Below are 45,628 nucleotides of genomic sequence, written 5' to 3'. Positions count from 1 at the left end.
TCTGTGTAGACAATGCTATCAGGCTTGATTTTACTTGTGATAATTGGCATTAGTGTATTTGTCTTAGTATCTTTAACAACAACAGTGTAAACTTTATCATTGCGTTTTAATAAACCAAATACAGCAGTCTTGCCAGCTGCACCACGACCACGTTTGCCTTTACGAATACCGCCGAAGTAACTTTCATCAAGCTCTACTTCACCGTCAAAAACAGTGTTGGCTTCAAGAGCTAAGTGATATTCTATCACAAGGCGGATTTTGTGGTAAAAAAGGGCTGCTGAATTAGGGTGAATACCCAGTAAATCAGCTGCACTTCTAGCAGTAACTTCGAGTACAAAAAATTCAAGCAGTCTTTTTTGAACTTTTTTACTTAGTTTACAATGGGTTATCTTCATAAAACTAGTATAACATGGTTGTTATTCTAGTACAGCCCCAATGGTTTTTAAAAGCAACTTTTAGGCATAAATTGGCGTTATTTTGGCGAAAAAGTGCCGCTCAAAGATGTATTTATCGTCAAAATTGTGTGCCAACACAAAAAATTGAAAAAATTCAGCAAGAAAATCACATTTTCTCTTTACATATAGCGCTTACTAAAGTAAGATACTCATTTAGTTACAACTGTAATTTACGGCTTCGCTGGCTTAGCGTTGTCCGTGCTGTGCAATGAGCGCAGTTTTTTATTGTCGGTTTTTTAAATAAGTTATTGATTTGCATACCATTTTTAAACTTATTTAAGAGATTTGATACGCCATTTGGTCAAATATTTTTAAAAGATTTGTCAAATGTAAGTGTAAAACAAATTTTTTAATGCTGATTGTGAGTGGGGTTAGGCTCACACAGCGCATGATTTTATGTGAACATTTTTCTGTTTGAGTTAAATAAGAAGCTTATACTATGGCTGGACAAACCTCCTCAGATTATATTGCTCACCACTTAACCAACTGGACGTTTGGTTATTTGCCAGAAAAAGGCTGGGTGGTAGCGCACACCGCAGAAGAAGCGGCGCAGATGGGCTTTAAAGCCATTCACCTAGACTCTATGCTATGGTCTATCGGACTTGGCGTATTTTTCTGTGCGCTATTTTGGCTGGTGGCTCGTAAAGCCACTTCAGGCGTACCGACCAAGCTGCAAGCCTTTGTTGAGCTGATTGTGGACTTCGTGGACAACAGCGTTCGCGAATCTTATAACGGCCCATCAAAGCTGATTGCGCCTTTGTCATTGACGATTTTTGTGTGGATTTTCCTAATGAACTTGATGGACCTTGTGCCTATCGATTTCATTCCGGGTACTGCGCAATGGATCGGCAGCCTGATGGGTCATGACCCACACCACGTTTACTTTAAAATTGTACCAACCACCGATCCAAACGTTACGCTTGGCATGGCAATGTGTGTATTGCTATTGATTATCGGTTTTGGTCTAAAATACAAAGGCGTGGGCGGTTTTATTGCTGAGTTTACTCTGCACCCATTTAGTGCCAAAAACCCACTGCTACAAGCCATCTTGATTCCTGTAAACCTTGTGCTAGAAGTGGTAACGCTGCTTGCCAAGCCAATCTCACTGGGTCTGCGTCTATTTGGCAACATGTATGCAGGTGAGCTTATCTTTATTCTGATTGCCTTGATGCCATTTTGGATTCAATGGGCGCTGTCTGTGCCTTGGGCAATCTTCCATATTTTGGTTATTACACTTCAGGCGTTCGTGTTTATGATGCTGACGATTGTTTACCTATCGCTCATCTCACAAACATCAGAACATTAATTTGAACCCATTTTTAATTTCAACCCTTGATATAGGTCATTAAGGAGACATCATGGATCCAGTAATCGCTCAATACACTCTACTTGCAGTGGCTCTACTTATCGGTGCAGGCGCACTAGCAACTGGCATTGGCTTTGCTCTACTAGGCGGTAAATTCCTAGAAAGCACCGCTCGTCAGCCAGAACTTGGCTCACAGCTACAAACCAAAATGTTCATCGTTGCAGGTCTTCTTGACGCCGTGCCTATGATCGGCGTTGGTATTGCAATGCTTCTATTGTTCGCTAACCCATTCGCATAAGCTGAAGCTGTCAGTTTAATGCCCATTTTTGATGGCACTAAGCATAGCCAAACGCATAAGCAACTATGATTAGTGCCTAGAAATTGGCTATCACCTGACTTTCACTAATAACGAGGTGGTTAGATGAACATTAATTTTACACTAATCGGTCAGGCGATTTCGTTTGCGATTTTCGTGTGGTTCTGCATGAAATTCGTATGGCCGCCACTGATCGGTGCAATTAACGAGCGCCAACGCAAAATTGAAGATGGTCTAAATGCGGCTGAACAAGCCAAAGCAGACCTAGCTTCTGCAGAAGCGCAAGTTGAGCAAGAATTTGCCGCAGCGAAAGCTGAAGCAGCGTCAATCATTGAACGTGCAAACAAAACTGCCAATCAAATGATTGAAGATGCCAAGGCGCAAGCTCGTTTGGAAGGCGAGCGCATTATTGCACAAGCGCACACCACAGTAGAGCAAGAAGTTGCAACTTCTCGTGAAGAATTGCGCTCTCAAGTTGCTCAACTAGCGGTACTTGGTGCAGAAAAGATTTTGCAAGGCAAAGTCAATGAACAAGAACACGCCAGCATGCTACAACAGTTGGCAGCGAAGCTGTAATTAGAGGATATCATGGCTGAATTATCAACCTTAGCAAGACCATACGCAAAAGCTGCGTTTGATTATGCGAAAGAACAAAATGTGATTAACAACTGGGAGAGCTTTTTGTTGGTTGCAAGCAATGTGGCAAAAGACGCTGATTTTGTTGCACTGCTGAACAATCCAGCCATTTCTGCAAAGCAAAAGACTGCCGTCTTGATTGACATCTATAATGCGCAAACGGCAGAGCCTGCTTCTGAAGGCTTGGTTAATTTTATCACTCAGCTATCAGAACAAGACAGATTGGCTTTATTGCCTGAAATTCTGACTCATTACAGCAAGCTAAAATCTCAAGAGCTAAAACAAGTTGATGCATACGTTACTTCAGCTTACCCACTGACTGACGATCAGCGCGATATGCTGCTTAAAAAGCTGGCTGAATCTACTGGTTCAATCGTGATTTTACACGAAGCAGTGGATTCTGAGCTGCTTGGCGGTGCGACCATCAAAGTGGGTGATAAGTTTACCGATGGCTCAGTGCGTGGCAAGTTAAAACAATTAAAGACACAACTGACTGCATAAGAAAGTTGTCATTTTAAAGGAAACAAGGCAATGCAACAATTGAATCCGGCTGAAATCAGCAATCTGATTAAGCAGCGTATTCAAGACCTTGACGTAGGCGCAACTGCAAAAACTGAAGGCGTAATCGTCAGTGTCTCTGATGGTATTGTACAGATTCATGGTCTTGAAGAGGCCATGTATGGTGAGATGATCGAGTTTGAGGGCAATGTTTATGGCATGGCTCTTAACCTTGAGCAAGACTCAGTGGGCGCGGTTGTACTTGGCGACTACCTAAGCCTACAAGAAGGTCAAAAAGCTTACTGCACAGGTCGTATCCTAGAAGTGCCAGTAGGTCCTGAGTTGCTTGGTCGTGTCGTAGATGCGCTGGGCAACCCAATTGATGGCAAAGGCCCAATCAATGCCAAATTGACTGACAAAGTTGAAAAAATCGCTCCGGGCGTTATCGCACGTCAATCAGTTGATGAGCCTGTAATGACAGGTTATAAAGCAGTTGATACCATGATTCCTATCGGTCGTGGTCAGCGTGAGCTTATCATCGGCGACCGCCAAACTGGTAAAACTGCACTGGCAATTGACGCCATCATCGCGCAAAAAGATTCTGGCATCAAGTGTATCTATGTTGCCGTTGGTCAAAAACGTTCAACCATCGCAAACGTTGTGCGTAAACTTGAAGAAACTGGCGCATTGGCTTACACCACCGTTGTTGTGGCTTCAGCGTCTGAACCAGCAGCACTTCAATACATCGCGCCATACTCTGGCTGTACCATGGGCGAATACTTCCGTGACCGTGGTGAAGATGCGCTGATTGTTTATGATGACTTGTCAAAACAAGCGGTTGCTTATCGTCAAATTTCATTGTTGCTACGCCGTCCACCGGGACGTGAAGCATATCCGGGCGACGTATTCTACTTGCACTCACGTCTGCTAGAGCGTGCTTCTCGTGTAAACGCAGACTATGTAGAAGCGTTCACCAATGGCGAAGTGAAAGGCAAAACTGGTTCATTGACCGCATTGCCAATCATTGAAACCCAAGCAGGCGACGTATCAGCATTCGTACCAACCAACGTAATTTCTATTACTGACGGTCAGATTTTCCTTGAGTCAAACCTATTCAACTCAGGTATCCGTCCAGCGGTAAACGCAGGTATTTCGGTATCTCGTGTGGGTGGTGCAGCGCAAACTAAGATCATCAAAAAATTGTCTGGCGGTATCCGTACAGCTTTGGCACAGTATCGTGAATTGGCGGCATTTGCGCAGTTCGCTTCTGACCTTGATGACGCAACCAAGCAACAGCTTGAGCATGGTGAGCGTGTAACTGAGCTGATGAAGCAAAAACAATATGCACCAATGTCTATCGCTGACCAAGCGGCAGTGATTTATGCGTCAAACGAAGGCTATTTGGCTGACGTTGCCGTTGAAAAAATCGGTGCATTTGAAGAAGCATTGCTACGCTACTTGCGCAACGAGCACGCTGCATTGATGCAAGAAATTGACGAAACTGCCAACTACAATGACGACATTGAAGGTCGCCTAAAAGCTGGCATTGAATCATTCAAAGCATCGCACAGCTACTGATTGATTGCAAACATGGTGTGTTAAGCAATTAACGCACCATCACCCATTTAAAATAAGTCCATTATTGGAATAACTATGGCAAGCTTAAAAGAAATACGTGCAAAAGTAACCAGCATTAAAAGCACTCAGAAAATCACGCGTGCAATGCAAATGGTGGCTGCCAGTAAAATGCGTCGTGCACAAGAGCGCATGGAAATGGGTCGTCCTTATGCCGAGAGTATGCACCGTGTGATTTCGCACTTGGTGCAAGCGCAGTCGGATTATAAGCACCCGTACATGGTAAGCCGCCCTGTTAATCGTGTGGGCTTTATTGTGGTAACATCAGATCGTGGCTTGGCAGGTGGTCTGAACATCAACTTGTTCAAAAACTTGCTCAAATCCGTCAAAGAATACCAAGATCAATCGGTTGAGATTGAATTTGCTGTTATCGGTGCAAAAGGCGTGGGCTTTTTCAAAAACTTCGGCGGAAAGGTGAGTTCGGCACTGACCGATTACGGCGACAGCCCAAGCTATGAGCAGCTTAGCGTGCCTGTGCAAGTCATGCTAGACGATTATAGCGAAGGTCGCTTGGATCGCATTTACTTGGTGTATAACCAATTTGTCAATGCCATGACTCAAAAGCCATCATTGACACAGCTTGTGCCATTGCCAGAAGGCAAGTTGGACGATGAAGCTGACGCAGCGCACAGCTGGGATTACATCTACGAGCCAGACACCAAAACGCTGATTGACAGCCTAATGGTGCGCTACATTGAATCAATCGTTTATCAAGCCGTTCTTGAAAACATTGCTTCAGAGCAGTCGGCGCGTATGGTGGCGATGAAAGCGGCAACCGATAACGCTGGCAACTTAATTAAAGATTTGCAATTGGTGTACAATAAACTGCGTCAGGCAGCGATTACTCGAGAAATTTCAGAAATCGTTGGTGGTGCGGCAGCTGTTTCGTAAGTCAAGGATTGACATTCAAGCAGCCACGTTGGCAAACTAAAGCAAATCAAGCAAATTTGGTATCATTCGTTTTAACGAAATAGCCATAACGAATTTAAAATCAGGAGAACGCAATGAGCGGTCGTATTGTGCAGATTATTGGCGCGGTAATTGACGTTGAGTTTAGCCGTGGTCAAGTGCCGCAAATTTTTGATGCCCTAAGCGTCGATGGCACAGAAACAACACTTGAAGTTCAGCAGCAGCTGGGCGATGGCGTGGTGCGTACCATTGCCATGGGTTCAACCGAAGGTCTAAAGCGTGGCTTGTCAGTATCTAATACTGGTGCGCCGATTTCTGTGCCAGTAGGTCAAGCAACCCTAGGTCGTATCATGGACGTTTTGGGTCGCCCAATTGACGAAGCTGGCCCAGTAAATTCAGCGGAAAAATGGTCTATCCACCGTGAAGCGCCAAGCTATGACGAGCAATCAAACTCAACCGAACTGCTAGAAACAGGCATTAAAGTAATTGACTTGCTATGCCCATTCGCAAAAGGTGGTAAAGTTGGTCTGTTCGGTGGTGCGGGTGTTGGTAAAACCGTTAACATGATGGAGTTGATTAACAACATCGCATTGAAACACTCTGGCCTGTCAGTATTTGCTGGCGTGGGCGAGCGTACTCGTGAAGGCAACGACTTCTACCACGAAATGCAAGAAGCAGGCGTTGTGAACACTGAAGACTTCACCAAGTCTAAAGTTGCGATGGTGTACGGTCAGATGAACGAGCCACCGGGAAACCGTTTGCGCGTTGCTTTGACTGGTCTTACCATGGCAGAATACTTCCGTGACGAAAAAGACGAAGCCACTGGTAAAGGCCGCGACGTTCTGTTGTTCGTGGACAACATCTACCGTTATACTCTAGCAGGTACTGAAGTGTCAGCACTTCTAGGTCGTATGCCATCTGCGGTAGGTTATCAGCCAACATTGGCAGAAGAAATGGGCTTGCTACAAGAGCGTATTACTTCTACCCAATCAGGCTCTATTACTTCGGTGCAAGCAGTTTACGTTCCTGCGGACGACTTGACTGACCCATCACCTGCGACTACCTTTGCGCACTTGGACGCAACTGTCGTATTGAGCCGTGACATCGCTTCTCAGGGTATCTATCCTGCGGTTGACCCACTGGATTCTACCTCTCGTCAGCTAGACCCACAAGTTATTGGCGAAGAGCATTACACCGTTGCGCGTGGCGTGCAAGAAGTGCTTCAACGCTACAAAGAGCTAAAAGACATCATCGCCATCTTGGGTATGGACGAGCTGTCTGAAGAAGATAAGATGGTGGTTTACCGCGCTCGTAAGATTCAGCGTTTCTTGTCTCAACCTTTCCACGTTGCGGAAGTGTTTACAGGTGCGCCGGGTAAATACGTTGCATTGCGTGATACCATCGCAGGCTTTAAGTCAATCATTGAAGGCGAGTACGATCACTTGCCAGAGCAAGCCTTCTACATGGTAGGCGGCATTGACGAAGCCATCGCAAAAGCAGAAAAACTAAAAGCAGCCTAAGCGAGCGTAACATCAGGCATTGTGGCTTGACCGCTTTGCCTGATTCACTCAACTGATTGAAAACGATTGGGAGAAATCAATGGCGACTTTTAAGTGTCGTGTCGTGAGCGCGCGTGAAGAGCTGTACGCTGGCGACATCAGTTTGCTGATTGCGAATGGTCATGATGGTGAAGTGGGTATTTTGGCGGGTCATACGCCGCTAATCACACTACTAAAGCCGGGTGCGCTACGCATTAAAAACGCTGAGGGTGCCGAAGAAGTCATTTATGTGTCTGGCGGTGTACTAGAAGTGCAGCCAAACGTGGTTACGGTTTTGGCGGATTCTGCTGAACGTGCGCACGATTTGGACGAAGCGAAAATCGCTGAAGCACGCCGAGCAGCCGAGCAAATGCTGGCAAACCAAAGCAGCACCGTACAAACCAACGCCGCTTTAGCAGCTTTGGCAGAATCGGTGGCACAGTTGCAAACGATTCAAAAATACAAAAACCGTGCCTAACGGTAAGTTGATCCATGTTACATCAAGGTGAGATCATGACCACAGCAGTAACGCCTGAAAAAGAAGATATGCCTAAAATCCTTATCGTAGAAGACGATGAGCGATTGGCGGCATTAACCCAAGATTACCTGCGCCGTAATGGATTGGACGTAGCCATTGAAAATGATGGCACGCGTGCGATTCGCCGTATCGTCAGCGAGCAGCCTGATTTGGTGGTGCTGGACGTGATGTTGCCGGGTAGTGATGGCTTGACCGTGTGTCGTGAAGTGCGCCCAAATTATCAAAATCCGATTTTGATGTTGACTGCGCGCACCGATGACATGGATCAAGTGTTGGGTCTGGAAATGGGTGCTGACGACTACGTTACCAAGCCTGCACAGCCGCGCGTATTGCTTGCGCGTATCCGTGCATTGCTTCGTCGTTCTGAAAGCGCACCTGCAGAAGATTCGCCACAGCGTTTGGAGTTTGGTGATTTGGTGATTGACAACGGCGGTCGTTCGGTAACGTTGAACGATGAGTTGGTTGATTTTACCAGTGCTGAGTACGATTTGTTGTGGCTGCTGGCTTCAAATTCTGGCAGAATCCTTTCTCGTGAAGACATTTTTGAGCGTTTGCGCGGCATTGAATATGACGGTCAAGACCGCTCTATTGACGTGCGCATTTCACGCATTCGTCCAAAAATTGGCGATGATCCAGAAAACCCAAAACGCATTAAGACCGTGCGCAGTAAAGGTTACTTATTTGTAAAAGAAGGTAACTGATTTATTTCGTCGCATTCACAAGTTATCATCTTGTGCTACAATAAAGTCAGCTTTGCTGGCTTTTTTGTTTGTGGGCTGGCGATGATTATTATCCATTTACTCATCAATCACGAAATCCATGGCTAAAATTTCTCTGACTGAGCGCAGTATCTTTTTTCGCATTTACGCTGGGCTTTTGCTGGTGTGTGTGTCGGTGGCTTTTTTTGCGTATCTTTTGGTGGACACCATCAACCAAGAGCGCATTCAGTCGTACCGAGAGACTGTGTCGTCTGGGGTGTTTTATTTGGTCAGTCAGGGCATTGCCCACCAAACCACCGAGTCAGCACGCAGCTATTGGCTTAATGATGCAAGCAGTCTATTTGGTGAGAAATTTTCTGTCGTGCCGATGGATTCGGTGGCATTAAAAGGGCGAGAAGTGCGCCGCCTAAACGCTGAGCAGGCGGTGGTGCGTTATAATCCGCATACCAAAGAATCCACAATTTATCAGCGCATTACTGGCGAAGACAACCTTTTGACCGTTACCATCGATCAGGTGAGCGAGCGCCAAGTGCGTGCGATGACGATTTTTTTGCTGGACGATTTGTCTTATTATCCAACGATGGACGCCAAAAGACAGCGCCTTGAATTTTTAAGCAAAAAATTTTCGCACCCCATTCGCATTCGTCCGATTCAAAGTCTAGATTTAGACCCTGACCAAATCGCAAGACTGCGCCGAGATGAGCCTGTGCTGCTGTTTCAAGATGGCGACAGCGTAAAAAATTCTACCATTTCTGTGGTGGTGGCGTCCGAGCTGGATTCGGCAGCGATTGTCATTGGGCCTGTGGGTTTGTTTAATTGGTTTCCGCTGAATCTTTTAATCAGCGTGGTTTTAATCAGTATGCTGCTGATTAGCCTTGGTGTGTATGGCTTGATTTTCCCACTGGAGCGGCGTTTGCAGCTGTTGCAAGCGGGCGTGGATCGTGTGGCAAAAGGAGACTTGAACACCAAAGTGCAAGTGGTGGGGCATGACGATGTGGCGAAATTGTCGTCTACTTTTAATGCCATGACTGCGCATATCAAGCGCTTGATTGAGTCGCAACGTGAGCTGACGCGTGCGGTGTCGCATGAGCTGCGTACGCCTGTGGCAAGGATTCGTTTTGCGGTGGATATGCTGGCGGACGAAGACGATTACGATTCAAGACAAGTGCAGAAAAATTTCATTGATGAAGACATTGAGTCGCTTAATGAGCTAATTGATGAGATTTTGACGTACGCCAAATTGGAAGAAGGTTCGCCACGCCTTGATTGGGAGATGGTGGGTTTGGCGGATTTGGTGCGCCAAATTGAGCGTGAAACCAATGCGATGGGCAAGGACATTCGTGTGCAAGTCAATGTGCCAAATGCCAAAGCGGTGGCGATGGCGGATCGTAAATATCTACACCGAGTGGTGCAAAATTTGGCAGGCAATGCCATGCGCTATGCCGACAGCACGATTTTAATCAGTGCAGGCATTAAAAAGGGCGTGGCGTTTGTCAGCGTGGAAGATGACGGACACGGCATTCCAGAAGCCGACCGTGAAAAGGTGTTCATTCCTTTTGCGCGCTTGGACGACAGCCGCACGAGAGCGTCTGGCGGCTATGGCTTGGGCTTGTCCATCGTCAGCCGCATTGCGTTTTGGTTTAATGCGACCATGAAAGTGGACGAAAGCCCAACTTTGCACGGCGCACGTTTTATCATGGAATGGCCTGTCAAGCAGGTGGGCGTGGTTGTGGCGGCAGATGAGCTGACCCAAGCAAAAAGCGATCAAGTCATCATGGGTAAAACCAAAGATGGCGAATGATGGCTTGTTTTTAAAGCAAAAATCCGCTTTTAGGCGGATTTTTTGTGGGGTTTGTGGAATGCGAAATGGTGGTTTGAGAGTTGGGTTTGTAAGTTGGGTTGAGCAAAGCAAAAACTCAACAAATTCATAAAGCCGTCTTAAAACACGTTGGGTTACGCTTTTACCAACACAGCTTACGGACATGGTTTTTTCCGTTCGCCCTGAGCTTGTCGAAGGGTCGAACTTGCAAAGGATTTGTAAAAAACCACCATGGTTTGACAAGTTCGCCACGAACGGTTTTTGAGCAAATTTATAGGCTGGGTTGAACGGAGTGTAAACCCAACGTTTGAAATAAAGTTTATTGCTTGAAATGTTGGGTTGCGCTAACCCAATCCACAGATTACCCAACTCAAATCACGGATCACCTAACCCAGATCACCTAACCAACGCACTGACATCTGCCACGCCTTGACGAATCAAAGTGGCAGGCACGCTGGTTAAATCCACGACACTGGTGCTGTGCGTACTCATCACACCCGTGTGGATAAACACACCCACCTGACTGCCAAGCCGCTCTTCAATGTCGTAAGGATCGTCCAGCGGCAATTCATCGCCAGCCAGCACAAGAGAGCTTGTCAAAAGTGGCGCATTCAAGCCATCAAGCAGCGCACGCACGATCGGCGTATCGCACACACGCACACCGATGGTTTTTTTCTTGGGGTGAGCAAGTTTTTTGGGCGTGTCTTTGGTGGCGTTTAAAATAAAGGTAATCGCAGCTGGCGTGTGCGCTTTGAGTTCACGATATTGCGCATTATCCACCGCTGCAAACGTGGCGATTTCGCTCAAATCACGGCACAGCAGGGTGAATTGATGCTTATCATCAAGCGCGCGCAGGCGTTTTAATTGCTCAAGCGCATTTTTGGCGTCAATCGCCAAGCCAAAAGCATAGCTCAAGTCGTTCGGATAAACAATCAGCTCGTCATTTTGCAGTGCGCGCACCGCTTGGTCAATCAGGCGCGGCTGCGGATTTTCTGGGTGAGTGTATAAAATATTCATCGTGTTTGCGTTAAATTTTGTTAAGTCATGCGTCATTGTAAAGCGTTGGCTGGCAAAGCGCAAGCAATACCCACAAAAGGCGTTTGGCGTCTCGTGGCAGACTTTCTGGCGCATACAAAAATTCGCTTGCTTTGGCAAAAACATCAGCGGCAAAGGTACTGTTTGTGGTGTCAAAATCGGCGTTTAGATTGTCCTGAGATACATAAAAAAACCGCCCGCACGCCAAGCTCAGCAAACATTCTATCGCTTGTGGCTTGATTTCCACTTGCTCAAACAGCCGCTGCGTGGCTTCGTTTCGTCCGTCAGCTTCATACCAGTAGCCAAAATCGTTTTGCTCACGTCTTGCTTTGCCTGCCACGCACCAATGGCTGATTTCGTGCAGGGCGCTTTGAAAAAATCCGTGCGCAAACTCAATGCGTGCAGGCGCATTTTCGCTGGCGGCAAAGTATTCTGGCTCGCCAGCACCACGCACCAGCACGGTGGCAACAGGCGTGGCGACGGTGTTGTCAAACAGCGCATTAAAAAGTGTGATGAGCCAGTCGGTCAGCGATTTTTCGTCTGGCGTTTCGCCTTGGGATAATTTCACCCACAGCGTTTGCCAAGCGTGCTGCAGCTGCAGCTTTTGACGTTGCCAATCAGGCATGACGGCTGCGAGTAAGCGGTGCATATCGTCAGTGATGGCAGTATGGTGATAAAAACGTTGCCATAAATCGTGTGCGCTTTGCTGGCAAGAATTGTCATTTGCCGATGGCGTGCTGGGTGCGATGGCACTGCTTGTTGGTGCAAGTACAGAAAAATCAGTCATAGAATAAAAATCGTGGGTTTTGTTTATTATAGCAAATTTGTTAGGCGGATTTGGGGAAAATTACTGCGGTGAAATATTGATAATTTGGTGAGAATTGAGCGGTTATTGAGCGGCTGTTGGGCGGCTATTGAGAGATTGGGCGCAATTTATTTGGCAGTAAAACTTAAAATAAGGCTGAAATTTTTGTCAATTTATGAAATAATGTGGGCAAAAGCCGCGCGTTTGCGGCATTTAACCAATTTGGAACTACGCATGACAACGACCAACAAGCCACAAGACAGCATGACAGCCAGCAAAAATCAGCCAGCCAGCAATCAGCCAGCCAACATCGTTTTGGAAAAATGGGCGGATATTGGCTTTGATTGGGCGGGCAAGGTGTCTGTTGATGAATTGCCACGACTTGCCGCACAAGTCAGCCGTGATGGTGTGCTTGATGTGAGCGTGTCGCTTGCCAAGAAAAACGGCATTTTGTGGCTGAATTTTGCGGTCGCTGGCGTGCTAAAATTGCCATGCCAACGCTGCCTTGAGCCGATGGCGGTGGACGTGTCTGGTGAATACCAACTTGCGATTTTGGCGGACGAAAAAGACAGTGCGCTTGTAGACGGTGCAGAATTTGTGCTGGTGGACGAGCTTAATCCGCATGATGGACGCAAAATGCTGCCGCTGCTCGATTTGCTTGAAGATGAGCTGCTGCTTGCTTTGCCGCTTGCGCCGCGCCATGATGACTGCGAAATGCTGACCGACAGCGTGGGCGACGCACCAGAAGAGCAGCCTGAAAATCCTTTTGCGGCATTGGCAGCGTTAAAAGGTCGGCTGAATTGATGATTTTGCCAACTGCACAACTTGGCAGGCTGGTTTTTTGAACACACGATGATAAAAATTTGCACGCTGGTTACAAAAAATCACCAAAAATACGTAAAAAATCTATTCTAGGGCTTTAAAATTGGAAAATTTTTCGGTATAATACAGCGTTTATTGCGCTTAATGCTCTAGCAGGCGGATTCGGGATTGCCCAACTCCCAAAAAAGATGCAAAAAATCGCCCGTTATCAGGTGCGCAGCCGTTTTCTAACCGTTTTGTAAATTGGCAGCTTGGCTGTCTTTTGGAATTTAGGAGCTATCATGGCAGTTCAACAAAACCGCAAAAGCCGCTCACGTCGTGATATGCGTCGTTCACACGACCGTATTTCTGTGGCTACCTTGAGCATTGACTCAACCACTGGCGAAAAACACATTCGCCACCACGCGACCAAAGACGGTTTCTACCGTGGTCGTCAGCTATTCAAGGTAAGCCAAGAAGACTAACCTTGTCGCTCGTCTGACTCTACTGAGTTTGTGTGGATACGCATAAGATGGCGAGTGTATAGAAATAAAAACCAAACCGCATTCTTTGGGGTTTGGTTTTTTGCTTTTTAAGCATTGAGTTTGATTTGTGCTTTATAGTTGCAGGATGTTTGGCTAGAATTTGGGAGTTTGTCGTTTTATTTTTAAGCCAAATTTGCTTGAACGGTATTTTGCCAAGTCAAATTACGCAAGAAAAATATTCGCATTTGAGTAAACAATCGTTTATTTTTATGCTAAAATGGGCAGACTTTGCTTTTGGCTGAGATTTGTATCGTTTTGATTTAGGTGTGTCAGTCTGCTGGTGAATGGCGGTGAATTTTGTGAAATTCATCGTGTAAATTTACCCAGAATGGCAAGTTGGCATGATGAGCTGGCACAACAAGCTGGTATAAAAAGTTGGCATGAGAAAACTTTGCCAATCGCATGGCGCAAATCAGACAGTACAATCCAAACTCACAAAGGCATTTTTATTAACAAAAACAATCAGGTGAATGATGGCAGACACAGCAAAAAACGCCAAGCGTGTGGCGGTGGTTTTTCCGGGACAAGGCTCGCAAAGCGTTGGCATGATGAATGAGCTGGCGGAGCAGTTTTCTGAAGTTCAAGCAGCGTTTGATGAAGCGAGTGCTGCGCTAGGTTTTGATTTGTGGGAAGTTACCCAAGATGAAACTCGCCTAAACAAAACCGAATACACTCAGCCTGCGCTATTGACCGCAAGCATTGCGATTTGGCGCATTTTGCAGGACAAATTGAGCGCTAAGGACGCTGCGCCTATGTATTTGGCGGGACATTCTTTGGGCGAGTATTCGGCATTGGTGGCGGCAGGTGTGCTGTCGCTTGGCGATGCGGCGAAGCTGGTGCATGAGCGTGGACGCTTGATGAGCGAAGCGGTGTCTGGCATGGATACGCAGATGGCGGCGGTGCTTGGGCTTGAAGATGAGCAGGTTGCCAGCTTGTGCGAAGAAGCCAGCCAAAATGCAGGTATTGTTAATCCTGCGAACTTTAACAGCCCCGGACAAGTGGTGGTGGCAGGCACGCAAGTGGGCGTGGCAGCGGTGCTTGGCGCGGTAGAAGCGCTTGGCAAAAAAGCCGTGCCTTTAAAAGTGTCCGTGCCATCGCATTGTGAGCTGATGAATCCAGCCAGTGATGCGCTGGCGGCATTGCTTGGCGAGACGAATTTTAATGAGCCGCAAATTGCCGTCATTCAAAACCGCCATGCCAAAGTGCATAGCGATTTGGCAGAGATTAAAACAGCTCTGATTGAGCAGCTGTCCATGCCAGTACAATGGGCAAAAACCATGCAAAAAATGGCGGCGTGCGATGTGGAGCTCATCATTGAATGTGGACCGGGCAACGTGCTTTCAAACCTTGCCAAGCGTCAAGCCGAGCCGATTGCTGCCTTGCCGAGCGATAAATTAGCACGCTTAGAAAAGCTAGAAGCGGCATTGAGCGAAGAATGATGGCGTGATTTGTCCGATTTGATAAAGTGTGATTGGTGAGTTTGATTAATTATTGATAAACTTAACATAGGCTGATTTTGTCATTTATCAATCAGACAAACGCTTAAAAGCATTGACTAAACAGCATAAATTTAACAAAGGATACCACCATGAGTCGTAAGATTGTTTTGGTAACTGGCGCAAGCCGTGGCATTGGGCGTGCGATTGCGCTGCGCTTTGCTAAAGAAGGGCATTTTGTCATCGGCACTGCCACGAGTGAAAAAGGCGCAGAGGTCATCGAAGAGTATTTGCATGAATCTGGCGGCATTGGGCGTGTGCTTGATGTGTGCGATGATGAAGCGATTGACAAGCTGTTTGAAGAGATTGACAGCGTGTATGGCGGTCTAAACGTGCTGGTGAACAACGCAGGCATTACCAAAGACGGGCTATTGATGCGCATGAAAGATGATGATTGGGCAAGTGTGATTGACACCAATCTCAGCTCAATTTATCGCACATCTCGCCGTGCGGTGCGTGGCATGATGAAAGCACGCAGTGGCCGCATCATTAACATCACGTCTGTGGTGGGGCAAATGGGCAACGCAGGACAAGCAAACTACGCAGCCAGTAAAGCTGGCGTGGAAGGCTTTACGCGTGCGCTGGCTCGTGAAATTGGCTCGCGCGGTGTAACGGTTAATTGCGTTGCGCCGGGTTTTGTGGAAACAGACATGACCGAAGAGTTGGACGAACGCCTGATTAGCTCTATGCTGGATGCCGTGCCGCTTGGGCGCATGGCGCAGCCAGAAGAAGTGGCGGCGGCGGTTACTTTCTTAGCCAGCGATGAAGCCAGCTACATCACAGGCACGGTGCTTGCGGTGAATGGCGGCATGTATATGTAACGCAAGCTGGCTTGATGATAAAAGCGCAAAAATGCACTGCATGTGCATAAAAGTATTGACAAACGTCAAAAATCGCACTATCATTAAGCTAATTTGTGAACAAATGTATCCAAAACGCTTGCCAAAAACGCCATTTACGCAGGCAAGCATTTGGTTTACGGTTTTAATCATTGATTGACATAGGATAGGCGGCTAAGTGCAGCCCATTTCCTGCAATATTTACTTTTCCATTAAATTAAGGAATATCACATGAGCGATATCGAAGCAAAAGTTAAAGACGCGGTAGCAGAGCAGCTGGGTCTGAACGTTGATGAAATCCAAAACGGTGCGTCTTTCATGGACGACCTAGGTGCAGACTCGCTAGATTTGGTTGAGTTGGTAATGGCATTTGAAAGCAATTTTGGCATCACCATTCCAGACGAAGATTCAGCTGAGCTGACCACCGTTCAAAAAGCGATTGACTACGTTACTGCAAAATTGGGCTAATTTTGCCTTGAGCATTTAACGCATAAACCCCAAAAGGCTTTCTTTTGGGGTTTTGTTTTTTTGTGTTGTGATGATGGCGGTGAGCTTGTTTTGACGGCAAGCAATTTCATAAAGTTACAAAACCAACAAGAGTGCAACAATTTTCTTAAAAAATCTCCACAGTATTTGTATGTGAAAAGCGTTAGTATAAAAACCATTGAATTGTTGGCTTTAGGCACTCGTTGCTGCACTGACAATTCATCATCAACACTCATTACGCAACACAAGGAGAGCATTCATGGGTATTTTTAGTTTTGCTAAAGACATTGGCGATAAAATTTTTAATCGTGATAAAAAAGAAGCCGCGCCAGCTGCCACGCCAGACGCTGCACCGAGCGAGCCAAGCGCACAAGAAATCGCCAATTTGCTGTTGGCACGCGTGCAAGCGCAAAACGTACAGATTGATGGCTTGAAAGTGAGCTATAATGGCGACACCGACACCGTAACTTTGTCAGGCACTGCCAAAACTCAAGCTGACCGTGAGCGTGCGCGCTTGGCGGTGGGTAATGTTCAGCACGTTGAAACGGTGGTGGACAACCTAGAAGTGCAAGAAGCAGCGGAAGAATCACGTTTTTATACCGTGAAATCTGGCGATAACTTGTCAAAAATCGCCAAAGAAATGTACGGCAATGCCAACGATTATATGAAAATTTTTGACGCAAACAAGCCAATGCTGTCAGACCCTGACAAAATCTATGTGGGTCAAGTATTGCGTATTCCTGCCTAATTGCAATCTATATGATTGTGAATTAGTATTTGCAAAGCGTTGATTGGCATTTGCCAATTTACGGACTTAAGCAAAAACCGACAGCTGATGGTTGTCGGTTTTTTTATTTGTTAAGACGATAAAACTGGTTTGATTGCAAAACAGCTTGGCTCAGCAATCAACCCATCATTCATCGCAAATCATTTGGCAATCAATTTTTAGCTGTTTTTGGCGTTGTTCGTTTAATGCCCAATCAATATGCTCGTCCAGCATGGGATTTTGTCCGATTCTGCCTTGCAAAGCGGTGATGATGTCTTTTGAGAATGGCGCATTACCAAGGGCGATGGCGGTGTTTCTTAGTAAGTTTAGGTAGCCTGTACGTCTGAGTGGCGAGCCTTCGCTTTTTTGTAAAAATTCGTCTTCGCTCCACGCCCACACTTGCAAAAGGCTGATGTCGTCTAGGCTGTGCCGTGGCGCATAGTCGGCAACTTGGGTGATTTTGGCAAATTTATTCCAAGGGCAAATCAGCTGGCAGTCATCGCAGCCAAAAATGCGATTGCCAATGCCTTTGCGGTATTCGGTGGGAATGCTGCCGTCATGCTCGATGGTGAGATAGGCGATGCAGGCGGCAGCATTGAGCGTGCGTGCGCCCACGATGGCGCGTGTGGGGCAGACGTCTATGCAGGCAGAGCAGCTGCCACACAAGTTTTTGGCGGGATTATCTTCATTAGGTGCAGCCAAATCAAGGCTGACAAACAGCTCGCCTAAGTTGAAAAATGAGCCAGCTTGACGATGAATGAGCAAAGTGTGCTTACCTTCCCAGCCAAGCCCAGCATGATGAGCGGCAGCCTTTTCAAAAATCGGCGCAGAATCGCTGAACGGACGAAATACAAAAGGCGCGCCATCGGTCAGGTGCTGCCATTCGGGCAACTTGGCTTCTATGAGTTTGGCAAGCTGCTTGAGCTTTTGGCGCATGGTTTTGTGATAATCACGCCCACGAGCATAGCGCGCGATGATGGCGTGATTTGGGCGTGCGTCATCTTCCACGCAGCGGGGCGCGGGCTTGTCGCACAGATAATCCATGCGCACGCTGATGATGGTTTTTGCGCCTTCCACCAGCAAGGCGGGATTGGCGCGCAGGTGATGATTTTCCTTTAAAAACGGCAGGCAATCGCCATAGCCTTTATCCAGCCATGCTTGTAAGCGTTTGATTTCTTTGGCAAAAACTGGGTGCGATACGGATAAAAATCCACAGTCGCTAAAGCCCAGTGCCAAGGCCTGCTCTTTAATCCACGTTTTGACGGCTTCTTTGTCAGGCGGATTTTCGCTGTTTTGTACCGTGCTGTTTTGCTTGGGGGTGTTTTGCGCCAAAGTCATGATGCACCTTGGCAATAAGTGAGCAGCGTTTGGTTGATGCGCTCTTTGCGTGCGCTGATTTGCGCATCGGTGAGTGTGGTGCGCTTGCCTGTGGCGTCCGTTTCTACCACGCTGCCGCCAGCGTTGAGCGCCACCAAATTATCACGCAAAATTTGGCATTGCGATGGTTCGTTTTGTTGGCTTGGCGTGCTGGCGTGGCTCGTGGCTTGACTTGCGGACTGGTGGGCAGGCGTGGCAGCTTGCCCAAAGTTTTGCGGCTGATTTGCAGATTGTCCAGATTGTGCTGCGCCTTTACGCACTTCATGAAACTGTAGCGCCGTGTGAGCGGCAGCTGGCGGCAACTGACTAAAGCGCATTTCGCCAAATTGCCCTGTGCTGTAATAAATGGTGGCAGCAGTGCTTGGTAAAATAAATGCAGCCAAGCCAGTAAAAACAAAACCGCCAAAAACCAAGCCGCCAGCCGTTAATCTAGCCATTGTGCCAGCCATCGCCTTCACATAAAAATCGCGCACGCCATACCAAAGCGCAGACGCAGGCTCGATAATAAATTCAGGCTTTTTGATTTGGCGATTCATGTGTATGGCAAGGTTTGGGCGGTTGTTTGGCTGATGGATTGTCTTGCGTGTTTTGGCGTGTCAGTTCTTAGGATTTTTATGAATTGTCTTAGGACTTTTATGAATTGCGCCAAAAATAAACACGGCAAGTTTTGGCATATTGTAGCAAGTTGTAAGAACTTCAACAAATGATTTTAGGTTTGGCTTGGAAAACGGGCGTTTTAGGCGCAGTGATGATTATCGGTAAGTGTTTGAATTTCCTAAAAGTTATTTGGCTTATAACCAAAATTTTACCAAAGATAACTTTTTTAAATTTATCAGCAAAATTTGCGAAAAATCTCTTGGCAAGCTGTAAAAATTAGGGTAATATAGCTTTTGTTGTTTTTGATGGCGGTGCGATACCGCTGTTAAGTCGGCGTAGCTATTTATCAGGTGCTGCGTTTGCACTATAAGACTTGGCAAATTACCGTTTGTTCATGGCTTATTTTGCATTGCATTTGGACTTATCGGTCTGCAAGACGTAAGAAATAGACAAAAACATCCGCCTATCTCTTATCGGTTCACCCTTGCGCCTTCCATATTCGCCTTTCAGCTGCGTCCTTAACTTAGCCGTCTGTTTGCACAGACAAAAAGGATGTATCTTATGACGCAAACCACCCAAGCCCCAAATATGACAGGGCATACCCAAACGGCAGACGCTGCCAAAAATTTTAAAGAAAATCAAGAAAAGCTGGCTCGTGGCGAAACGGTCATGATGTCTGGTGCAGAAATGATTGTCCAAGCGCTCGTGGATCAAGATGTGGAGTACATTTTTGGTTATCCGGGTGGCTCGGTGCTGCACATTTATGACGCGCTTTTCAAGCAAGATAAGATTGAGCATATTTTGGTGCGTCATGAGCAGGCAGCAGGACACATGGCGGACGCTTATAGCCGCACGACTGGTAAAGTTGGTGTGGTGCTTGCCACATCAGGGCCGGGCGCGACAAATACCGTTACGGCAATCGCCACCGCCTTTATGGATTCTGTGCCGATGGTGGTGCTGGCAGGGCAAGTACCGTCTACCTTGGTGGGTGATGATGCGTTCCAAGAATGTGATATGATTGGCGTGTCGCGTCCGATTGTCAAGCACAGCTTCCAGATTCGTAATCCGCAAGAAATTCCAACCATCATCAAAAAGGCGTTTTATATCGCAAGCTCTGGCCGTCCCGGCCCTGTGGTAGTGGACATTCCAAAGGATATGACCAATCCAAGCGATAAATTCGCTTATCAAATGCCAAGCGAAATCAGCGTACGCTCTTATCAGCCAACGCATAAAGGTCATAGTGGACAAATCAAAAAAGCTCTAGAAACCTTGCTTGCGGCAAAACGTCCAGTGCTGTATTCAGGCGGCGGCGTGGTGCTTGGCAATGCGTCTGATGAGCTGCGCAAGCTTGCCAAAACGCTCAACTTGCCAGTTACCAATACTTTGATGGGCTTGGGCGCATATCCGGGTTCGGATTCGCAGTTCATTGGTATGCTGGGTATGCACGGCACTTATGAAGCTAACATGACCATGCACCATTCGGACGTGATTTTGGCGGTGGGCGCACGTTTTGATGACCGTGTAACCAACAACGTCAAAAAATTCTGCCCAAATGCGACTGTGATTCACATTGACATTGACCCAGCAAGCATTTCAAAAACCATCTCAGCGCACATTCCTATCGTGGGCGATGTGAAACTTGTGCTGAACGAAATGCTGGCACTGCTCCAAGAAAGCGATAAGTGCATTGATGAGCATGCGCTGGCTGATTGGTGGTCGCAAATCAACGAATGGCGCAAACGCCACGGTCTGCGTTATGGCGATGACACCGATGCCGAGATTCACGCTATCATGCCGCAGCGTGTGGTAGAAACTCTGTACAAGCTCACCGATGGCAAGGCAATCATCACTTCTGACGTTGGTCAGCACCAAATGTTTGCTGCGCTGTATTATAAATATGACGAGCCACGCCAATGGCTGAACTCTGGCGGTCTTGGCACGATGGGCGTGGGCTTGCCGTATGCGATGGCAGCGAAACTTGCCGAGCCTGGGCGCACGGTGGTGTGTATCACAGGCGAAGGCTCAATTCAGATGAACATTCAAGAGCTTTCTACTTGCTTGCAGTACAATTTGCCAGTGAAGATTCTAAACCTAAACAACGCCCAGCTTGGCATGGTGAAGCAGTGGCAAGATATGCTGTACGAAGGTCGTCATGCGCAGTCGTACATGAGAAGTTTGCCTGATTTTGTCAAACTTGCCGAAAGCTATGGACACAAAGGCGTGCGTATCACCAGCCCAGCCACGATGGAAGCCGAGCTAAAAGCCGCTCTTGAGATGGACGGTCTGGTATTTATTGATGTGTATGTGGATAAAGCAGAACACGTCTATCCAATGCAAGTGGCAGGACAATCCATGCGTGATATGTGGCTATCAAAAGGGGAGCGCACCTAATGGCAAATTTTGACAATTCAGCACAAAAACATCTGATTTCAGTTTTGATGGAAAACGAAGCAGGCGCATTGTCGCGCGTGGTGGGCTTGTTTTCACAGCGTGGCTACAACATTGACAGCCTAAACGTTGCCGCTACCGAAGACCCGACCATCTCACGCTTGACATTGACAACCATCAACACACAAGCGAAAATCGAGCAACTCACCAAGCAACTGCACAAGCTGATTGAAGTGGTAAAAGTGCAAAACCTTTCGGAAGTGGCACAAGGCAGCCAAGTGGAGCGTGAGCTGATGCTGATTAAAGTGCGCGCCACTGGCTCTCACCGTGAAGAAGTGTATCGCACTGCGGATATTTTCCGTGCGCAAATCGTGGACGTCAGCCCAAGCATTTACACCATCTTAATCACAGGCGACGCTGGCAAACTGGACGGCTTTATTGACGTCATCGGTCGTGATCGTATCCTAGAAGTGGTGCGCTCAGGGGTGATTGGCATTGCACGTGGTGAGAAGGTGCTTAGCCTATAAGCGCAAACTTGCCAAGCATGAAAACGCCAAAATTATGGTACAATGGCTTTGTTTAGGGTGGTTGTACAGATTTTGTAGATTTTGGCGTTTTTGTAGGCGTAATGTGCATTTGCCAGCGTCAGTTGCGATAAAGACGCTAACAAAAAGTGGTTTAGCGCTACTTTTTTGTTAAGTTTAACAGATGATTGACGTGCAAATTTTGCGATGAAATGGGTGAAAAGACAATGCAAATCACACAACAAAGTTTTTCACAAAGTCCAAATCAAGCATGGCAATACAGCCAAAAAGAGCCTGTGGTAATTGGCGATGACGATGAAAAAAGAGTATTGATTTCCTATGCTTTTTATCAAAAATTACTCGCACAATACCAGCAAACACACAAAACCAATGCCGAACGCTTAGGCATGAGCTTAGAAGATTTGGCATTGGCTGGCGATGTGGAATTTGACAGAGTGCATGATTTGCCCAAAGAGATTGATTTGTGATGTATTTGTTAGATGCGAATATTATCAGCGAAATGCGAAAAATCAATTCGGAGCAATGTTCACCTGCGTTTAAAAGATGGGTGAATGGCGTGGATTTGTCTTGTTGTTATTTATCCGCATCACGTTATTTGAACTAGAGCGTGGCATTTTACAAAAAGCACGCAAGGATAAACAGCAGGCAGATGTTTTGCGGCGATGGTTTGACCATCAAATAAAAGCAGAGTTTGGCGAGCGTGTTTTATCGCTTGATGCAAACAGTGCGCTAAAAACCGCCCATTTACACATACCAAATCCTGCACCGCTTGCTGACAGCTTTTTGGCAGGTACAGCCATTGCGCATCATTTGATTTTAGTTACGCGCAACACCAAAGATTTTATCGGATTTGACGGCATTCATTTGCTAAATCCTTTTGAATAAATTGTTTAACCCACGCCTTTACGGCATATTTTAAGGAAAACTCTTATGAGCTTAAATATCTATTACGACAAAGATTGTGATTTGTCTATCATTCAAGGCAAAAAAGTTGCCATCATCGGCTACGGCTCTCAAGGTCATGCGCACGCATTGAACCTAAAAGACAGCGGCGCTGATGTAACTGTTGGTTTGCGTGCAGGTTCTGCGTCTTGGAAAAAGGCGGAAAACGCAGGCTTGAAAGTTGCAGAAACTGCCCAAGCGGTTGCAGGTGCGGATTTGGTGATGATTTTGACGCCAGACGAATTCCAACGCCAGCTTTACAAAGACGTGATCGAGCCAAACATCAAACAAGGCGCGACTTTGGCATTTGCACACGGCTTTGCAATCCATTACAACCAAATCGAGCCACGCGCTGACCTTGACGTAATCATGGTTGCACCAAAAGCACCGGGTCATACCGTGCGCAGCGAATTCACCAAAGGCGGCGGTATTCCTGATTTGATCGCTGTTTGGCGTGATGCGTCAGGTCAAGCCAAGCAAGTTGCGCTATCTTATGCAGCAGGCGTGGGCGGCGGCCGTACTGGTATCATTGAGACCACTTTCCGTGAAGAAACCGAAACCGACCTATTTGGCGAACAGGCGGTACTGTGCGGTGGTGCGGTTGAGCTTGTGAAAATGGGCTTTGAAACCCTAGTAGAAGCAGGCTATGCACCAGAAATGGCATACTTTGAGTGCTTGCACGAGCTAAAATTGATCGTGGATTTGATGTACGAAGGCGGCATCGCAGACATGAACTACTCAATCAGTAACAACGCAGAATACGGCGAGTACGTTACTGGTGTGGAAGTTATCAACGAGCAATCACGCGAAGCCATGCGCAACGCCCTAAAACGCATTCAGTCTGGCGAATACGCTAAGATGTTCATCGCTGAAGGTCAGCTGAACTATCCATCAATGACAGCGCGCCGCCGTCTAAACGCTGCGCACGGCATTGAGCAAACAGGTGCGAAATTGCGTGCGATGATGCCTTGGATTTCTGCCAAGAAAATCATTGACAAAGAAAAGAACTGATTATCCAGCCTTTTCTATGACGCTTTGCCAAAATTTTCGCCACAAAATTTGTGATTGACGTAAAATTTTTGGCAAATGGTGTTACAATAGACGATTGTCGTGCGATGATCGTCTATTTTATTTTTGGTTTTGTTTTTTGCGGTTTGTGTTTTTGGCGCAGTTTGGCGCTTATAAACATTCGTAAAATAAAACCGTGATGATCGTACGCTAAACGATGGCTTAATGGATGAGTCATTGATGTGGTTTAGATAATTTTGTTTTGTTTGGTGGATTTGCCAAATAAAACAAACAGAGAAGAGAGCATGATTGACGCACAGACGGCTTTTGTGGCGGCAAGTTTGGTGATTGCGCTTTTGATTTGGGTGGAGTCTGGTCTGCTTGAGCGCAATGACGGCAAATTGCCAGAGACGGGAATTTTTGGGATAGCCAGCCTTTTGACATCGGTGTGGGTGCTGGTGAGCGCGGCGGCTTTGTACTTTTTGGAGTTGGATCGCTTCGCCATCAGCGTGCCTGTGGTGTACGGTATTTATTCTGTCGCTGGGTGGTTTTATGGCGCAAAGTTGATCGCCAAAACAGACGTGCCAGACGATCCGATGGACATCATCGTGCCTGCCAAATATTTGGCGTTTTCTAAGTCTTTTGCGCTGGTGTACGGGCTGCTTTGCGTGTTTGTGCTGGCGTCGCCACGTTTGGCGTTGGCGATTTAACAGCCAATCAGCGCATCATCAAGGTATAAACCATTGGCAAAATAAAAATGACCCAGCGTTCACGTTTGGCATTTGACCTGATTTGAACGATTTTGCACAATGAAGCGATGGACGAATTTGTCGGCAGCGGTATCGGCAGTGGTTTGTTGGCAGCAGGGAAATGCACGTCAAAAGCCGAACACGCTCTATGACGTTTTGGCATTGCGATATGACGCTTTGTCATGTGTTTGGGTGGATTTGACTGTTTACAAATTCGTGCGTAAATGATATAAAGGTGCTGTAAGTTTTATAAATGCTTTACAGCAATAAGCAAACAACGGAGAGAATATGAAAGTATTGGTTGCGGTAAAACGCGTGGTTGATCATAACGTAAAAGTGCGTGTCAAGGCAGACGAGTCAGGCGTGGAGCTTGCCAATGCCAAAATGAGCGTAAACCCATTTTGTGAAATCGCCATTGAAGAAGCGGTGCGCCTAAAAGAAAAAGGCGTGGCAAGTGAAATCATCGCGGTGTCTGTGGGTCAAACCCAAGCCCAAGAGCAAATCCGTTCTGCGCTGGCGCTGGGTGCGGATCGTGGCATTTTGGTGGAAACGGACGAAAAAGCCTATCCGCTGCAAGTTGCCAAAATCCTAAAAGGCGTGGCTGAAGCTGAAGGCGCACAAATCATTTTGCTTGGTAAGCAAGCGATTGACGATGACAACAACCAAACAGGACAAATGCTGGCGGCACTGATGGGCGCACCACAAGGCACGTTTGCTTCTGAAGTGGTGGTAGACGGCGACAGCGTGAACGTTACGCGTGAGATTGATGGCGGCTTGCAGACGGTGGCGTTGTCATTGCCTGCGGTGATTACCACTGATTTGCGCCTAAATGAGCCACGTTTTCCAAAATTGCCAAACATCATGGCAGCCAAGAAAAAGCCTTTGGACGTAAAAACGCCAGCTGACTTTGGCGTGCAAATGGGCGCAAAAATCAGCACCGTGAAAGTTGCCGCACCTGCTGAACGCAGCGCAGGCGTGAAAGTGGCGAGCGTGGACGAGCTGATTGACAAGCTAAAAAACGAAGCGAAAGTCATCTGATTATTTAAATTTACAAGCTATTTGAATTTAAACTTTTTTGAATTTAAAACTTCTTTGGATTTAAAATAATTGGCGTAATAAATTGCAAAGCGACGGTTGCAAGTTGGCGTGCTGATGTCGGATTTGATGTTGGCTAGATAAGAAAATTGGCAACTCATCAACTTGCAAACGCAACAAGATTAAGCAAAAAGGATAGAATAATGAGCGTTTTAGTTTATGCAGAACACGACAATCAAGAGCTAAAATCTGCGACTTTGGCAGCGGTAACGGCAGCAAGTCAAATCGGCGGCGATGTGCATCTTTTGGTGGCAGGCAGCGGCGCACAAGCAGTGGCTGAGCAGGCGGCACAAGTGGCAGGCGTGAGCAAGGTTTTGCTGGCGGATAATGCCGCATTTGCCAACCAGCTGGCAGAAAACGTTGCGCCTTTGGTGGTAGAATTGGCGGGCGGCTATAGCCACATCATCGCCCCTGCAACCACCACAGGCAAAAACTTCCTACCACGCGTGGCGGCTGTGCTTGACGTGAACATGGTGTCAGACATCACAAAAGTGATTGACGAGCGCACTTTTGAGCGTCCAATCTACGCAGGCAACGCCACCGCAACCGTAAAAAATGACGAAGAAAAAGTCATCTTGACCGTGCGTGCAACCGCATTTGACGCAGCGGCAACAGGCGGCAGCGCAAGCATTGAAAGCGTGGCGGCAGGCGCGGACGCAGGCAAATCACGCTTTGTGTCTGAAGAGCTTGCTAAGTCTGACCGTCCAGAGCTGACTTCAGCAAACATCGTGGTGTCTGGCGGCCGTGCGCTTGCCAGCGGTGAGAATTTCACTAAATACATCGAGCCTTTGGCGGACAAGCTGGGTGCGGCAGTGGGCGCAAGCCGTGCTGCGGTGGACGCAGGCTTTGTGCCAAATGATATGCAGGTGGGTCAGACGGGCAAAATCGTTGCGCCAAACTTGTATATCGCCGTGGGTATTTCTGGTGCAATTCAGCATTTGGCAGGCATGAAAGATTCTAAGACCATTGTCGCCATCAACAACGACCCAGAAGCACCAATCGCAGGCGTGGCAGATTACTTCCTAGAAGCCGATTTGTTCAGTGCTGTGCCAGAGCTGACCGAAAAGCTGTAAGAGCATTGTCATTGCTTAGGCGTATGATGTGAAACGCAAAAACGCATTTTATGAATTTAAAATGCGTTTTTTGTTTGTCTTGGTGTATAATATTTTTGCCGTCAAGATGGTTCGGTAGTTTAAAAATGGTTAATTTGCAGCTTTGGGCGGTGATTTATCGCATTTTTAGCCTGATCGGATTGTTTGCAATGATTGCTGGCGGCGCTTATCAATTTTTATTTTTAAGGTGAGTTATGTTATTTGCAAAAATCAATCACGAAAACGGTTTTGATTTAAAAATGGTGCGTGCCATCAGCCAAAGAATTTTGGATTGGAATGTGGCGCATCAGCAGCTTAGCGATGAGCAAGTACAAAAGCTGGAATACATCGTCAAGCCAACGCTGGCAAGCGATCAGCACATTGATGAAATCAAAAAATTGTGCAGCGAGCTTGAGCAGACGCTTGTCATGACCGATAAAAAAGGCAGAAAGCTTAAATTTTATACCGATGATAAAACAGGCGACATTTATTTTGGCGATGATGCAGGCTTTGCCGAAGCGTTGTCGTTGCAAAATGGGCAGTCTTGATGTTGCATTGCTGATTTGATGCGTAAATTTTAATCGTGCAACTTTTATAAAATAAAAACAGCTTTATCTGTGCGGATAAGGCTGTTTTTTTATGGGGTTTTTGGGAAATTTACTAGGTTTTGGCAGATGAATTGTCAAGATTTGAAAATTTTGCAAACTTAAGCATAACTGCGCTGTCTGAGCATTTCATAAAAACACACCGAACCTGCCACGCCCACGTTTAGGCTTTCTTGTCCGCCCGGCTGCGGCAGGGCGATTGGCGTGGCAAGGCGCAAAAAGTCATCGCTCACGCCTTGACCTTCGTGTCCTAGCACCCACGCCATAGGGCGAGTTAAATCATGCTCGTAAATGACTTTATCGGTGTGGCTGCTGGTGGCGTATAGCGGAGTTTTTAGCGTGGCGGTGATGTCAGCAAAGCTGCACTGCTCAAAAATCGCAAGGCTAAAATTTGCGCCCATGCTGGCACGCAAAACCTTGGGCGACCACAGACTTGCGGTATTTGGCGTGGTGATGATGGTCTGAATGCCGACTGCGCACGCCGTTCTTAGCAGTGTGCCGATGTTGCCAGCGTCTTGTAAGCCATCCAAAATCACGCAATCGCCTGCATAATCACCCAGCGCGGTAAAATCAGGCTTGGGTGTGTCAATCACCGCCATCACGTCCACGCCATCGCCAAGGGTGCGGATTTCTTTGTACAGTTTATCGTCCAGCACTAAAAGCGCACGGCTTGGCAGAAGTGGCAGCAGCTTTTCTACTTCTGGGTGAGTAAGTGCGCTTTGGCTGAGCAGCACTTGCTTGATTGAGATTGAGCTTGTGTTTTGCTTGGCAAGCAATGCTTCAAGCAAATGCACGCCTTCAATCACCGTCTCACCGCTTTTTTTGCGAATGCGGTGCTGAGTGAGTAGGGCGTGCGCATGGCGAACGGTGGGATTTTTCGGTGAAACAATGGGGGTCATGTGTTTTCGTTATTAAAATAGCAAGAGCAAAACGCAACACTGATAAGACGGCTCGTTGTCAGTTTTGGGTGCGTTGTGCTGGTGAATTGCGTGGTTTATCAGGTTTAAATGGATTTATGGTGTTTTAAAGCGGTGCTGGCTGGATTTGGCGATTTATAGTTTTTAATCGTACAACCAAAACACCGCCAAAAGCCAGCCAAGCCAAACATTAAAAGCCAAACACTAAAAGCTAAGCATTAAAAGCCCAATGCGAAAAGTAAAAAAGGCGTTCAGCGTTCAATTACAACGCTTCGCCGCTTGCGCCCACGCCCATTTTTTCATGTAATGCCTTGACGTATTCTACTTCATCGCTGGCGCCCAGCACCACAGGCACGCGCTGGTGAATGTGCGTTGGCTGATATTCCATGATGCGTTTTACACCATCGGTGGCAAGTCCGCCAGCTTGCTCAATCACAAATGCCATTGGGTTGCCTTCGTACATCAGGCGCAGTTTGCCTGCCTTGCCAGCGATTTTGGTGTCAAACGGATACATAAACACGCCACCACGAATCAAAATACGATGCACGTCAGCAATCATCGCCGCCACCCAGCGCATATTGTAGTCTTTGTTGCGCACGCCTGTATCGCCTTGCGTCAGCTCTTCAATGTACTGTTGCATTGGCGCAAGCCAGTAGCGGCGATTGGACGCATTGATGGCATATTCGGCGGTGGTTTTGCTTACTTGTACGTTGTCATTGATAAGAATGTAAGTCTGGCTTAGCGGGTCAAAGCTGAACATCGCCACGCCTTTGCCCAGCGTCAAAGTCAGCATGGTGGACGTGCCGTAAATGAAATAGCCTGCCGCCACTTGGTTTGTGCCAGCTTGCAAAAAGTCAGCTTCGGTGGCGGTATTGCCAGTATTTTTTTGGGGCAAGACCGAAAAAATCGTGCCAACCGTCATGTTGATGTCAATGTTTGATGAGCCGTCCAGCGGATCAAAAGTTACCAAAAGCGTGCCGTCTGTGTTGGCAGGGCTGATGTCTTCTAGCTCTTCGGACGCTACACCTGCGCAGTTTGGGTTGTGAATTAGGGCGTTTAGCAGCAGGTCATTAGAAATTACGTCCAGTTTTTTTTGTGCTTCGCCTTGCACGTTTTCGCCGCCAGCTTCGCCATGAATACCAGCCAGCGCGCCTTTGTCCAAAAGATTGCTGATGGCGGTGCTGGTGGTGGCAAGCGTGGTGATGACGCTTGCGATTTGTGGTGTGGCGTGAGTTTCTAGGTATTGAGCCAATGTGGTCATGGTGCTGTCCTTGTGTGTTTGCTGTTGCTGTGTGAAAAACTACGGATACTGGTTATAAATTTAAATCAATTTTTAATACACATTAAAATTAACGCTTGGCAAGTGTCATTTTCTGCAATTTTACCCAAATAATGCCAACTTTTGCAAAAAAGTGAAAAAACTGCTTTTTTAGCCATCACAAATGGGCTAAAATTAGATTTAAAAGCCAGATTGGGTAACTTGACAAAAAGGCGATTTAAAACGCCGAGGCTTAATTTTGGCGTGCGTTAAATCGTGCGGTAGAATCAAAACGCACTTACCTTTGCTTGGGTCTTATTGTAGCAAATTTGGCGATAAATTTTAAGCGATAAATTTTAAACCCTGCGTTTAAACTTTGTGTTTCATCACAAACTCAAAACGATGAATTGCAATGTGAAATTCAGCGCCAAATTCAGTGTTAAGCTCAGTGCAAAAACGCCTTCGGCAAAGGATGCAAACACCAGCAAGGATTGAGCGGTTTGTGCTGTGTTGATTTTTAATCGTCAGTTTACAATTTGACAATCAAACAAACATAACAACATCACAAGGCAGAGTATGACAACTTCTATTGAAACCCGCTTGAACCAAAAAATGTCCGCACCGCAGCTTGCCAGCGATGGCGGTATTCGGCACTTTTTGGGTGTGGAAGGACTGAATAAAGCCCAGCTTGAAGCCATCATTGATAAGGCGATGAGCTATTTTGACGACAGCGGACGCTTGATTAACACCGATGAGCTGTCTGGCAAAACGGTGATGAATCTGTTTTTTGAAAACTCCACACGCACACGCACGACTTTTGAAGCGGCGCAAAAACGCCTTGGTGCAAACGTGCTGAATCTGGACATTGCACGCTCGTCTACCAATAAGGGCGAGACGCTGCGTGATACGCTGTGGAACTTAGAAGCGATGAGCGCGGATATGTTTGTGGTGCGCCATTCGGCAAGCGGTGCGGCGCATTTTATGGCAACGGAAGTTACGCCAAATGTCGCCATCATCAATGCAGGCGATGGCTGGCACGCCCACCCAACCCAAGCCATGCTGGATATGCTGACGATTTATCGTGAATTGGTTACAAAAACCAACAAGCCTTTTGATGAGCTGTCGGTGGCAATCGTTGGCGACATCAAGCACAGCCGTGTGGCACGCTCGGACATGAGTGCACTAAAAACGCTGGGCGTGAAAGACATTCGTGTGATTGCGCCGCGCACGCTGCTGCCAAAAGGCATTGAGCGTTATGGCGTGAATGTGTTTGAAAACATCGATCAAGGCGTGGCGGACACAGATGTGATTATCGGTTTGCGCATTCAAAATGAGCGCATTGGCTCGCCGCTTTTGCCGTCTACCAGCGAATATTTTAAGGCGTATGGCATTACCGAAAGCCGTGTGGCGCTTGCCAAGCCAAACGCACTTGTCATGCACCCGGGGCCGATGAATCGTGGTGTTGAGATTGCGTCTAGCGTGGCCGATGGTGCGCAGTCGGTCATCTTAAAGCAAGTCAATAACGGCATTGCCGTGCGCATGGCGGTGATGGCGATGGCAATGCGTGGGCAAGAATTGATGAGAGTTTGATTGCCAAATCACAGCCAAGCGCACTCGCCAATCAATGCAGCTGCAATGTTTGCTCTGGCACTGCGTTTAGCACGCCGTCCAGCGTTTGATAAAAATGTAAGGCTTGTTTGGTGTTTTTGGTGGCAGGTGCGATGGCGATGGCGTTAAAATTTTGATATTGATACAAAATCGTATCGCCACGCTCGGCAACGGCACTTAGCACTTGCGATTTTTTGCTGGCGTCAAAATACACAATCAATGCGCCATTGATGGCAGTTGGCGTGATGTCAAGCTGAGTTGGCGCAGGCGTTTGCTGCACAGGTATTTGTGGCGTGGTGGTGTGGCAAGCGCTGATGAGCGGTGCTGTCATCACGACACTTGCCAGAATGCCAAATTTGATGAAGGTGTGTGATTTGGTGAAAGTTTTGTTTGTGCGCATGGTGGTTTTTCCATTGATGGCTTTATAAAACGGCTAAGAAAACGACTGGGAAAACAGCCAAGTGAAATTTGCAAGCGCATTATAACAAACTATCCAAACCGACAAAAACACCTGATTGCCAAATCGCTTTCATTGATAAAACGCCTTGCATAAAATCTTAAGTTCGGCTAAAGCGATTTGATGCCATACCAAGCGCATTTAAACACAAAATATTTAGACGCAAAATGTATTGATAACAAGGAAAAATCATGAAAAATCATCTACCTACCGATTGGAAAATGCCAAATTTCACCGATTTGTCTGAGCAGGCGTGGGTTATTCCGCCCATCGTGGATTTGTGCGCGCGCCTAAGAGAGCCGGGTCATCAGGCGCACGGCACGCTTGCCAGTGAAGGGCAGGCGGCACGCAAAAACGGCATTTTACACGTTGTTTTGCCGCCAGACACCAATCCTGTGCTGGAAAACGGCTCGTTGCTAAAGGGCTTGCGTGAAAAAGCGTATCAAGATGGCGGTATTCATCTGCACATTTTGGGTGCGCTGAGCGCTGGACTTGAAGGCAAGCAGCCAGCCAATTTGGCAGGTCTTAAGCAAGGTGGTGCGATTGCGCTTAGTAATGCCAATGCCAGTTTTGAGAATGATTTGGCGCTACTAAGAATGCTTGAATACGCCAAAACCTTTGATTTAAAAGTGTTTTTTTATCCAAATGAGCCAAGTCTTTCTAAAGGCGGTGTGGCGCACGAAGGCTACATCGCATCTTTTCATGGCTTGCAGGGCATTCCTTGGCTGGCTGAGACCATCGCACTTGCCAAGCAAATGCTGATGGTGGAAGAGACAGGCGTGGCGGCGCATTTTAGCCAGCTGACTTGCCGCACTTCGCTGGATTTGATTCGTTTTGGTAAAGAGCGTGGCTTGCCGATTACCTGCGATGTCGCCATGCACCAGCTGCACCTGACGGACGATGACATTGAAGGCTATAACGCCAATGCCTATGTGCTGCCGCCGCTGCGCTCAAATACTGACCAAAAGGCGTTGATTAAAGGGCTAAAAGACGGCACGATTGACGCAATTTGCAGCCACCATGAGCCGCTGTCTGGCTCGTCCAAGCAAGCGCCATTCGCTGAATGCAGCGCAGGCATCAGTAATTTTGACACCTTTGTGTCGCTGGGCTGTAAACTGGTGGCGGACGGCATTTTGACGAGCGAAGAGCTGGTAGAAAAAATCTGCCTAAATCCAGCCAAAATTGCAGGTATTCAAAATTACGCCCAAATTGGCGGTGCGGTGGCGATTGACCCAACGCTTGCATGGACGGTGAGCAAAGACGCCATGCATTCACAAGGCAAAAACACGCCATTTATGGGGCGTACGCTGACGGGCAAAGTGCTGGCGGTGGATTTTGATTGAGTTTGCTGCGCTTTGATGTGGCGTGAAGGTGCAAAACTTGCAAGTAATTTGCAAGCCAACCGCTTAAAACAAACTCTGCAAAACACTAAAAAACACCCAAATCGTTTTTACGGTTTGGGTGTTTTTTGTGATTGGCGCAAGTTTTGGTGTATTTTTGGTATAAAAAACTTGGCGGCATAAAAACTTGGTGTTAGGATTTTTTGAATTTATCCAATAATTGACGTGCTTTTTTGCCAACTTCATCGCCAAATTCGCCCAAGTCTGCCTTGAGTTTTTGCGATGTGCTGCGTACCTTATCACCAAACTCGCCACTAAATTCACTGCCAAATTTGCCGTTAAATTTATCGCCAGACTTATCACTCAATTTTTGCAAATTATCTTGATGGTTTTGGTCGTACAAGCTGTCAGTGTGGGCGTGATTTTCGGTGTTAAAAATTTCATCGCCACGAACATTATCCGCCAAGTTTTCTGCGTTTTGTGCGTCGTTATCTTGCGCTGTTTGTGTGGCAGTTTGATGATTGGCAGGCGTGGCGATTGTGCTGTTTAAGCGTTCATCTGCCGTGTGGTTGTTAAGATTAGCATTGCTAAGATTTGTGCCATCAAGAGTTGCATTGTCAGTATTTTCACTAGCGGTTTTATTGTTTTTCAAGTCAGTTTCACCACGAAAAACTTGCGCCAAAGTGATGTTCAGCTCGCTTTTTGCGGTGTTTTCAATGCGCAAAAACTGCTCGTACAACGCATGAAGCCAAGTGCTTTTTTCGGCAGTGATGGCGATGGCAGCGTGATCCAGCTCGTCCTTGATGGGCAGTGGATAGGGTAGGGATTTGTAAAATTGCCACAGACTGACGCTGTTTAGGTCAGTTTTTAGGACGTATTGATTGTCTTTGGTGCGGGTGATGAGTTCGTTGTCGGTGAGTTTGGCGATGTATTCGCTCCATTTTGGCAGCTCTTTGCGCCCAAGCACCGCGCGCAGCTCGCTTTCGCTTACCGTTTTGCCGTTTTGATAGCGTGTGTAGGTTAGATTCAGCATATCCAAAAGGCTAAGCATGGGGTGGCGCACGGCAGATTTTTTGGCGTCAAATACGGTGAGCGTGTAGCTGATTTCCACGCCCAAAAGAATAATATTCCAAGACAAATAAATCCACAAAAGAAAAATCGGCACAGCGGCAAATGCGCCATAAATCGCTTCGTAGCTCGTAAAATCACGCATGACCGTGCCAAATACCATTTTTAGCGTCTCAAACAGCGCAGCCGCCACCACGCCAGCGATGGCGGCATTTTTTAGTGGCACTTGCACCTTTGGAATGAACCAATACATACCGATAAACCCTGCCGCAGTGATGGCAAGCGACACCACATACGCCCAAGCCGACCAATCAATGCCGTAGCCTGCGATTTGCTGGTTCAAAAAATTCATGCTAGAAATCGTGCTGGACGCACCAAACGCCACGCCAAGCACAATCGGCCCAAGCGTAATCATCGTCCAGTAGCGCACAAAACTTGCCGCGCCGCCAGAGCGATCTTTGACACGCCAAATGTGATTAAATGCCGTCTCGATGGTGATGAGCGTCATGATGGTTGTAACAAATAAGCCAATCACACCGACAATGCCCAGATTGCTGGATTTTTCGGCAAAGGTTTGAAAATAATGCCCCATTTGCTCGCCTGATGACGGCAAAAGAAAGCCATAAATCATCTGTTGCATTTGCTCACGCACGTCTTGGAGTGCTGGAATGCTGGAGAAAATGACAATCACCACCGTCAAAATCGGCACGATGGATAAAAGCGTGGTATAAGTCAGGCTGGCGGCTTTTTGTGGGCAGTCATCATCAATAAAATGCTGCACCACCGTGCGCAAATACACAAACCAAGGCTTTTGATAAAAAGGCAATTTTTGTAACAACGAAGTCATCTTTTAATGGGTTAAATTTAAAACTTGCCTTAGTGTAACAAATCTTGCGCAAATTTAAAGCAAAAATATGTAAGCGCAAGTTTTTGGATTGGTGGCAAAGCCCAAGCGCATTTATTTTTACTGGCAAAAGCCATCTTGGGCTGTATGTGGCGCAGGCTTTGGGGTATAATGTGGGCGTTGGCAGGCGTGCTTGCTGATTTGATGGCAGACTGCGCCTGTATGATTTATAAAAGTCGTGCTGTTTTAAAGCCTTGTTTTAAAAGTTTTGCCAAGCCGTTTTGTGAAATTGCACAAGATTTGGCTTGTTTTGTAAATTTTGCTTTGTCTTGGAAATGTTTTATGAATACTGCTCAAACCGCCCACGTTGCCAGTCAGCCTTATGTTTTGGTGCTGTATGACAGCACGCACAACACCACAAAAGAGCTGACATATTTGATTGCTCAAGGCGTGCAAGATGCTGATTTTGCAGTGAAAATTCGCCGTGTGCCAAAGGTGTCAAGCAATACCGAACAAAGCGAGCCTGTCATTCCTGATGAAGGCGATTTGTACGCCACGCTTGATGATTTGGCAAATTGTGCGGCATTGGCGCTGGGCAGCCCGACGCATTTTGGCAATATGTCGGCAAGTTTGAAGTATTTTTTGGACAATTCGGTGGGCGTGTGGCTCTCTGGTGCGCTTCAGGGCAAACCTGCGTGCGTGTTCACCAGCACAGGCTCTATGCACGGCGGCAATGAAGCGACCTTGCTGTCTATGATGATTCCGCTTTTACATCACGGCATGGTGCTGGTGGGCTTGCCGTATGCCAATGCTGAGCTGAGCCGCACGGTGCGTGGCGGTACGCCTTATGGCGCAAGTGCGGTGGTGGGCGCACGCCATGAGCTTGTGATGACGGCAGATGAAAAATCGCTTGCCATCGCCCAAGGCAAGCGTTTGGCAGACGTGGCAAAGCGTTTGCTTGATTGACATTTTTACCTTTAATTGAAGCGAAACCATCATGCGACCAACAAAATCCAGCGTTTTAAAACCCGCTGCGCCCATTCGTCAAAAGCTGCGCGCGGTTTGGCTTGCGTGGCTTTTATGGCGACTGTTTGCGGTGCCGTTTTTGGCGGTGGGCGCGGCAGATACGCTGGGCGCTGGCGTGCTGTGGCAGCTGATTGTGCTGATTCCTGCGCTGATTTTTACGCCTGCGATACTGCGTGGACGCTCGCCTTATGCGCTGCTTTTGGCAAATATGCTGATGCTTGCATATTTGGCGAACGCAGGCGTGCAATTTTTCACGCATGCTTTTTCTGGTGCGGGCAATGCGTGGGGATTTGCGGCAGAATTTATGCTGCTGTTACTCGTCAATATTTGGCTGTTTGTGCTATTAAAACGTTTGCCGCCTATGTATAAGCAGCGGTCATCTTAAGCTGGCTTGTAAGCTGATGGAAGCGAAAATCCAACCATTGTAAAAATCTGCTTTGAAAACGCTGGGTTTTCGCTCCACTTAACCCAACTTACAATTACTCCGCCCAACCCAATCTACTTATTGGTTTGATTTAAAACCGTAAGCTGGGTTAGCAAAGCGTAAACTAACATCCCAAAGAAAACACTTCCCAATAATCCAGCCCAAAAAACCAAACAAAAAACAACGCCCATCATCAGACAGGCGTTGTTTTTATTGGGCGTTATTTATAATCGCATTTTGTCAAAATGCGCTCAGTTTACTTTGGTCAGCTCCATGGCGATGACTTTGCCGTCATTGGTTTGGCTGACTTTGACAGGCAGATAATTTAGGCTTGGCGCAATCCAAAAGCTGGTCGCGCGGTCTTTATCGTCATGTACACGGTCAATGCGAATCACATCATAAGTCCCTGCAGGTACGGTGATTTTGCTTTTGCCAGCACGTCTAAATTTGGTGGTTTCAATGCGATTTTTCTTCACCAAAGCGTAATTGCCCGTAAATTTGCCGTTCATCAGCTCTTGACGGATTTGCGCTTCTAGGCTCAAGTCATCATAGGCTTGCGCACCCATTTTTAGGTTGGTGGTTTTGCCTTTATAAGTGCTGGTTACGGTTTTGGCACGGTTGTTAAATTTGACGCTGTGTGTGTTGCCGATGCCTAAAATGCGCACCGACATACTGGCGTTGGCAGGTGCGATTTTGCCATTGACAAGGCTAAAATTTGCCGACTGCTTCACGCTGGCAATGCCTGCAGCGGTGGCGTTTACGTTGTAAGTATAATTATTGCCAGATTTGGTGAGCGTGCGTGTGGCGGTGCCTTTTTTGCCGTCTGCGCTCACCGCATAAGTGGCGCTAAAGCCTGTCAAATCAGCGGCGTGGCTTGGCATGGCGGCAAGGCTAAGTGCGCCTGTGGCAGCGATGGCAAGCGTTTTGGTGGTTGTCCATGAAGAAAGATTTTTAAAGATTGTCATTATTATTCTCCCAACTATTTTAGCAAGTTATTTTAAAAAGTTGTTTTTAAAGTTATTTGAAAAAATTGCAAATCGTTGTCAAAGCGGCTTGAAGCGAGTTTTGAAACATTTTGCAATAATTTGCGCCATAAGCCTATAATGAGCGATATTGCCCAGATTTTCAAGCACCAATCGGTACGCTTTTGTGGTGATTGTGTCGCTTTTTGTGTCTAAAAGTGGCAAAAGTGGCGACTTTGTGCGTAAATGTTGATGAAAAATTGCGATTTCTTAAAATTTTATGCTTGAAAATTATTGGTAAAATCACCATTGTTATTATCAGTTCAGGCAAGACATTGCTTGACAAATTTTTAAACAGTTTATAAAGTTATTTTAACAAATTACGGAGTAGTTATGAAAATTCGTCCTTTGCACGATCGCATCGTGGTGCGCCGCACCGAAGAAGAGCAAAAAACCGCAGGTGGCATCTTGCTTCCGGATGCTGCCGCTGAAAAACCACAACAAGGCGAAGTCATCGCTGTGGGCAACGGTCAAATCACCGAGCAAGGCGTGCGTGAGCTTGACGTAAAAGTGGGCGACACTGTGTTGTTTGGTCAATACGCAGGTCAAACTGTGAAAGTGGACGGCGAAGAGCTGCTGATTATGAAAGAAAGCGATGTTTTGGGCGTGTTGGAATAAACGCTCGTTTTCGCTCATGGTTTGATGGTTTGGTAGGCGCACCGCTTGCCACGAACGACTTTCAACCATTCATCAATTAACTCATTGAAAAGTTTAAAAAATACAATCGGAGAAAATCATGGCTAAAGACGTAAATTTTGGCACAACCGCTCGCGAAAAAATGATTGAAGGCGTGAATGTATTGGCAAATGCCGTGAAAGTAACGCTAGGCCCAAAAGGTCGTAACGTAGTGATTGACAAATCATTTGGCGCACCAACCATCACCAAAGATGGCGTGAGCGTTGCCAAAGAGATTGAGCTTGAAGACAAATTTGAAAACATGGGCGCACAGTTGGTGCGTGAAGTTGCCAGCAAAACCAACGACGTGGCAGGTGATGGTACGACCACCGCAACCGTACTTGCGCAGGCGATTTTGGTTGAAGGCATGAAGTCTGTCGCAGCAGGCATGAACCCAATGGATCTAAAGCGTGGTATTGACAAGGCGACTCGCTTGGCGGTAGAAAAAATCCACGCCATCGCCACGCCAGCAAACGATCACAAAGCGATTGCGCAAGTAGGTTCAATCTCAGCAAACTCTGATACTAAAATTGGCGAGCTAATCAGCCAAGCGATGGAAAAAGTGGGCAAGCAAGGCGTGATTACCGTAGAAGAAGGTTCAGGCTTTGAAGATGCGCTAGAAATCGTGGAAGGTATGCAGTTTGACCGTGGCTACATCAGCCCATATTTTGCCAATAAGCAAGACAGCCTAACTTGCGAATTTGACAATCCTTATATCCTTTTGGTGGATAAAAAGATTTCAAACATCCGTGAAATCGTGCCACTACTAGAGCAAGTCATGCAAACCAGCCGTCCGCTGCTTATCATCGCAGAAGACGTAGAAAATGAAGCGCTTGCGACCCTTGTGGTGAATAATTTGCGTGGCGGTCTAAAAACTTGCGCAGTAAAAGCGCCGGGCTTTGGCGACAGACGTAAAGCCATGCTACAAGACATCGCCATCTTGACGGGCGGTACTGTGGTGTCAGAAGAAGTGGGTCTAAGCCTAGAAACTGCGACGCTTGAGCAGCTGGGTACTGCCAAGAAAGTAACCGTTGGCAAAGAAAACACCGTGATTGTAGATGGTGCAGGCGATAAAGCAGCGATTGATGCGCGTGTGGAATCTATCCGCCGTCAAGTAGAAGAATCAACGTCTGATTATGACAAAGAAAAACTACAAGAGCGTGTTGCCAAGCTGTCTGGCGGCGTGGCGGTGATTAAAGTGGGCGCTGCCACTGAAACCGAAATGAAAGAGAAAAAAGACCGTGTGGACGACGCATTACACGCCACTCGTGCGGCGGTAGAAGAAGGCGTGGTACCGGGCGGCGGCGTAACTTTGGTGCGTGCCTTGTCTGCACTTGAAGGCGTAAAAGGCGATAATGACGACCAAACCGCTGGTATCAATATCCTGCGCCGTGCGATGGAAGCACCACTTCGCCAAATCGTAACCAACGCAGGCGATGAAGCCAGCGTGATTGTGAACGAAGTGAAAAATGGCGAAGGCAACTACGGCTACAACGCAGCCACTGGCGTGTATGGCGATATGCTAGAGATGGGTATTCTTGACCCAGCGAAAGTAACTCGCTCAGCGCTAGAGCACGCCGCTTCTGTGGCAGGTCTAATGCTGACCACTGAAGTGATGATTACCGACAAGCCAGCTGCGGACAATGGCGCAGCAGCGGCAGCGATGGCTGGCGGTATGGGTGGTATGGGCGGCATGATGTAATTTTCGCCCAACTCACAAAATCCCCGAAGGCGTACTTTGGGGATTTTTTTGACTTAAAAAACTTGTCAAAAAGGGGATTTTATAAGAAAAACATTGTGCAAATTATCAGAAAAGGTGCTTTTTAAATCAATCAGGTTTGGTAAATTGCATGAAAAACTTCTTGATTTTTTGTGATAAATCTTATAAAATGCTGAAGTTTATTTTCCTGTGTGGTTCAGGTTTGCAGATTTGGGCAAAGTGCCTGCTGCATTGTATTTGTAATGACACGCGTCCTTTTAACCACAATCAAAAAGGTAGCTTTTGCGTAATAGCCTAGGTCATTTATCGGAGATTATCCATGAGCAACAAACATCCTTTGGTTCAAGCCGTTGAAAATTCACAACTAAAAAATCACCCAGCATTCGCACCGGGCGACACCGTTGTGGTACAAGTAAAAGTTCGTGAGGGCGACCGTGAGCGTCTACAGGCTTTTGAAGGCGTGGTTATCGCTAAGCGTAACCGTGGCTTGAACTCATCGTTCACCGTACGTAAAATCTCAAGCGGCGTGGGCGTTGAGCGTGCATTCCAGCTACACTCACCATTGATCGACAGCATTTCTGTGAAGCGTCGTGGTGATGTACGTCGTGCTAAGTTGTACTACCTACGCGACCGCTCTGGCAAATCAGCGCGCATCAAAGAAAAATTGGGCGTGCGCAAAGACGCAGAATAATTTGTCTGGCTGTTATCAGCACAAAATTTTCTGCATTTGCAGTTGCCACAGAACCCTGCCTTTTGGTGGGGTTTTGTTTTTTGGCTTGGCAATTATTCAAAAAATATGCCAAATTAAAAACCGTCATGGTGGGTGCGTCAAACCATGGCGGTTTTTAGCTTTGATAAGAGCAATGTACTTAAAATGCGCTAACTATTTGATTTTTAATCGTTTTGTATGGTTTGTGATTTGGATTTACTAAAACTGCGCAGGCGAATGTAGACGGTTTTTTGTACTTTGGCGACCACTTTGTGCGCTTCGTCCGTGATGTCAATGTGGTATTCACGAAACACAGGCGCGCCAGATTTGGCAAGTGTGATGATGGTGTTAATTTCCGCCACGTCAATGTGCATTCGTGCGGTTACTGTACTTGTGCCGGGCGTGATAAAATCAATGCTGCTCGCTTTATCCCACACGACATAATCTTTGCCGAGCTTGTGCATGAGCATGAGCATAAAAAACGGGTCAGTCATCATAAACAGGCTGCCGCCAAATTGCGTGCCGACCACGTTGCGATTTAGGCGAGTCAGCGGCATACTCACCACGCACAGGCTGTTGTCCAAGTCAATCAAATCCATGCGAATGCCTGCACCGACAAAGGGCGCATAAGTGGCAAGGCGTGCCTTGATAAGATAAGGCGCAAGCTGCGGATAGGCGAGCTTTTTGGTGCGTGTCAGTAGTTTGTCCAGTTTGTTTTTGGCGTTTGTGATGGGCATATTGATCGCTTAAAATTTCACGAAAGCATTATTTTGCCACAAATGCCGCATGGATAAAAGCAATTTGGCAAATCAACGCCAAAAAACCGCCATCGCACGCTTGAGTGTGGTATCATTTGGCATTCGTTTTTATAATATTTATAACCCAAATTATCGCACGCCATGCCAAGCAACATTTCTACCGATAAATCATCTGCTGATAAACCTTTTGCCGACAAGTTATCTGACCGCCAGCCATCTGCTACAAGCCAGCTTTCGTCAAATTTGCCTGAAAACACACCCAAAAGCACCACATCCAATCGCCATGAACACATCGCTGCGATTTTAAAACGCCTGCCAAATTTGCCGGGCGTGTATAAAATGCTGGGCAAGCAGGGCGAGATTTTGTACGTTGGCAAGGCAAAATCGCTAAAAAATCGTGTGTCCAGCTATTTTGTGAAGACCATCGAGCACCCAAAGACGCGCGCGCTGGTGCAGCGGATTTATGATATTGAAATCATCATCGTGCGTGGCGAGACCGAAGCGTTGCTGCTTGAGCAAAATCTCATCAAGGCGCACAGACCACCTTATAATGTGATTTTGCGAGATGACAAATCTTATTTGTATGTCTTTGTTTCTCAAGACAAATTTGCACGTTTAGGCTTTGGGCGTGGCAAGGGCAATCATGTGCAAGGGCGATTTTTTGGCCCTTATCCATCAGCGCACGGTGCAAAGCAGACGCTTGAGCTGATGCAGCGGCTTTTTATGCTGCGTAACTGCACTAATGCGTTTTTTGCGGCGCGTAAACGTCCGTGTTTGGAATATCAAATCAAGCGGTGCAAAGCGCCTTGTGTGGGTTTGGTGTCTCATGAAGAGTATCTTACGGACGTGGAAAATGCGATTGCGTTTTTAAATGGTGATAACGAGCAAGTGCAAAAAACGCTCATCGCCAAGATGGAAGCGGCAGCGGCGGAGCTGAATTTTGAGCAGGCGGTGTTTTACCGAGATAAAATCACCATGATCAGTGAAATGCAGGCGCGCCAAGCGGTGTATCGGCTGGCGGGTGAAGCGGACGTGTTTGCCATCAGTCATCAGGCGGGCATTACCAGCATTCATGTGCTGACGGTGCGTGGCGGGCAGGTGCTGGGCGGGAAAAATTATTTTCCTGATGAAATTTGCGTGGGCGAGCAAAGCAATGCGGAGCGGTTGGCGCAATTTTTGTTGTCGTTTTATTTTCAGGTGAGTGATGATTTGCCAGAAGAAATCATCGTCAGTGAAGCTGTGCCAGACGATGCGGCGATTGGCGAGCTTTTGGCGGAGCAATTTGGCGCAAAGACGCACATCAAGCACCGTGTGCAAAAGCACCGCAATGAGTGGCTGACGCTTGCCAAACTCAATGCTGATAATGCGCTTAAATCGCAGCTGGGCGATCATCAAGAATTGCACGCGCGGTTTGCGGCATTAAAATCGGTGCTGGCGGACGTGTCGGAGCGCGCGATTGATCGCATTGAGTGCTTTGACATCAGCCATACGATGGGCGAAGCGGCGATCGGTTCGTGCGTGGTGTTTGACAGCGGCGGCGTGCGCAAGCGAGATTATCGTCAGTACGCCATTCACGACATCACAGGCGGTGATGATTATGCCGCCATGCGCCAAGTGCTGCTGCGCCGTTATAAAAAGCAGCCGCTGCCTGATTTGCTGCTCATTGATGGCGGTAAAGGGCAGCTTGGCGTGGCGAAGGCGGTGCTTGAAGAGTTGGGGATTTTATCCGATACTTTGCTGGTGTCAGTGGCAAAAGGCGAAGGGCGCAAGGCGGGGCTGGAAGTGCTGCATTTTATTGACCACGAGCCGATTGACTTACCGCCTGACAGTAAGGCGCTGCATTTGATCATGCAAGTGCGTGATGAAGCGCACCGCTTTGCCATCACGGCGCACCGCAAAAAACGTGATAAGGCGCGTGGCTCGTCGGTGCTGGAAGTGATTCCGGGACTTGGAGCGAAACGCCGCCGTGATTTGCTCAATCATTTTGGCGGTATTGGGCAGCTGATTGGTGCGTCAGAAGTGGAAATCGCCAGCGTCAAGGGCATTGGCAAGGTACTGGCGAATACGATTTATAAGGCGTTGCATGAGTAGAGTTGGTCTTTTGCGTCTTATGAATACCTTGCACTAAGTGCTTTTTAAAAGGGTGTTTAGATGCTATAATTAACTTTTAGTGTATCGTTTGATTAAGATGTTGTGTCGCACTGGCGATATAAGGATAAATTATGAAACAGGCTCGTATTCCGGGTTATATTTATTTGCCTTTGTTGGTATTTTTGGTTATTAGCTTGGTGCAGACCGCACTGGGATTCTCCGATCTAATGGGGGGGGATTTGCTTGGGGATTTTCTATTGCTTTAGCAATGGTTATGGGTTTTTTAACCCATCAAATTGGCTATAAGCGATTAAATCAGCGACCTATCTTCCTTCTTATTCTTTTCTATTTTATTTGTTTTATCTTTTCTTTTGCGGGTAATTTTAACGCTGTTTATACCAATTATCAGACCGAACAGCTATATCGAGATGAAATTACCGCTCACAAACAGCAGCTATTAGACGTTTTGGCTGCATCCAATAAAGCACTTGATAACTTTGCCCCTGATGATCACCGACAAGCAGTTCGAGTTGAGTCTTTGACTCAGCAGTTGGTGTCGCAAATCACCGACTCTGCCCGTCCCGGTTTGGGCAATCAAGCCAGAGATTTAATTCGACAGATTGAAGCGATATTAGGCGAGAAACTGACAGAGTTTGCAGGTTCTCCGCAAGAGCTTGCTCAAAAATACAGTGAAAATATCACAGCCATCGCACAAAAGAAGTTTGGTGAATCTGACTATGGTCGCGCTCAAGCGATTAAGGTGAGAAATACTCAGCTTGCTAATGAGTTGGATGGTCTAATGGAAGAGGCATTGTTTGACCCTGAGGCTCTCAAAGAGCGTGGCTCAGCTCATGTGCTAAACCTGCAAGTAGTGAATGGCATCAATCAAATTGGCACAGACACTCAAGAGTTTGTCAATGATCCAGAACGTTTTAGCTTTGAGAAAACGCATGTCAAAACCCAAGAGCTTGGTAAGATTGCTTTTTCGTTTAAATCTGGCTTTACTCAGCATATCTTTGTGGCGCTAATGCTGTCTCTATTCTGTATTTTTGTGGATTGGGCAATGATTGTCTTTTTGTTGGTTCACTATGGTCGTGGTGAGGTTGAGCCGTATCAGCCAAACATCAATAAAGCTATAGACTTGTAAGGAGAAGATGATGAAATTGGATGATGATTTTTTGAAAAAATTAGATGCAAGTAAAAACAGCGCAAAGACTGATGGTAGTGCCAAAGAGAAGGTTGGAGATAAATCAGATAAGCGCTTGGAAAATATTTTTAAAACCGATGAGGCTAAAACTGAGACTCAAAAGAATAGCTCAGGCACTGCATTTCAAGTATCAAATACAAGCAAGGGTTCTGAGCCGCCTTCAGCAAGACCACCTAAACAAACAAGGCGTGAAGCAAAGATTAAGATGAGCAAGCAGGAGTACCGCAAAGAGCTGGAGCGTCTAAATTTTAACGCAGAAAGCAAAAATTACGTACTTATGCTTGGCAAGGCGGATTCTGGTAAATCTTTTATCATTGCCAGCTTGGTGTACTACATGAAAACTCATTTAAAAGGGTTGGTGCGCCTAAATCAAGACTTGGCAACCGATGAAGAAATATTGCTTTTTAATCGAATTATTGAGATGTTTAGCAATCCACAAAAGAGCTTGCAACGCACTTCCGAATTGGAATTTTATGAGCTTAATTTGATTTATCAGCCTGAAGATTCTACAAAACCACCTATGGAGCTGACTTTTGTTGATGCTTCTGGTGAGCATTTTGCACGAGCTTATAAGGGAGAGGGTGCTTCTAACGTGGGTGAGCTGCCTGATTATTTAGAAGCAATTTTGGAATCAAATGTGAATTGTAAATTTGCTTTTGTTTATGACCAATCTCTTGAGGCGAGAGAGCGCGAGCAACGAGATAGAGATGAAATTTTCACGCCACAGGTTCAGATGTTGAGCACGCTGTTTGATAAAATCCGCGCCATGCAGGATAAATACGGCAAAACCTATCCAAAAATCTTATTGCTTTCTAAAGCGGACAAGATTCCGGAAAAAGTAAAAGAACGATATCAGCACTCACCAAGTCGTTATGCGCAAGCAGAAGAAAATCATCTGACTTCTTTTGCTAACGGCTATTTTAGAGAGCCGGAAAATAAAGCTATTTTTTAGGGGCTGTACTAGA

Annotated in this window: 48 protein-coding genes; 36 read left to right on the top strand and 12 right to left on the bottom strand. The window is 46.8% G+C overall.

Features of this window, described 5'->3' with window-relative positions:
- A partial coding sequence (locus B0181_RS08610; RefSeq protein ID WP_143821559.1) for an IS1595 family transposase occupies positions 1-395 on the bottom strand: 395 nt, incomplete at its 3' end.
- Positions 396-894: 499 nt separating this feature from the next.
- Between B0181_RS08610 and atpB the strand changes: the two genes are divergently transcribed.
- The 10 genes from atpB to B0181_RS08560 all read left to right on the top strand — a co-directional run bounded on the left by atpB (position 895) and on the right by B0181_RS08560 (position 10,351).
- Complete coding sequence (gene atpB, locus B0181_RS08605; RefSeq protein WP_078277102.1) at positions 895-1,761, top strand: F0F1 ATP synthase subunit A; 867 nt, start codon at positions 895-897, stop codon at positions 1,759-1,761.
- A gap of 52 nt (positions 1,762-1,813) precedes the next feature.
- Complete coding sequence (atpE, locus tag B0181_RS08600; protein ID WP_078277101.1) at positions 1,814-2,059, top strand: F0F1 ATP synthase subunit C; 246 nt, start codon at positions 1,814-1,816, stop codon at positions 2,057-2,059.
- A 123-nt stretch (positions 2,060-2,182) separates the two neighbouring features.
- The gene (locus tag B0181_RS08595; protein WP_078277100.1) at positions 2,183-2,653 is read left to right on the top strand and encodes a F0F1 ATP synthase subunit B; all 471 of its coding nucleotides are present in this window, start codon (positions 2,183-2,185) and stop codon (positions 2,651-2,653) included.
- A gap of 12 nt (positions 2,654-2,665) precedes the next feature.
- The gene (locus tag B0181_RS08590; protein ID WP_078277099.1) at positions 2,666-3,214 is read left to right on the top strand and encodes a F0F1 ATP synthase subunit delta; all 549 of its coding nucleotides are present in this window, start codon (positions 2,666-2,668) and stop codon (positions 3,212-3,214) included.
- Between the two features lie 30 nt (positions 3,215-3,244).
- On the top strand, positions 3,245-4,789 hold the full coding sequence (gene atpA, locus B0181_RS08585; RefSeq protein WP_078277098.1) for a F0F1 ATP synthase subunit alpha: 1,545 nt from the start codon (positions 3,245-3,247) through the stop codon (positions 4,787-4,789).
- Between the two features lie 75 nt (positions 4,790-4,864).
- A complete protein-coding gene (gene atpG, locus B0181_RS08580; protein WP_078277097.1) occupies positions 4,865-5,737 on the top strand; it encodes a F0F1 ATP synthase subunit gamma in 873 nt (290 codons plus the stop codon).
- Positions 5,738-5,850: 113 nt separating this feature from the next.
- Positions 5,851-7,275, top strand: coding sequence for a F0F1 ATP synthase subunit beta (atpD, locus tag B0181_RS08575; RefSeq protein WP_078277096.1), 1,425 nt, complete (start codon positions 5,851-5,853; stop codon positions 7,273-7,275).
- A gap of 79 nt (positions 7,276-7,354) precedes the next feature.
- Positions 7,355-7,771, top strand: coding sequence for a F0F1 ATP synthase subunit epsilon (locus B0181_RS08570; protein WP_078277095.1), 417 nt, complete (start codon positions 7,355-7,357; stop codon positions 7,769-7,771).
- A gap of 35 nt (positions 7,772-7,806) precedes the next feature.
- Positions 7,807-8,532 (top strand): response regulator, encoded by a 726-nt coding sequence (locus tag B0181_RS08565; RefSeq protein ID WP_078277094.1) that lies wholly within the window; start codon positions 7,807-7,809, stop codon positions 8,530-8,532.
- Between the two features lie 118 nt (positions 8,533-8,650).
- The gene (locus B0181_RS08560; protein WP_078277093.1) at positions 8,651-10,351 is read left to right on the top strand and encodes an ATP-binding protein; all 1,701 of its coding nucleotides are present in this window, start codon (positions 8,651-8,653) and stop codon (positions 10,349-10,351) included.
- 414 nt (positions 10,352-10,765) lie between these two features.
- Here the strand turns inward: B0181_RS08560 and B0181_RS08555 are convergent, their stop codons facing one another.
- Entirely contained in the window at positions 10,766-11,386 is a 621-nt protein-coding gene (locus B0181_RS08555; protein WP_078277105.1) for an L-threonylcarbamoyladenylate synthase, read from the bottom strand.
- Between the two features lie 25 nt (positions 11,387-11,411).
- Positions 11,412-12,191: an elongation factor P hydroxylase gene (locus tag B0181_RS08550; RefSeq protein ID WP_078277092.1), complete on the bottom strand. Its 780-nt coding sequence runs from the start codon at positions 12,189-12,191 to the stop codon at positions 11,412-11,414.
- Between the two features lie 252 nt (positions 12,192-12,443).
- On the opposite strand from B0181_RS08550, the gene B0181_RS08545 reads away from it, so the two are divergent.
- From B0181_RS08545 to lysM, 6 genes are all read left to right on the top strand, one after another.
- A complete protein-coding gene (locus tag B0181_RS08545) occupies positions 12,444-13,013 on the top strand; it encodes a YceD family protein (RefSeq protein WP_245953291.1) in 570 nt (189 codons plus the stop codon).
- Between the two features lie 299 nt (positions 13,014-13,312).
- The gene (rpmF, locus tag B0181_RS08540) at positions 13,313-13,495 is read left to right on the top strand and encodes a 50S ribosomal protein L32 (RefSeq protein WP_078277091.1); all 183 of its coding nucleotides are present in this window, start codon (positions 13,313-13,315) and stop codon (positions 13,493-13,495) included.
- Positions 13,496-14,028: 533 nt separating this feature from the next.
- A complete protein-coding gene (fabD, locus tag B0181_RS08535) occupies positions 14,029-14,994 on the top strand; it encodes an ACP S-malonyltransferase (protein WP_245953292.1) in 966 nt (321 codons plus the stop codon).
- Between the two features lie 149 nt (positions 14,995-15,143).
- Positions 15,144-15,872, top strand: a complete 729-nt coding sequence (fabG, locus tag B0181_RS08530) for a 3-oxoacyl-ACP reductase FabG (protein WP_078277089.1) — start codon at positions 15,144-15,146, stop codon at positions 15,870-15,872.
- A 249-nt stretch (positions 15,873-16,121) separates the two neighbouring features.
- Entirely contained in the window at positions 16,122-16,358 is a 237-nt protein-coding gene (gene acpP, locus B0181_RS08520) for an acyl carrier protein (protein WP_078277087.1), read from the top strand.
- 277 nt (positions 16,359-16,635) lie between these two features.
- A complete protein-coding gene (lysM, locus tag B0181_RS08515; protein ID WP_078277086.1) occupies positions 16,636-17,124 on the top strand; it encodes a peptidoglycan-binding protein LysM in 489 nt (162 codons plus the stop codon).
- Positions 17,125-17,289: 165 nt separating this feature from the next.
- Here lysM and queG read toward each other — a convergent pair whose 3' ends face one another.
- Positions 17,290-18,480 carry a tRNA epoxyqueuosine(34) reductase QueG gene (queG, locus tag B0181_RS08510; RefSeq protein WP_078277085.1) on the bottom strand — a complete coding sequence of 397 codons (1,191 nt, stop codon included), beginning with the start codon at positions 18,478-18,480 and terminating at the stop codon, positions 17,290-17,292.
- Complete coding sequence (locus B0181_RS08505) at positions 18,477-19,055, bottom strand: hypothetical protein (RefSeq protein ID WP_078277084.1); 579 nt, start codon at positions 19,053-19,055, stop codon at positions 18,477-18,479. Before B0181_RS08505 ends, queG begins: the two co-directional genes overlap by 4 nt.
- 730 nt (positions 19,056-19,785) lie before the next feature.
- On the opposite strand from B0181_RS08505, the gene B0181_RS08500 reads away from it, so the two are divergent.
- The 6 genes from B0181_RS08500 (at position 19,786) to B0181_RS08470 (ending at position 24,709) form a co-directional block, all read left to right on the top strand.
- Positions 19,786-21,507, top strand: a complete 1,722-nt coding sequence (locus B0181_RS08500) for an acetolactate synthase 3 large subunit (RefSeq protein WP_245953306.1) — start codon at positions 19,786-19,788, stop codon at positions 21,505-21,507.
- On the top strand, positions 21,507-22,031 hold the full coding sequence (ilvN, locus tag B0181_RS08495) for an acetolactate synthase small subunit (protein ID WP_078277082.1): 525 nt from the start codon (positions 21,507-21,509) through the stop codon (positions 22,029-22,031). The genes B0181_RS08500 and ilvN overlap by 1 nt, the downstream gene beginning before the upstream one ends.
- 224 nt (positions 22,032-22,255) lie before the next feature.
- Positions 22,256-22,516: a hypothetical protein gene (locus B0181_RS08485; RefSeq protein ID WP_078277080.1), complete on the top strand. Its 261-nt coding sequence runs from the start codon at positions 22,256-22,258 to the stop codon at positions 22,514-22,516.
- A 100-nt stretch (positions 22,517-22,616) separates the two neighbouring features.
- A complete protein-coding gene (locus B0181_RS08480; RefSeq protein WP_147285853.1) occupies positions 22,617-22,934 on the top strand; it encodes a PIN domain-containing protein in 318 nt (105 codons plus the stop codon).
- A 45-nt stretch (positions 22,935-22,979) separates the two neighbouring features.
- Positions 22,980-24,002 (top strand): ketol-acid reductoisomerase, encoded by a 1,023-nt coding sequence (ilvC, locus tag B0181_RS08475; RefSeq protein ID WP_078277078.1) that lies wholly within the window; start codon positions 22,980-22,982, stop codon positions 24,000-24,002.
- 302 nt (positions 24,003-24,304) lie between these two features.
- Complete coding sequence (locus tag B0181_RS08470) at positions 24,305-24,709, top strand: hypothetical protein (RefSeq protein WP_143821594.1); 405 nt, start codon at positions 24,305-24,307, stop codon at positions 24,707-24,709.
- Positions 24,710-24,716: 7 nt separating this feature from the next.
- Here B0181_RS08470 and B0181_RS08465 read toward each other — a convergent pair whose 3' ends face one another.
- The gene (locus B0181_RS08465) at positions 24,717-24,932 is read right to left on the bottom strand and encodes a hypothetical protein (protein WP_078277076.1); all 216 of its coding nucleotides are present in this window, start codon (positions 24,930-24,932) and stop codon (positions 24,717-24,719) included.
- A 104-nt stretch (positions 24,933-25,036) separates the two neighbouring features.
- Here B0181_RS08465 and B0181_RS08460 point away from each other — a divergent pair, with 104 nt between their 5' ends.
- From B0181_RS08460 to B0181_RS08450, 3 genes are all read left to right on the top strand, one after another.
- Positions 25,037-25,786, top strand: a complete 750-nt coding sequence (locus B0181_RS08460; RefSeq protein WP_078277075.1) for an electron transfer flavoprotein subunit beta/FixA family protein — start codon at positions 25,037-25,039, stop codon at positions 25,784-25,786.
- A gap of 200 nt (positions 25,787-25,986) precedes the next feature.
- Positions 25,987-26,916, top strand: coding sequence for an electron transfer flavoprotein subunit alpha/FixB family protein (locus B0181_RS08455; protein ID WP_078277074.1), 930 nt, complete (start codon positions 25,987-25,989; stop codon positions 26,914-26,916).
- Positions 26,917-27,149: 233 nt separating this feature from the next.
- Positions 27,150-27,482, top strand: coding sequence for a hypothetical protein (locus B0181_RS08450; protein WP_078277073.1), 333 nt, complete (start codon positions 27,150-27,152; stop codon positions 27,480-27,482).
- 158 nt (positions 27,483-27,640) lie between these two features.
- On the opposite strand, the gene B0181_RS08445 is transcribed toward B0181_RS08450, so the two are convergent.
- A complete protein-coding gene (locus B0181_RS08445) occupies positions 27,641-28,438 on the bottom strand; it encodes a TrmH family RNA methyltransferase (RefSeq protein ID WP_078277072.1) in 798 nt (265 codons plus the stop codon).
- Positions 28,439-28,718: 280 nt separating this feature from the next.
- Positions 28,719-29,717 (bottom strand): class 1 fructose-bisphosphatase, encoded by a 999-nt coding sequence (locus B0181_RS08440; RefSeq protein ID WP_078277071.1) that lies wholly within the window; start codon positions 29,715-29,717, stop codon positions 28,719-28,721.
- 573 nt (positions 29,718-30,290) lie between these two features.
- Between B0181_RS08440 and B0181_RS08435 the strand changes: the two genes are divergently transcribed.
- A complete protein-coding gene (locus B0181_RS08435) occupies positions 30,291-31,304 on the top strand; it encodes an aspartate carbamoyltransferase catalytic subunit (RefSeq protein ID WP_078277070.1) in 1,014 nt (337 codons plus the stop codon).
- Positions 31,305-31,335: 31 nt separating this feature from the next.
- On the opposite strand, the gene B0181_RS08430 is transcribed toward B0181_RS08435, so the two are convergent.
- Complete coding sequence (locus B0181_RS08430; protein ID WP_078277069.1) at positions 31,336-31,722, bottom strand: hypothetical protein; 387 nt, start codon at positions 31,720-31,722, stop codon at positions 31,336-31,338.
- Positions 31,723-31,970: 248 nt separating this feature from the next.
- Between B0181_RS08430 and B0181_RS08425 the strand changes: the two genes are divergently transcribed.
- Positions 31,971-33,122: a dihydroorotase gene (locus tag B0181_RS08425; RefSeq protein WP_078277068.1), complete on the top strand. Its 1,152-nt coding sequence runs from the start codon at positions 31,971-31,973 to the stop codon at positions 33,120-33,122.
- Between the two features lie 190 nt (positions 33,123-33,312).
- Here B0181_RS08425 and B0181_RS08420 read toward each other — a convergent pair whose 3' ends face one another.
- Entirely contained in the window at positions 33,313-35,034 is a 1,722-nt protein-coding gene (locus B0181_RS08420) for a YihY family inner membrane protein (RefSeq protein ID WP_078277067.1), read from the bottom strand.
- 339 nt (positions 35,035-35,373) lie between these two features.
- Here B0181_RS08420 and wrbA point away from each other — a divergent pair, with 339 nt between their 5' ends.
- Complete coding sequence (gene wrbA, locus B0181_RS08415) at positions 35,374-35,997, top strand: NAD(P)H:quinone oxidoreductase (protein WP_078277103.1); 624 nt, start codon at positions 35,374-35,376, stop codon at positions 35,995-35,997.
- 31 nt (positions 35,998-36,028) lie between these two features.
- Positions 36,029-36,442, top strand: coding sequence for a hypothetical protein (locus B0181_RS08410; protein WP_078277066.1), 414 nt, complete (start codon positions 36,029-36,031; stop codon positions 36,440-36,442).
- Positions 36,443-36,732: 290 nt separating this feature from the next.
- On the opposite strand, the gene B0181_RS08405 is transcribed toward B0181_RS08410, so the two are convergent.
- Positions 36,733-37,362, bottom strand: coding sequence for a DUF3108 domain-containing protein (locus B0181_RS08405; protein WP_115338223.1), 630 nt, complete (start codon positions 37,360-37,362; stop codon positions 36,733-36,735).
- 474 nt (positions 37,363-37,836) lie between these two features.
- Here B0181_RS08405 and B0181_RS08400 point away from each other — a divergent pair, with 474 nt between their 5' ends.
- The 3 genes from B0181_RS08400 to rplS all read left to right on the top strand — a co-directional run bounded on the left by B0181_RS08400 (position 37,837) and on the right by rplS (position 40,589).
- Entirely contained in the window at positions 37,837-38,121 is a 285-nt protein-coding gene (locus tag B0181_RS08400) for a co-chaperone GroES (protein WP_078277064.1), read from the top strand.
- Positions 38,122-38,236: 115 nt separating this feature from the next.
- Positions 38,237-39,880 carry a chaperonin GroEL gene (gene groL, locus B0181_RS08395; protein ID WP_169835764.1) on the top strand — a complete coding sequence of 548 codons (1,644 nt, stop codon included), beginning with the start codon at positions 38,237-38,239 and terminating at the stop codon, positions 39,878-39,880.
- A 337-nt stretch (positions 39,881-40,217) separates the two neighbouring features.
- Positions 40,218-40,589, top strand: a complete 372-nt coding sequence (rplS, locus tag B0181_RS08390; protein WP_078277062.1) for a 50S ribosomal protein L19 — start codon at positions 40,218-40,220, stop codon at positions 40,587-40,589.
- Between the two features lie 203 nt (positions 40,590-40,792).
- Here rplS and B0181_RS08385 read toward each other — a convergent pair whose 3' ends face one another.
- Entirely contained in the window at positions 40,793-41,338 is a 546-nt protein-coding gene (locus B0181_RS08385) for a DUF4442 domain-containing protein (RefSeq protein WP_425452027.1), read from the bottom strand.
- Positions 41,339-41,506: 168 nt separating this feature from the next.
- Here B0181_RS08385 and uvrC point away from each other — a divergent pair, with 168 nt between their 5' ends.
- From uvrC to B0181_RS08370, 4 genes are all read left to right on the top strand, one after another.
- Entirely contained in the window at positions 41,507-43,456 is a 1,950-nt protein-coding gene (gene uvrC, locus B0181_RS08380) for an excinuclease ABC subunit UvrC (RefSeq protein WP_078277060.1), read from the top strand.
- A 131-nt stretch (positions 43,457-43,587) separates the two neighbouring features.
- Complete coding sequence (locus B0181_RS12465; protein ID WP_281271134.1) at positions 43,588-43,722, top strand: hypothetical protein; 135 nt, start codon at positions 43,588-43,590, stop codon at positions 43,720-43,722.
- 8 nt (positions 43,723-43,730) lie between these two features.
- The gene (locus tag B0181_RS08375) at positions 43,731-44,603 is read left to right on the top strand and encodes a hypothetical protein (protein WP_078277059.1); all 873 of its coding nucleotides are present in this window, start codon (positions 43,731-43,733) and stop codon (positions 44,601-44,603) included.
- A 10-nt stretch (positions 44,604-44,613) separates the two neighbouring features.
- Entirely contained in the window at positions 44,614-45,615 is a 1,002-nt protein-coding gene (locus B0181_RS08370) for a hypothetical protein (RefSeq protein ID WP_078277058.1), read from the top strand.
- The last annotated feature ends 13 nt before the right edge of the window (positions 45,616-45,628 follow it).

The sequence above is a fragment of the Moraxella caviae genome (assembly GCF_002014985.1).
In the GTDB taxonomy this organism is placed as follows: domain Bacteria; phylum Pseudomonadota; class Gammaproteobacteria; order Pseudomonadales; family Moraxellaceae; genus Moraxella; species Moraxella caviae.
Note: the sequence above shows the minus strand (reverse complement) of the source record. Positions and strands in the feature narration are given on the sequence as shown.

What these genes read in the sequence shown, in the direction of transcription:
- atpB (WP_078277102.1), top strand. Translation starts at nt 895, where the DNA reads ATGGCTGGACAAACCTCCTCAGATTATATTGCTCACCACTTAACCAAC.
- atpE (WP_078277101.1), top strand. Translation starts at nt 1,814, where the DNA reads ATGGATCCAGTAATCGCTCAATACACTCTACTTGCAGTGGCTCTACTT.
- B0181_RS08595 (WP_078277100.1), top strand. Translation starts at nt 2,183, where the DNA reads ATGAACATTAATTTTACACTAATCGGTCAGGCGATTTCGTTTGCGATT.
- B0181_RS08590 (WP_078277099.1), top strand. Translation starts at nt 2,666, where the DNA reads ATGGCTGAATTATCAACCTTAGCAAGACCATACGCAAAAGCTGCGTTT.
- atpA (WP_078277098.1), top strand. Translation starts at nt 3,245, where the DNA reads ATGCAACAATTGAATCCGGCTGAAATCAGCAATCTGATTAAGCAGCGT.
- atpG (WP_078277097.1), top strand. Translation starts at nt 4,865, where the DNA reads ATGGCAAGCTTAAAAGAAATACGTGCAAAAGTAACCAGCATTAAAAGC.
- atpD (WP_078277096.1), top strand. Translation starts at nt 5,851, where the DNA reads ATGAGCGGTCGTATTGTGCAGATTATTGGCGCGGTAATTGACGTTGAG.
- B0181_RS08570 (WP_078277095.1), top strand. Translation starts at nt 7,355, where the DNA reads ATGGCGACTTTTAAGTGTCGTGTCGTGAGCGCGCGTGAAGAGCTGTAC.
- B0181_RS08565 (WP_078277094.1), top strand. Translation starts at nt 7,807, where the DNA reads ATGACCACAGCAGTAACGCCTGAAAAAGAAGATATGCCTAAAATCCTT.
- B0181_RS08560 (WP_078277093.1), top strand. Translation starts at nt 8,651, where the DNA reads ATGGCTAAAATTTCTCTGACTGAGCGCAGTATCTTTTTTCGCATTTAC.
- B0181_RS08555 (WP_078277105.1), bottom strand. Translation starts at nt 11,386, where the DNA reads ATGAATATTTTATACACTCACCCAGAAAATCCGCAGCCGCGCCTGATT.
- B0181_RS08550 (WP_078277092.1), bottom strand. Translation starts at nt 12,191, where the DNA reads ATGACTGATTTTTCTGTACTTGCACCAACAAGCAGTGCCATCGCACCC.
- B0181_RS08545 (WP_245953291.1), top strand. Translation starts at nt 12,444, where the DNA reads ATGACAACGACCAACAAGCCACAAGACAGCATGACAGCCAGCAAAAAT.
- rpmF (WP_078277091.1), top strand. Translation starts at nt 13,313, where the DNA reads ATGGCAGTTCAACAAAACCGCAAAAGCCGCTCACGTCGTGATATGCGT.
- fabD (WP_245953292.1), top strand. Translation starts at nt 14,029, where the DNA reads ATGGCAGACACAGCAAAAAACGCCAAGCGTGTGGCGGTGGTTTTTCCG.
- fabG (WP_078277089.1), top strand. Translation starts at nt 15,144, where the DNA reads ATGAGTCGTAAGATTGTTTTGGTAACTGGCGCAAGCCGTGGCATTGGG.
- acpP (WP_078277087.1), top strand. Translation starts at nt 16,122, where the DNA reads ATGAGCGATATCGAAGCAAAAGTTAAAGACGCGGTAGCAGAGCAGCTG.
- lysM (WP_078277086.1), top strand. Translation starts at nt 16,636, where the DNA reads ATGGGTATTTTTAGTTTTGCTAAAGACATTGGCGATAAAATTTTTAAT.
- queG (WP_078277085.1), bottom strand. Translation starts at nt 18,480, where the DNA reads ATGACTTTGGCGCAAAACACCCCCAAGCAAAACAGCACGGTACAAAAC.
- B0181_RS08505 (WP_078277084.1), bottom strand. Translation starts at nt 19,055, where the DNA reads ATGAATCGCCAAATCAAAAAGCCTGAATTTATTATCGAGCCTGCGTCT.
- B0181_RS08500 (WP_245953306.1), top strand. Translation starts at nt 19,786, where the DNA reads ATGATGTCTGGTGCAGAAATGATTGTCCAAGCGCTCGTGGATCAAGAT.
- ilvN (WP_078277082.1), top strand. Translation starts at nt 21,507, where the DNA reads ATGGCAAATTTTGACAATTCAGCACAAAAACATCTGATTTCAGTTTTG.
- B0181_RS08485 (WP_078277080.1), top strand. Translation starts at nt 22,256, where the DNA reads ATGCAAATCACACAACAAAGTTTTTCACAAAGTCCAAATCAAGCATGG.
- ilvC (WP_078277078.1), top strand. Translation starts at nt 22,980, where the DNA reads ATGAGCTTAAATATCTATTACGACAAAGATTGTGATTTGTCTATCATT.
- B0181_RS08470 (WP_143821594.1), top strand. Translation starts at nt 24,305, where the DNA reads ATGATTGACGCACAGACGGCTTTTGTGGCGGCAAGTTTGGTGATTGCG.
- B0181_RS08465 (WP_078277076.1), bottom strand. Translation starts at nt 24,932, where the DNA reads ATGACAAAGCGTCATATCGCAATGCCAAAACGTCATAGAGCGTGTTCG.
- B0181_RS08460 (WP_078277075.1), top strand. Translation starts at nt 25,037, where the DNA reads ATGAAAGTATTGGTTGCGGTAAAACGCGTGGTTGATCATAACGTAAAA.
- B0181_RS08455 (WP_078277074.1), top strand. Translation starts at nt 25,987, where the DNA reads ATGAGCGTTTTAGTTTATGCAGAACACGACAATCAAGAGCTAAAATCT.
- B0181_RS08450 (WP_078277073.1), top strand. Translation starts at nt 27,150, where the DNA reads ATGTTATTTGCAAAAATCAATCACGAAAACGGTTTTGATTTAAAAATG.
- B0181_RS08445 (WP_078277072.1), bottom strand. Translation starts at nt 28,438, where the DNA reads ATGACCCCCATTGTTTCACCGAAAAATCCCACCGTTCGCCATGCGCAC.
- B0181_RS08440 (WP_078277071.1), bottom strand. Translation starts at nt 29,717, where the DNA reads ATGACCACATTGGCTCAATACCTAGAAACTCACGCCACACCACAAATC.
- B0181_RS08435 (WP_078277070.1), top strand. Translation starts at nt 30,291, where the DNA reads ATGACAACTTCTATTGAAACCCGCTTGAACCAAAAAATGTCCGCACCG.
- B0181_RS08430 (WP_078277069.1), bottom strand. Translation starts at nt 31,722, where the DNA reads ATGCGCACAAACAAAACTTTCACCAAATCACACACCTTCATCAAATTT.
- B0181_RS08425 (WP_078277068.1), top strand. Translation starts at nt 31,971, where the DNA reads ATGAAAAATCATCTACCTACCGATTGGAAAATGCCAAATTTCACCGAT.
- B0181_RS08420 (WP_078277067.1), bottom strand. Translation starts at nt 35,034, where the DNA reads ATGACTTCGTTGTTACAAAAATTGCCTTTTTATCAAAAGCCTTGGTTT.
- wrbA (WP_078277103.1), top strand. Translation starts at nt 35,374, where the DNA reads ATGAATACTGCTCAAACCGCCCACGTTGCCAGTCAGCCTTATGTTTTG.
- B0181_RS08410 (WP_078277066.1), top strand. Translation starts at nt 36,029, where the DNA reads ATGCGACCAACAAAATCCAGCGTTTTAAAACCCGCTGCGCCCATTCGT.
- B0181_RS08405 (WP_115338223.1), bottom strand. Translation starts at nt 37,362, where the DNA reads ATGCCAAGCCACGCCGCTGATTTGACAGGCTTTAGCGCCACTTATGCG.
- B0181_RS08400 (WP_078277064.1), top strand. Translation starts at nt 37,837, where the DNA reads ATGAAAATTCGTCCTTTGCACGATCGCATCGTGGTGCGCCGCACCGAA.
- rplS (WP_078277062.1), top strand. Translation starts at nt 40,218, where the DNA reads ATGAGCAACAAACATCCTTTGGTTCAAGCCGTTGAAAATTCACAACTA.
- uvrC (WP_078277060.1), top strand. Translation starts at nt 41,507, where the DNA reads ATGCCAAGCAACATTTCTACCGATAAATCATCTGCTGATAAACCTTTT.
- B0181_RS12465 (WP_281271134.1), top strand. Translation starts at nt 43,588, where the DNA reads ATGAAACAGGCTCGTATTCCGGGTTATATTTATTTGCCTTTGTTGGTA.
- B0181_RS08375 (WP_078277059.1), top strand. Translation starts at nt 43,731, where the DNA reads ATGGGTTTTTTAACCCATCAAATTGGCTATAAGCGATTAAATCAGCGA.
- B0181_RS08370 (WP_078277058.1), top strand. Translation starts at nt 44,614, where the DNA reads ATGAAATTGGATGATGATTTTTTGAAAAAATTAGATGCAAGTAAAAAC.